52 protein-coding genes and 1 tRNA gene (2 of these 53 cut by a window edge) are annotated in these 57510 nt (G+C 62.6%); 27 read left to right on the top strand and 26 right to left on the bottom strand.

The window, feature by feature from the left end; translation table 11 throughout:
• The 3 genes from QD356_RS06430 to QD356_RS06420 all read left to right on the top strand — a co-directional run.
• Positions 1–564, top strand: partial view of a response regulator gene (locus QD356_RS06430; RefSeq protein ID WP_192838945.1) — the 3' portion only. 99 nt of this gene lie to the left of the window's left edge; 564 of the gene's 663 nt are visible here — the last part of the coding sequence; its start codon lies off the left edge, out of view; it ends in the stop codon at positions 562–564.
• Positions 561–1979 (top strand): ATP-binding protein, encoded by a 1419-nt coding sequence (locus QD356_RS06425; protein ID WP_192838944.1) that lies wholly within the window; start codon positions 561–563, stop codon positions 1977–1979. The genes QD356_RS06430 and QD356_RS06425 overlap by 4 nt, the downstream gene beginning before the upstream one ends.
• A 224-nt stretch (positions 1980–2203) precedes the next feature.
• Positions 2204–2977 carry a 3-hydroxybutyrate dehydrogenase gene (locus QD356_RS06420; protein ID WP_054557012.1) on the top strand — a complete coding sequence of 258 codons (774 nt, stop codon included), beginning with the start codon at positions 2204–2206 and terminating at the stop codon, positions 2975–2977.
• A gap of 120 nt (positions 2978–3097) precedes the next feature.
• Here the strand turns inward: QD356_RS06420 and QD356_RS06415 are convergent, their stop codons facing one another.
• The 5 genes from QD356_RS06415 to QD356_RS06395 all read right to left on the bottom strand — a co-directional run bounded on the left by QD356_RS06415 (position 3098) and on the right by QD356_RS06395 (position 7439).
• Positions 3098–3634 (bottom strand): response regulator transcription factor, encoded by a 537-nt coding sequence (locus tag QD356_RS06415; protein ID WP_043336058.1) that lies wholly within the window; start codon positions 3632–3634, stop codon positions 3098–3100.
• Between the two features lie 32 nt (positions 3635–3666).
• Positions 3667–4938 (bottom strand): ATP-binding protein, encoded by a 1272-nt coding sequence (locus QD356_RS06410; protein ID WP_192838943.1) that lies wholly within the window; start codon positions 4936–4938, stop codon positions 3667–3669.
• A 168-nt stretch (positions 4939–5106) separates the two neighbouring features.
• Positions 5107–6654 carry a DASH family cryptochrome gene (locus tag QD356_RS06405; protein ID WP_192838942.1) on the bottom strand — a complete coding sequence of 516 codons (1548 nt, stop codon included), beginning with the start codon at positions 6652–6654 and terminating at the stop codon, positions 5107–5109.
• Complete coding sequence (locus QD356_RS06400; protein ID WP_192838941.1) at positions 6651–6806, bottom strand: DUF2256 domain-containing protein; 156 nt, start codon at positions 6804–6806, stop codon at positions 6651–6653. Before QD356_RS06400 ends, QD356_RS06405 begins: the two co-directional genes overlap by 4 nt.
• A 114-nt stretch (positions 6807–6920) precedes the next feature.
• On the bottom strand, positions 6921–7439 hold the full coding sequence (locus QD356_RS06395; RefSeq protein ID WP_192838940.1) for a MarR family winged helix-turn-helix transcriptional regulator: 519 nt from the start codon (positions 7437–7439) through the stop codon (positions 6921–6923).
• A 248-nt stretch (positions 7440–7687) separates the two neighbouring features.
• Here QD356_RS06395 and hmgA point away from each other — a divergent pair, with 248 nt between their 5' ends.
• The 3 genes from hmgA (at position 7688) to maiA (ending at position 10941) form a co-directional block, all read left to right on the top strand.
• Positions 7688–9016: a homogentisate 1,2-dioxygenase gene (gene hmgA, locus QD356_RS06390; RefSeq protein ID WP_192838939.1), complete on the top strand. Its 1329-nt coding sequence runs from the start codon at positions 7688–7690 to the stop codon at positions 9014–9016.
• A 109-nt stretch (positions 9017–9125) separates the two neighbouring features.
• Positions 9126–10145, top strand: coding sequence for a fumarylacetoacetate hydrolase family protein (locus QD356_RS06385; RefSeq protein WP_192838938.1), 1020 nt, complete (start codon positions 9126–9128; stop codon positions 10143–10145).
• 145 nt (positions 10146–10290) lie between these two features.
• Positions 10291–10941 carry a maleylacetoacetate isomerase gene (gene maiA, locus QD356_RS06380; protein WP_192838976.1) on the top strand — a complete coding sequence of 217 codons (651 nt, stop codon included), beginning with the start codon at positions 10291–10293 and terminating at the stop codon, positions 10939–10941.
• Between the two features lie 73 nt (positions 10942–11014).
• On the opposite strand, the gene QD356_RS06375 is transcribed toward maiA, so the two are convergent.
• Positions 11015–11794 (bottom strand): cation diffusion facilitator family transporter, encoded by a 780-nt coding sequence (locus QD356_RS06375; RefSeq protein ID WP_192838937.1) that lies wholly within the window; start codon positions 11792–11794, stop codon positions 11015–11017.
• 68 nt (positions 11795–11862) lie between these two features.
• Here QD356_RS06375 and QD356_RS06370 point away from each other — a divergent pair, with 68 nt between their 5' ends.
• From QD356_RS06370 to QD356_RS06350, 5 genes are all read left to right on the top strand, one after another.
• A complete protein-coding gene (locus QD356_RS06370; RefSeq protein WP_225996578.1) occupies positions 11863–12333 on the top strand; it encodes a helix-turn-helix domain-containing protein in 471 nt (156 codons plus the stop codon).
• Positions 12334–12500: 167 nt separating this feature from the next.
• Positions 12501–14090, top strand: a complete 1590-nt coding sequence (locus QD356_RS06365; protein ID WP_192838936.1) for a peptide chain release factor 3 — start codon at positions 12501–12503, stop codon at positions 14088–14090.
• Between the two features lie 372 nt (positions 14091–14462).
• Positions 14463–14945: a large conductance mechanosensitive channel protein MscL gene (mscL, locus tag QD356_RS06360; RefSeq protein ID WP_192838935.1), complete on the top strand. Its 483-nt coding sequence runs from the start codon at positions 14463–14465 to the stop codon at positions 14943–14945.
• Between the two features lie 139 nt (positions 14946–15084).
• Complete coding sequence (locus tag QD356_RS06355) at positions 15085–15852, top strand: TatD family hydrolase (protein WP_192838934.1); 768 nt, start codon at positions 15085–15087, stop codon at positions 15850–15852.
• A gap of 74 nt (positions 15853–15926) precedes the next feature.
• Positions 15927–18770 (top strand): EAL domain-containing protein, encoded by a 2844-nt coding sequence (locus tag QD356_RS06350; protein WP_192838933.1) that lies wholly within the window; start codon positions 15927–15929, stop codon positions 18768–18770.
• A gap of 141 nt (positions 18771–18911) precedes the next feature.
• On the opposite strand, the gene QD356_RS06345 is transcribed toward QD356_RS06350, so the two are convergent.
• Positions 18912–20033: a folate-binding protein gene (locus tag QD356_RS06345; protein WP_225996577.1), complete on the bottom strand. Its 1122-nt coding sequence runs from the start codon at positions 20031–20033 to the stop codon at positions 18912–18914.
• Positions 20034–20315: 282 nt separating this feature from the next.
• Here QD356_RS06345 and QD356_RS06340 point away from each other — a divergent pair, with 282 nt between their 5' ends.
• The 8 genes from QD356_RS06340 (at position 20316) to QD356_RS06305 (ending at position 29032) form a co-directional block, all read left to right on the top strand.
• On the top strand, positions 20316–20507 hold the full coding sequence (locus QD356_RS06340) for a hypothetical protein (RefSeq protein ID WP_054557000.1): 192 nt from the start codon (positions 20316–20318) through the stop codon (positions 20505–20507).
• Positions 20508–20593: 86 nt separating this feature from the next.
• Complete coding sequence (locus tag QD356_RS06335; RefSeq protein ID WP_192838932.1) at positions 20594–21028, top strand: OsmC family protein; 435 nt, start codon at positions 20594–20596, stop codon at positions 21026–21028.
• Between the two features lie 64 nt (positions 21029–21092).
• The gene (uvrB, locus tag QD356_RS06330; protein ID WP_192838931.1) at positions 21093–23120 is read left to right on the top strand and encodes an excinuclease ABC subunit UvrB; all 2028 of its coding nucleotides are present in this window, start codon (positions 21093–21095) and stop codon (positions 23118–23120) included.
• Positions 23121–23769: 649 nt separating this feature from the next.
• Positions 23770–24873 (top strand): branched-chain amino acid ABC transporter substrate-binding protein, encoded by a 1104-nt coding sequence (locus tag QD356_RS06325; RefSeq protein WP_043336885.1) that lies wholly within the window; start codon positions 23770–23772, stop codon positions 24871–24873.
• A gap of 269 nt (positions 24874–25142) precedes the next feature.
• Complete coding sequence (livH, locus tag QD356_RS06320) at positions 25143–26063, top strand: high-affinity branched-chain amino acid ABC transporter permease LivH (RefSeq protein WP_192838930.1); 921 nt, start codon at positions 25143–25145, stop codon at positions 26061–26063.
• A complete protein-coding gene (livM, locus tag QD356_RS06315) occupies positions 26063–27388 on the top strand; it encodes a high-affinity branched-chain amino acid ABC transporter permease LivM (RefSeq protein ID WP_192838929.1) in 1326 nt (441 codons plus the stop codon). Before livH ends, livM begins: the two co-directional genes overlap by 1 nt.
• A gap of 112 nt (positions 27389–27500) precedes the next feature.
• Entirely contained in the window at positions 27501–28256 is a 756-nt protein-coding gene (gene livG, locus QD356_RS06310; RefSeq protein ID WP_082388869.1) for a high-affinity branched-chain amino acid ABC transporter ATP-binding protein LivG, read from the top strand.
• Between the two features lie 74 nt (positions 28257–28330).
• Positions 28331–29032 (top strand): ABC transporter ATP-binding protein, encoded by a 702-nt coding sequence (locus QD356_RS06305; RefSeq protein ID WP_192838973.1) that lies wholly within the window; start codon positions 28331–28333, stop codon positions 29030–29032.
• Positions 29033–29303: 271 nt separating this feature from the next.
• Here QD356_RS06305 and QD356_RS06300 read toward each other — a convergent pair whose 3' ends face one another.
• Positions 29304–29663 carry a hypothetical protein gene (locus QD356_RS06300; protein ID WP_192838928.1) on the bottom strand — a complete coding sequence of 120 codons (360 nt, stop codon included), beginning with the start codon at positions 29661–29663 and terminating at the stop codon, positions 29304–29306.
• A 219-nt stretch (positions 29664–29882) separates the two neighbouring features.
• The gene (locus tag QD356_RS06295) at positions 29883–30818 is read right to left on the bottom strand and encodes an N-acetylmuramoyl-L-alanine amidase (protein ID WP_225996576.1); all 936 of its coding nucleotides are present in this window, start codon (positions 30816–30818) and stop codon (positions 29883–29885) included.
• 396 nt (positions 30819–31214) lie between these two features.
• Between QD356_RS06295 and QD356_RS06290 the strand changes: the two genes are divergently transcribed.
• The 4 genes from QD356_RS06290 to QD356_RS06275 all read left to right on the top strand — a co-directional run bounded on the left by QD356_RS06290 (position 31215) and on the right by QD356_RS06275 (position 36571).
• On the top strand, positions 31215–32720 hold the full coding sequence (locus QD356_RS06290) for a fumarate hydratase (protein WP_054556993.1): 1506 nt from the start codon (positions 31215–31217) through the stop codon (positions 32718–32720).
• A gap of 233 nt (positions 32721–32953) precedes the next feature.
• On the top strand, positions 32954–34381 hold the full coding sequence (gene cls / locus QD356_RS06285; protein ID WP_192838926.1) for a cardiolipin synthase: 1428 nt from the start codon (positions 32954–32956) through the stop codon (positions 34379–34381).
• 215 nt (positions 34382–34596) lie between these two features.
• Positions 34597–35847 carry an S-methyl-5-thioribose kinase gene (gene mtnK / locus QD356_RS06280; protein ID WP_192838925.1) on the top strand — a complete coding sequence of 417 codons (1251 nt, stop codon included), beginning with the start codon at positions 34597–34599 and terminating at the stop codon, positions 35845–35847.
• Between the two features lie 184 nt (positions 35848–36031).
• Positions 36032–36571, top strand: a complete 540-nt coding sequence (locus tag QD356_RS06275; protein ID WP_192838924.1) for a YaeQ family protein — start codon at positions 36032–36034, stop codon at positions 36569–36571.
• A 129-nt stretch (positions 36572–36700) separates the two neighbouring features.
• Here the strand turns inward: QD356_RS06275 and QD356_RS06270 are convergent, their stop codons facing one another.
• Positions 36701–37792, bottom strand: a complete 1092-nt coding sequence (locus tag QD356_RS06270; protein ID WP_192838923.1) for a GGDEF domain-containing protein — start codon at positions 37790–37792, stop codon at positions 36701–36703.
• Positions 37793–38070: 278 nt separating this feature from the next.
• Positions 38071–38340, bottom strand: a complete 270-nt coding sequence (locus tag QD356_RS06265) for a hypothetical protein (protein WP_107334657.1) — start codon at positions 38338–38340, stop codon at positions 38071–38073.
• A gap of 244 nt (positions 38341–38584) precedes the next feature.
• Here QD356_RS06265 and QD356_RS06260 point away from each other — a divergent pair.
• Positions 38585–38661 (top strand) — tRNA-Pro (locus tag QD356_RS06260).
• Positions 38662–39144: 483 nt separating this feature from the next.
• Positions 39145–39426: a hypothetical protein gene (locus QD356_RS06255; protein ID WP_192838922.1), complete on the top strand. Its 282-nt coding sequence runs from the start codon at positions 39145–39147 to the stop codon at positions 39424–39426.
• A 339-nt stretch (positions 39427–39765) separates the two neighbouring features.
• On the opposite strand, the gene QD356_RS06250 is transcribed toward QD356_RS06255, so the two are convergent.
• From QD356_RS06250 to arfB, 4 genes are all read right to left on the bottom strand, one after another.
• Positions 39766–40068 (bottom strand): hypothetical protein, encoded by a 303-nt coding sequence (locus tag QD356_RS06250; RefSeq protein ID WP_192838921.1) that lies wholly within the window; start codon positions 40066–40068, stop codon positions 39766–39768.
• 91 nt (positions 40069–40159) lie between these two features.
• Entirely contained in the window at positions 40160–40462 is a 303-nt protein-coding gene (locus QD356_RS06245; protein ID WP_192838920.1) for a winged helix-turn-helix domain-containing protein, read from the bottom strand.
• A gap of 41 nt (positions 40463–40503) precedes the next feature.
• Positions 40504–41211, bottom strand: a complete 708-nt coding sequence (locus QD356_RS06240; protein ID WP_192838919.1) for an SIMPL domain-containing protein — start codon at positions 41209–41211, stop codon at positions 40504–40506.
• Between the two features lie 51 nt (positions 41212–41262).
• Entirely contained in the window at positions 41263–41676 is a 414-nt protein-coding gene (gene arfB / locus QD356_RS06235; protein WP_043334927.1) for an alternative ribosome rescue aminoacyl-tRNA hydrolase ArfB, read from the bottom strand.
• Positions 41677–42043: 367 nt separating this feature from the next.
• On the opposite strand from arfB, the gene QD356_RS06230 reads away from it, so the two are divergent.
• Positions 42044–42970, top strand: a complete 927-nt coding sequence (locus QD356_RS06230) for a LysR family transcriptional regulator (RefSeq protein WP_192838918.1) — start codon at positions 42044–42046, stop codon at positions 42968–42970.
• Here QD356_RS06230 and QD356_RS06225 read toward each other — a convergent pair.
• From QD356_RS06225 to QD356_RS06175, 11 genes are all read right to left on the bottom strand, one after another.
• Positions 42942–43865, bottom strand: coding sequence for an NAD-binding protein (locus tag QD356_RS06225; RefSeq protein WP_192838917.1), 924 nt, complete (start codon positions 43863–43865; stop codon positions 42942–42944). The two genes, QD356_RS06230 and QD356_RS06225, sit on opposite strands and share 29 nt — an antisense overlap.
• A 34-nt stretch (positions 43866–43899) precedes the next feature.
• A complete protein-coding gene (locus QD356_RS06220) occupies positions 43900–45060 on the bottom strand; it encodes a M20 aminoacylase family protein (protein WP_192838916.1) in 1161 nt (386 codons plus the stop codon).
• Positions 45061–45175: 115 nt separating this feature from the next.
• On the bottom strand, positions 45176–46471 hold the full coding sequence (locus QD356_RS06215; protein ID WP_131432168.1) for a DUF3100 domain-containing protein: 1296 nt from the start codon (positions 46469–46471) through the stop codon (positions 45176–45178).
• A gap of 338 nt (positions 46472–46809) precedes the next feature.
• Positions 46810–48000, bottom strand: coding sequence for an AGE family epimerase/isomerase (locus QD356_RS06210; protein ID WP_192838915.1), 1191 nt, complete (start codon positions 47998–48000; stop codon positions 46810–46812).
• A 119-nt stretch (positions 48001–48119) separates the two neighbouring features.
• Positions 48120–49463 (bottom strand): trehalase family glycosidase, encoded by a 1344-nt coding sequence (locus QD356_RS06205; protein WP_192838914.1) that lies wholly within the window; start codon positions 49461–49463, stop codon positions 48120–48122.
• A 67-nt stretch (positions 49464–49530) separates the two neighbouring features.
• Entirely contained in the window at positions 49531–50565 is a 1035-nt protein-coding gene (locus QD356_RS06200; RefSeq protein WP_107334666.1) for an ABC transporter ATP-binding protein, read from the bottom strand.
• Between the two features lie 101 nt (positions 50566–50666).
• Positions 50667–51584, bottom strand: coding sequence for a carbohydrate ABC transporter permease (locus QD356_RS06195; RefSeq protein WP_225996575.1), 918 nt, complete (start codon positions 51582–51584; stop codon positions 50667–50669).
• Positions 51584–52432: a sugar ABC transporter permease gene (locus tag QD356_RS06190; protein ID WP_192838913.1), complete on the bottom strand. Its 849-nt coding sequence runs from the start codon at positions 52430–52432 to the stop codon at positions 51584–51586. The genes QD356_RS06195 and QD356_RS06190 overlap by 1 nt, the downstream gene beginning before the upstream one ends.
• A 187-nt stretch (positions 52433–52619) precedes the next feature.
• Positions 52620–53888, bottom strand: a complete 1269-nt coding sequence (locus tag QD356_RS06185; protein ID WP_054556977.1) for an ABC transporter substrate-binding protein — start codon at positions 53886–53888, stop codon at positions 52620–52622.
• Between the two features lie 143 nt (positions 53889–54031).
• Positions 54032–55033 (bottom strand): substrate-binding domain-containing protein, encoded by a 1002-nt coding sequence (locus tag QD356_RS06180; RefSeq protein WP_192838912.1) that lies wholly within the window; start codon positions 55031–55033, stop codon positions 54032–54034.
• A gap of 413 nt (positions 55034–55446) precedes the next feature.
• Positions 55447–56838 (bottom strand): sugar porter family MFS transporter, encoded by a 1392-nt coding sequence (locus tag QD356_RS06175; RefSeq protein ID WP_054556975.1) that lies wholly within the window; start codon positions 56836–56838, stop codon positions 55447–55449.
• A 325-nt stretch (positions 56839–57163) separates the two neighbouring features.
• On the opposite strand from QD356_RS06175, the gene QD356_RS06170 reads away from it, so the two are divergent.
• Positions 57164–57510, top strand: partial view of an MBL fold metallo-hydrolase gene (locus QD356_RS06170; protein WP_192838911.1) — the start only. It continues 544 nt past the right edge of the window; only the first 347 of its 891 coding nucleotides appear in the window; its start codon is at positions 57164–57166; its stop codon lies off the right edge, out of view.

Below are 57510 nucleotides of genomic sequence, written 5' to 3'. Positions count from 1 at the left end.
GCCAACGTTGCCGCCACGCTCAAGCATTCGCCCTTTGATGTGCTGGTGCTGGACCTTGGCCTGCCGGATCTCGACGGTCTGCAGGTATTGAGTCACCTGCGCCGTCAGGGCCAGACGTTGCCGGTATTGATCCTGACGGCACGTGATGACATCAGCGACCGGGTACGTGGTCTGGACGGCGGCGCAGACGACTATCTGGTCAAGCCGTTCGACATTGCCGAGCTGGTGGCGCGTCTGCGTGCGTTGGTGAGGCGCCATGCCGGGCAGGCCAGCGGTTGCCTGCAGCTGGGGCCGTTGCGCATTGATCAGGCTGGCCGCACTGTCACGCTCTCCGGTAGTGAGGTCGGCCTGGGGCGGCGCGAGTTTGATCTGCTGGAGTTCCTGCTGCTGCACCCCAGTCGTGTCTTCAGTCGGGATCAGCTCGTCGAGCAGCTCTATGGCTGGGATGGCGATGTCGAGAGCAATGTCATCGAGGTACATGTGCACCATCTGCGCCGCAAGTTCGGCACCGGGGTGGTCAAGACCGTGCGCGGTGTGGGCTATCGGCTGGGTGAACTCACGTGAAATCCATCCGCAGTTTCCTGCGGCGCAACCTGATCGGTGGCGTCGTGATCGTGCTGGGGACGGCCGCTGCCTGGAGTTACTTCGATTCCCGCGAGCAGATTGATGAGCTGTTCGATGCTGAGCTGGCCCAGAATGCGCGCATGCTGGGGCGACTCTATCAGTCCCGACTCGCGTCGTTGACACCGGCCGCGCGTCAGGAAACGTTGCAGAAGATGACATCGGGCCAGTTCAGCCTGCGCCCGCCCTCCCTGAGCTTTGCCGATGGCCATGAGAAATCCCCGCTGGGACATGTCTATGAAGACAAGCTGATCTTCCAGATGTGGGATGCGCTGGGCCAGCCGTTGCTTGGCCTCTCGTCACGTTCCGTGGCGCTCGATTACCTGCCGGTGCCCGGCTATGGCAGGCAGCATGACAATCACCATGACTGGTTCACCTTCACGCTGTATTTCCCCGAGAGTGGCATCTGGGTCACGGCGGCCCAGCGTGAAGATGTGCGCGATGAACTGACTGGCCAGATTGCGTTGCACAACGTGCTGGCGCTGGTGGTCGGGCTGCTCGTGATCGCCTTGCTGATCGGTGTGGCGGTCTCGCGGGGGTTTCGCCCCGTCTTGCGCATCAGTCATCAGATCACGGCCCGTCAACCCGGGTATCTCGAGCCGCTGGATGCCAGCGAGGCGCCGGACGAGATACGCGGCATGGTGGATGCTCTCAATGGACTGCTGGCGCGTCTGGCGGACACCCTCGACAAGGAGCGGCGTTTCACGGCCAATGCCGCTCATGAATTGCGGACTCCCCTGGCGGGCATCAAGGTGCATGCCCAGAATCTGGAGGCCGATGCCAGGGATGAGGCCTCGCGGCGCTCGGCACGCATGATCGTGGATGGCGTCAATCGCATGACGCGGGTAGTGGAGCAGCTGTTGACCCTGTCACGACTGGAAAGCGGGGCAGAGGCACCGCGTCGTCCGGTCGATCTCGCCCAGCTGACCCATGAGCTGGCGCGGGACCTGGGTCCCATGGCACGCCAGCGAGGCATCAAGCTGCATATCGAGGTTGCACCCGGCGCGCAGCTGGTCAGTCACGAGAACGGCCTCTACGTGCTGCTGCGCAATCTGCTCGACAATGCGCTGCGCTATACGCCAGAAGGCGGAGAGGTGCGTCTGGATATCCGCCGCGACGACGCTGGATGGCGCATGGAAGTGGCCGATACGGGCCCCGGAATCCCGCTGCGTGAACGCGAGCGCGTCTTTGAACGCTTCGTGCGTCTGGCCGGCCAGAAGACTCAAGGTTCCGGGCTGGGCCTTTCCATCGTGCGCGAGCTCGCCGAACGACTAGGCGCAGCGCTGGCGCTGAAGGAGAGCCCCTTGGGAACGCCGCAGGCCCCGGGGCTGCTGGTGCAGGTTCGCTTCCCGTCGTAGCAGGTTCGCTTCTCGTCGTGAATAGCGCCTGTCGGCCGGGTTGCGTCAGCGGAGGCCAATGATTGCGTCGAATGCATCATGCGGCTGTGATGCTGGCTGGCGCTCGATAATGCCAGCGGGGAGTGCAACTCGGCGATGGTCGGGTGGCAAAGACGGCTAGATTAGCGCTATCTTCATTATATGTTGCAGAGCAGCATGACATTCCCCTCTGTCAGGAGATTCGCATGAGTGAACAACAGTCTTCCCCTGTCCGTGTTGCACTGGTGACCGGCACCGCCAGTGGTATCGGCGCCGCCATCATGCAGGCGATGTGCGATGCCGGGCATCAGGTGCTGGCGGTCGATTTCAGTGATGAGGGGGCAGAAGTCGCCGACAAGGCAGGGGCTGCCTTCTTCAAGGCCGACCTGACGGATGCCGAGCAGTGTCGCGCGGCGGTGGATGAAGCCGTGTCCCGTTTCGGGCGCCTCGATATTCTGGTCAACAATGCCGGCATTCAGCATGTCGAGCGCATCAAGGACTTCCCCGAAGCCAAGTGGAATCAGATCATCGCCTTGATGCTGAGTGCGCCATTCACGCTGATCCAGGCGGCCTGGCCGCACATGGAGAAGAATGGCTATGGGCGCATCGTCAACATGGCGTCCATTCACGCCCATGTCGCGTCACCGGGCAAGGCGGCCTACGTCAGCGCCAAGCACGGCTTGATGGGGCTGACCAGAACCGCTGCGCTGGAAGGGGGCGAAAGCGGCATCACCGCCAATGCTATCTGTCCGGCCTACGTGCGCACGCCGCTGGTCGACAAGCAGATCGCCGAGCAGGCCAAGCTCAATGACATGCCCGAGGATGAAGTGATCGAGAAGATCATGCTCAAGGGCGCGGCGATCAAGCACATGATCGATCCCTCCGAAGTGGCGGATATGGCGGTGTGGCTGGCCTCCGACAAGGCAGGCTCGGTGACCGGCTCCAGCTTCAACATGGACCTGGGGTGGACGGCGCAGTAACGGCGTACCCTTGAGCAACGGCTCATTCCAGACAGTGCAGAGACACGAAGCCCTCACCATCGATTCGCGCTTGCGAGCGAGGATGGTGAGGGCTTTTGCTTGGCTGGCAGTGCCGCTGTCTCAGCGCTTGACCGGACGCTTCTGCAGCTTGCGTTGCAGGGTGCGGCGGTGCATGCCCAGGGCGCGGGCGGTGGAGGAGATGTTGCCATCGTGCTCGTTGAGCACCTTCTGGATGTGCTCCCAGGTCAGGCGGTTGACCGACGGCGGATTGTCGGAGATCTCGGCGGCAGGGTCGCCGCCTTCGCGGTTGAAGGCGTTGAGAATCTCGTCGGCATCGGCGGGCTTGCACAGGTAGTTGACCGCGCCGAGCTTGATGGCTTCCACCGCGGTGGCGATGCTGGAATACCCGGTCAGCACCACGATACGCGTGTCAGGCAGCAGGGCGATCAGCTCCGGCAGCAGCTTGAGGCCGGAGCTCTGCTCCAGCTTCAGGTCCAACGTGATCAGCTCCGGGCGGTGGCTGCGTGCCACGCTGAGTGCCTGGGCTTCATCACGGGCCACTTCCACTTCATAGCCGCGGCGCGTCATGGCGCGCGCCGTGACCTGGCAGAAGAATTCATCATCGTCGATGATCAGCAGTCGGGTTGCATCGCTCATCAGGGTTCTCGCTTGGGCGGTCTTTGCCGCCATCATGTCAGATGAAGGGGGAGGCGCACTTCCGTCAAGGTGCCGCCATCTTCGTGGTTGTACAGACTGACGCCGCCACCGAACCGATTGATGGTGGCATGCGTGAGGAACAGGCCGATGCCCATGCCCTTGGATTTGGTGGAGATGAAGGTCTCACCAAGCTGATCCGCCACTGCCATGGGCACACCATCGCCATGATCGCGGATGTCGATCAGCACTTCCTGATCGCGTTGCTCCAGGGTGATCTCGATATCATCCGGGCAGGCGTCGGCGGCATTGTTGAGCAGGTTCATCAGCGCCTGCTCAAGCGTGGTATCCACCAGCATGGAGGCCTGTTCAGCGCCGGGCGTCACCTCGACGCTATGCTGCACATCCGGGCGAACCACCAGCCAGCGCTGCACGATTTCCTCCAGCCACTGGGCAGCATTGATGGGTTGGGGCTGTTCCATGCGGCGGCGGTCGGCTGCGGCCACCATCGCCTGCAGGCGTTGTTTGCAGGTGTCGACCTGACTGCGCAGCAGGGCAAGATCATCCTCCAGCTGAGGGTCATTCCTGTCCTTGGCATCCTCGCGCATCTCGCTCAGCAGCACCGCCATGGTGGAGAGCGGGGTGCCCAGCTCATGCGCGGTGCCGGCGGCCTGACTGGCCACCGCCAATACCTGCTCGCTGCGCAGGGCGGCCTCACGCGTGGTGGACAGCGCCTGATCCCGGGTGCGCAGGGCATGGGCCATCTTGTAGATGAAGTAGGTCACCAGCGACGCCGACAGGCCGAAGTTCAGCCACATGCCGATGACATGCAGGCTGATGCGTCCGCCCAGTTCATAGGTCGCCAGCTGCGGCACCGGCTCATAGAACACCATCAGGAAGCTGTAACAGCCCATGCCGACCGCGGCAATCACCCAGGCATAACGCCACGGGAGCGTTGCGGCCGCCATGGTCACCGGCACCAGATAATAGGGCACGAAGGGATTGGTGGAGCCACCGGTATGGAAGAACAGCATCGTCAGACCGGCGATATCCACCAGCAGGTGAATCAGGTTCTCGGTGTCGGTGACGGGATGCGACTGCCCGAGGCGCCACCAGGTCGCGACATTGACCATCCCCATCGCGATGATGATCGAGATGACGGGCAGCACGTTGAGCTGAAAGCCGATGATCTCGAGCCCGAAGATGATCAGGATGAGAAAGCCGGTCCAGGTGATGCCGCGCGCGATGGTCAGACGAATGAGATTGCGGTGCGGCGTGGACAGTGGTGGAGGTAGCGGCTGATTCATGACGACTCCTGCGAGGAATGCGGCCATGATAGTGAATAAGGCTCATAAAGTGCAGCCCTGACGGCCAGTTAGCGCCAAGGCGCCATGCAATCCCCTGCGTTGCTTTCTCTTCGTTGCACCATCTTCGTTGCACCCGCTTTGTGGCGCTCTCTTCGTGGTTTAAAGTTATCAGCCTCGCTCGAAGGAGCCACTCAGCCAGGGCGTCACGCGTGTCGGTGTGATGTCGGCCAAGTGGACCTCCCAGCCCTCGACATGCGTGAGAGGCTGGCGCGGGTAGCTTCCCGCTGATCCGTTGCGTCCAGCGCTGCTTGACCAGGCGAGCCAGGGCGCATGGCGCTGCATGCCGGCGGGCAGTGTCGCAAGCTCCGGTATCCAGCGGCTGACGTAATGACCGAGAGGGTCGTGCTGGCGTGCCTGCTTCATCATGTTGAAATGCCGATCTCCGCGCGGGTCACGTCCGATACCCGCCAGATAGCGCCAATTGCCCCAGTTGGAGGCGACGTCGTGATCCAGTAGCTGATGCTCGAACCAGGCCGCTCCCTGGCGCCAGTCCACGCCAAGGTCCTTGACCAGAAAGCTCGCCACGTTCTGGCGCATGCGGTTGCTCAGCCAGCCGGTAGCCGCCAGTTCGCGCATGCCGGCATCGACCCACGGTACCCCGGTCATTCCGGTCTGCCAGCGTTCAAGCGCTTCCGGCGTCTGCGCACGGCTGCGCGGCTGATCCGCGTCGTGGCCTGGGGACTCGCCCGTGAAGGTGTGTCCGCCCAGCCGCCGAGCATCCCAGTGGAAGTATTCGCGCCATAAAAGCTCGACGCGGATCCAGTCGCTGTCCTTGAAGGCAGCCTGCGGATGCGCGCAGTGCTCGGGCAGCGTGGCCTGGAAGTTGTGCAGCGCGTCCAGTATCCGCCGCGGTGACAGACAGCCCAGTGCCAGCCACACGGAGAAGCGGGTCGAGAAATCCGCGCCGTTGAGGCGATTGCGGGTGGTCTTGTACTGGCCGGCGAAGGCCGGGCTCAGGTAATCCTGCAGGCGCTGCAAGCCGGCGGGCTCACCGGGGGCGAAGGTATATTCGCCGCGGGTGTCGGCCTGCCAGTGGCGAGCCTTGAGCAGGTGCCTGGCCGTACCCTGAAAGCCACGAGGGGCAGCCTCTGGCCAACCTGGGAGCGTGGATGGCGCGTCCAGCGGGGCAGGCATGTCGGGGAGGCTCGGGCGGGCCTTCTCCAGCTTGCGCCGGAAGGCACTGAAGCTCACTGGGAGTGCGGCGAGCGGTTCCGGCAGCTCGTCTTCGTCCAGCAGCAAACCACTGTTCGATTGCCGCAGGCGACACTGGCTTGCCACCACGCGTTGCTGGCGTTGTTCCACCACGCCCGTGGCGCGGCGCGTGATGACGCCCCGGCAGCCATATTGCCTTGCCAGTTGCCCAATCAGCTGTGCCGCGTCGCCGTGGAGGATCAGCAGGTCACTGCCCAGTGCCTGAAGTCGTGTGCGCAGCGATTCCAGGCTCCCGAGCAGGGCATGTTGCCGTCCCGTGCTGAGCGGCTGCAGGCGTGGCTCCCCGGGGCTGACGCTGCCGAAGGGCTGAAAGGTCGTCTCCGCCACTACATGCACGACCAGCAGGTGCGAGGCTCGCTCCTCGAGCGCGGCTTGCCACAACGGGTTGTCATCCAGGCGCAGGTCCTCGTTCAACCATACCAGCCAAGGGTCAGTGGACGTCATCGCGCCTCCCGTGCCAGCTGGCGTGCGTTGCGACGACAGCGCTGACTGCAATGGCGTACGTCGTCCCAACAGTCCTGCCACTTCTTGCGCCACGTGAAGGGGCGCTGGCAGGTCTGACATGGCTTGCTGGGCAGGTGCGGTTTGCGATGCATGCTGGCAAGGCTCCTTAAAAGCAGTACATAACCTATACCATAATTGTACGTCACGCGAAATGGCGGCCAGGAAATCCCCTGTCATTCAGTTGATGAGCGCCTTGCATGCCTGCCTCAGTCGCTGCCCGGCAGTTGATCCAGTTGTCGCTCCAGAGTCTGCATGGTGAGCAGCAGATCACGGTATTGGCGTGCATTGACGGCGCCGAGCAGCTCATCCTCGAAACGCCGCGCTTCGGGAATCAGCTCGGCGAGCATGGCCTCGCCCTCGGTGGTCAGGACAAGCAGCTGCGCACGCTGGTCCTGCTCGCTCGGACGACGCAGGATCAGTTCACGGCTCTCCAGTGATTTGACGGCGCGCGAGACGCGTACCTTGTCCATGTGGGTGCGCAGGCTGATTTCCCGCGCGGTCATAGGCACGCCGCGGCTCAACCAGGCCAGCAGACGCCACTCGGCGACATTGATGGCAAAGCGCTCGCCATAGCGGGCGAACATCGCCTCACTGGTGCGCTCGGCCAGCCGGTTGAGGCGATAGGGCAGGAACTGGTCAAGATCCAGCTCGCAGCGGGGCGTGTCCTGTGAGGCATCCCCATCAAGGGCATCGCGCGCTTCGGGAGTGTCATCAGTGCGTTGCATCGAGAGTTACCTGTCTCGGTGAGAGGGCTGACTTGCATTGTTACGACAGTGCATGGCGGTCGGATCATGTTACCGATGTTACCACTTTCGACAGCGAGCAAGACAAAAGTCGAGCAATTGAGCGATTGCCAAGGTATGAGTCTGCCTATATGGTTTCATATGTAACTATTTGCGGGCGGTGGCGGCATGTCGTGCCGTGGATGCCCCAGGTCATCAGGAGCCGCGAGCCCACAAGGAGATGAATCGTCATGCGCGAGCGCAATGCTGAGTGTCATTATCACGCCGGTTTTCGAAATCATGTCTCCAGCGAGGCGTTGCCTGGCGCCTTGCCGCAGGGCCAGAACTCTCCCCAGCAATGCCCCTATGGCCTGTACGCGGAGCAGTTGAGCGGCTCGGCCTTCACCGCGCCGCGTAGCCACAATCTGCGCAGCTGGCTTTACCGCATTCGGCCTTCGGTGGTGCAGGGCGCCTATCAGCCCATGGAGATGCCGGAGGTCGCCACCGCACCGCTGGCCGAGAGAATGCCGGATCCCAACCCGATGCGCTGGGATCCCATCGCGTTCTGCGCTGGCGATTTTCTGGAAGGCCTGATCACGCTGGCGGTCAATGGGGATGCCCAGGCGCAGCAGGGCTGTGCCACGCATCTCTACGCCTTCTCTCGCGGCATGCAGCAGCGCTTTTTCTACAATGCCGACGGCGAATTGCTGATCGTGCCGCAGCAGGGTGCCATCGAGGTACGCAGCGAGGTGGGCCTGCTGGAAGTCGCCAGCGGCGAGATCGTCGTGATTCCGCGTGGTATCAAGTTCCAGCTCAATCCGCTGGCGGGGCACGCGGAGGGCTGTCGAGGCTATGTGGCCGAGAACTATGGCGCGCCTCTCGAGTTGCCCTCGCTGGGGCCCATCGGCAGCAATGGACTGGCCAATCCGCGCGACTTCCTCGCGCCATCGGCGCGTTTCGAGGACGAAGCCGGTGACTTCACGCTGGTGGCCAAGTTCGGCGGGCGTTTCTGGCGCGCGAGCCTGGATCATTCACCGCTGGATGTCGTGGCCTGGCACGGCAACTACGCGCCCTACAAATATGATCTGGCGACCTTCAATACGATCAATACGGTCAGCTTCGATCATCCTGATCCCTCTATCTTCACCGTGCTGACATCACCGTCGGACACCGCTGGGGTCGCCAATCTCGACTTCGTGATCTTCCCGCCACGCTGGATGGTCGCCGAGAACACCTTCCGGCCGCCGTATTTCCATCGCAACCTGATGAGCGAGTTGATGGGCCTTATCCATGGCGAATATGACGCCAAGCGCGAAGGTTTCCGTCCGGGCGGCGCGAGTCTGCACAACGCCATGACCCCGCATGGCCCCGACGCTGCCACCTTCGAGGCCGCCAGTCAGGCAGAGCTCGCCCCTCGCTATCAGGGCAATACGCTCGCCTTCATGTTCGAGAGTCGCTATCTGTTCCAGCCTACCCCGCAGGCACTGTCGTCGAGCGCTCGTCAGCGCGACTACGGCTCGGTCTGGCAGGGGCTCGCGTCGCACTTCACGCCTCACACCAGTCCCCAATTCACCCCTTGATTCACTCCTTAATTCACCCTGCATCAGCGATGACCTTTGACTGTTCATCGTCATCCGACCCCAGGCAATTCCTGCATTATTGCTCACGTTGCTCTTCAAGGAGGCACCCATGAAATTCGCTACCTACCAGGATGGTTCCCGCGATGGAACGCTGCTGCTGGTCTCCCGTGACCTGACCCGCGCCGTCAAGGTCGCGGATGTCGCCACGACCCTGCAGGCGCTGCTGGAAGACTGGACGTCGCTGGCGCCCAGGCTCGAGCAACGCTACGCGGCGCTCAATGATGGCACGCTGACGGACGCCTTTGCGCTGGAAAGTCAGGCGCTGCATTCCCCGCTGCCGCGCAGTTATCAGTGGGCAGACGGCTCGGCGTATCTGAACCATGTCCAGTTGGTGCGTCAGGCGCGTGGCGCCGAGATGCCCGAGACCTTCTGGCACGACCCGCTGATGTATCAGGGCGGCAGCGACAGCTTCCTGGCCCCCAGCGCCGATATCATATGTGTCAGTGAGGAGCATGGCATCGATTTCGAAGGCGAGATCGCCGTCGTCACCGATGATGTGCCGATGCATGTCAGTCCGGAACAGGCCGAGGACCACATTCGCCTGTTGATGCTGGTCAATGACGTCAGTCTGCGTGGGCTGATCCCCGGCGAGCTGGCCAAGGGCTTCGGCTTCTTCCAGGCCAAGCCGTCGTCAAGCTTCTCGCCCATCGCCGTGACGCCGGACGAGCTGGGGGATGCCTGGCAGCAGGGGCGCGTACATCTGCCGCTGAGCGTGCATCTCAATGGTGAGAAGTTCGGTGAGCCAGAGTCCGGGCCAGACATGATCTTCAGCTTCCCGCAGCTGGTGGCGCATGCCGCCAAGACTCGCCCCCTGGGCGCCGGTGCGATCATCGGCTCAGGTACCGTGTCCAATCCCGGCAAGGATGGCGGCCCCGGCAAGCCGATCAGCGAAGGGGGCGTGGGCTACAGCTGTCTGGCCGAAGTGCGCATGGTCGAGAAGATCCTGTTCGATGAGATTCGCACGCCCTTCATGCGTTTCGGTGATCGCATCCGCATCGAGATGTTCGATCGCGATGGCCAGAGCATCTTCGGCGCCATTGATCAGCAGGTGACGCAGTTGGACGCCTGAGGGCGTCGTCGTGAGGTAGAACTTCTCAGAGACCCGTCTCGGGAAGACGTCGTGTGCCGGTAAGCCTCAAGCCAACTGGGCGCGAGGTAGTGCGAAGGGGCGGCCGGCATCCAACCGCGTCACAGGGGAGTGCAGCATGAGTTCAATGAGCCTGTATGGCTATTACCGTTCATCTACCAGCTATCGGGTAAGAATCGCGCTGGCGCTCAAGGGGGTTGAGGTCGCTCAGGTGCCGGTCAATCTGCTCAAGGGCGAACAGCGCAGCGCGGACTATCTGGCCATCAATCCCCAGGGACTGGTGCCGACCCTGATGGTGGGAGATACCCCAACATCTGTGGCCCTGACTCAGTCACTCGCAATCATGGAATATCTGGAGGAGCGCTGGCCCACCCCGGCGCTGTTGCCCTCAGCGCCGGAAGCGCGTGCGAAGGTGCGCTCGCTGTGCCAGTTCATGGCCTGTGAGATGCATCCGCTCAACAATCCGCGCGTGCTCAATTATCTGACCGATCGGCTTGAGGTCACCCAGGGGCAGCGCCTTGAGTGGTACCGACACTGGGTCGCCGAGGGCTTCGCGCGTCTGGAAGTGATGCTGGCGGAAAGTGCAGGGCGGTTCTGCCATGGAGATAGCCCGGGCATGGCGGATGCCTGCCTGATGCCCCAGCTCTACAATGCGCGCCGCTTCGAGTGTGAACTCAAGGACTACCCGAGGATTCTGTCCATCGAGGCGGCCTGTCAGTCAATGGAAGCCTTCCAGCAGGCCCACCCCGAGCGTCAGCCAGATTGTCCGGCGGCATGATCATTGTCGGTATCCCGAGATGAAAGCGCCTCAGCGGTCTCGACGAGGCGCTTTCATATCTCAGGCCATCGTCTCAACGACAGCACTTGCTGGAGTCGCCGCTGGCGGGTGTCTGCTCGACCACCACGGCAGACGTGGGTGGGGCGCAACAACTGCGGGTGGCGCAGGATGATGGCGGAGCGTCAGGGGCTTGGGAGCTTGCGTCTTGCTCATGCGCAGCTTGCACGCTTTCGGCCTGCTTGGCCTCGCCAAGCTCAACTCGCGCGTCGCGAATCACCTGCCAGGCGGACTGCAGGAAGAGTGCGGCAATCGCCGCCCCCAGCAGCACATCCGGCCAGCGGGAACCTGTCCAGCCGACCAGTAGCGCGGCACCGAAGACCGAGGCATTGGCGATGATGTCATTGCGTGAACACAGCCAGGTGGAGCGCATGTTCAGATCATCCGACTTGAAGCGCCACAGCAGGCCGAAGCAGACCAGATTGACGGCCAGCGCCAGCAGGGCGAAGGCACCCATGCCGTGTGCGGCGGGGGCGACGCCATGGAGGGCCTGATAGCCCGCCTCGCCAAGGACGATCACGCCCAGCGCCAGCATCACGATACCTTTCACCAGCGCGCTCAACGCACGTTCACGCACGCTGCGGTGCAGGACGTAGAGGGTCAGGGCGTAGACGCTGGCATCGCCGAACATGTCGAGTGAATCCCCCAACAGTGCGGTGGAGCCCAGCCACCAGGCTGCGGTGAATTCGATGAAGAACATGCTGGCATTCAGAGCCAGCAATATCTTGAGCACCTTGCCCTGAGAGGCTCTGAGCTCTGCCAGCTCGCCGGACTTGCTTTCGCAACAGCTTTTCATAAGGGGTCTTGGCCTCCTGTCGTATTGCTGACAGCATGGAGGTTATAGTCACTATAAGGTCAAGCCTCATGACACAAGGATCCGAGCGCGAGCCGGGAACAGCAGCACAAGACCCGCAAAGCTCCGGGGCTGTCACAGGGGCGATGAGCATCGGTCAGCTGGCCAAGGCCTCAGACGTCCAGGCGGTGACGATCCGCTACTACGAGAAGCAGGGGCTGTTGGCCCCGCAGCGGCGTGTGGCCAACGGCTATCGTGAATATGGCAATGCACAACTGCGCCGGTTGACCTTCGTCCGCCGCTGTCGGCGTCTGGGTTTCTCGCTGGACGATATCCGCGCCTTGTTGGGACTGGCGGATCAGCAGGCGTTGCCGTGCGATCAGATAGACGCGCGCATCGAGGCGCAGCTGGCCGAGGTGCGCAAGCGTCAGCGCGATCTCGCCGTCATGGAGGAGGAGTTGCAGCGCCTGACGCACTGCTGCGCCGGCGGGGTGGTGGCGCAGTGCCGTATCGTCGAGTCACTGTCCGAGACCGAGGAGTAAGGCCCTGGCATTTTCGCGCGCGCAAGGATGACTGAAGGCCGCTGATCGCGCTCGCCTCTGTTGCCGCGCCGCGCCAGCCGCTACAATGCGCGCCATTCGTCTTGTTCTGCTATTCACCCAACAGTGCGCGCGGCGTGCCTCACGTCGGGCCGGATGCCTTTCAGCTCATGTCAGATTCCCAGATTGCCAAGGCGGCGGATGTGCGCCGTACATTCGCCATCATCTCTCACCCGGATGCCGGTAAGACCACCATTACCGAGAAGCTGCTGCTGTTCGGGAATGCCATCCAGATGGCCGGCTCGGTCAAGAGCAAGCGGGCCGATCGCCACGCGACCTCTGACTGGATGAAGATGGAGCAGGAGCGTGGCATCTCCGTGACCACCTCCGTGATGCAGTTCCCCTACAAGGACCGCATGGTCAACCTGCTGGATACCCCCGGGCACGAGGACTTCTCCGAAGATACCTACCGGACGCTGACGGCCGTCGACTCGGCGCTGATGGTCATCGATGGCGCCAAGGGTGTCGAGGACCGCACCATCAAGCTGATGGAAGTCTGCCGCCTGCGCACCACGCCGATCCTGACCTTCGTCAACAAGATGGACCGCGAGACGCGTGACCCCATCGAGGTGATGGACGAAGTCGAGACGGTGCTCAACATCCAGTGTGCGCCGATGACCTGGCCGATCGGTGTCGGCAAGGGCTTCAAGGGCGTCTATCACCTGCTCAATGACGAGATCCATCTCTACAAGCAGGGTCAGGGCAACCGCATCCCCGATGACGTGCGCATCAAGGGCCTCGATAGCCCTGAAGCCATCGAAGTGCTGGGCGAGGACCTGATCGAAGAGCTGAGCATGGAAGTCGAGCTGGTGCGCGGTGCCTCACACGAGTTCGATCTCGAGGCCTATCGTCGCGGTGATCTGACGCCAGTCTACTTCGGTACCGCCATGGGCAACTTCGGCGTGCGCGAGATGCTCGACGGCTTCGTCGAATATGCCCCGCCGCCCCAGCCGCGTGATACCGATACCCGCGAAGTCACGGCCCACGATGAGCGCTTCACCGGCTTCGTGTTCAAGATCCAGGCCAACATGGACCCGAAACACCGTGACCGTGTCGCCTTCCTGCGTGTCTGCTCCGGCAAGTACGAGAAGAACATGAAGATGCGTCATGTGCGCATCAACAAGGACGTCAAGATTCCTGACGCCCTGACCTTCATGGCGGCGGACCGCTCCCACGTGGAAGAGGCCTGGCCGGGCGATATCATCGGCCTGCACAACCACGGCACCATCCAGATCGGTGATACCTTCACCATCGGCGAGGACATGCGCTTCACCGGCATTCCGCACTTCGCGCCGGAACTGTTCAAGCGTGTGCGCCTGAAGGACCCGCTCAAGATGAAGGCGCTGCAGAAAGGTCTGCAGCAGCTCTCCGAAGAGGGCGCGACCCAGGTCTTCCAGCCCTTCGACAACAACGACCTGATCGTCGGTGCCGTCGGTACGCTGCAGTTTGACGTGGTCGCTCACCGCCTGAAGGAAGAGTACAAGGTCGAGTGCATCTATGAGGCGATCAACGTGCAGACCGCACGCTGGATCTACTGCGATGACACCAAGATGCTGGAAGACTTCAAGCGCAAGGCCAGTGCCAACCTGGCCTACGACGGCGGTGGCTGGCTGACCTACATCGCGCCGACCCGCGTCAACCTGCAGCTGACCCAGGAACGCTGGCCGGACATCACCTTCCGCGCGACCCGTGAGCACTGAGACAGGTACCGCAACGGCATTGCCCTAGCGGCGATGTTGTAATGGCGCTGCGATAGCGAGACTGTCGATCACGCCATGAAGAACGCCACCCCTCGGGGTGGCGTTTTTTATGCCCGGATAAAGGTGGCGTTTTTCGTGGCCAGACATGCGTGTAACCCTACGTTTACACAGCCAACCCATGGCGCGGCATCAGCACGGCATAATGTACGGGTCATGTTGTCTTGCTGGCATCCGTGTGATGAAGCTTGCTGGGGCGAAGGTCGGTAGGGCGTAGACAATGACAACAACAATGGCGTGGGATGTGTCTCAGTGCGGGCCATGCATGATGCGTGGCAATCCACCGGATGGTTAGCGAGTGACAGGAGATGACAGATGTCCGGATTCATGCAGGAATTTCGTGATTTTGCCGTCAAGGGAAGCGTCGTCGACATGGCGGTCGGCATCATCATCGGCGGGGCATTCACACTGATCGTCAAGAGTCTGGTCGGTGACATGCTCAACCCGCTGATCGGGCTACTGATCGGCGGAGTCGATTTCGCCAACTTCTTCGTCGTCCTCAAGGAAGGCGCTCAGGCCGCGCCCTATGCCAGTCTCGAGGCCGCCAAGGAAGCGGGAGCCGTCACGCTGAACTATGGCTTGTTCATCAATGCCATCATCAGCTTCGCCCTGGTGGCGCTGGCGGTATTCGTGTTGATCCGCCAGATCAACAAGCTCAAGAAGGAAGCCGAGGAAGCGCCGGAAGCGGTCACCGACAAGGATTGCCCGTATTGCCTTTCCAAGGTGCCGCTGGCGGCGACCCGTTGTGGTCATTGCACCTCCGAGCTGGCGCCGGCAGCGCCGGTGGAGGCGGCCTAGGCCATCTGCGCCAGTCACGACGACTGACAAGCAGTATCGACACTCGTCCTCAAGGGACCGGCCACCAGGCCGGTCCCTTCGTTTGTCTGATACACGCTGATATAGCACGATGGCTGTACGACCATCACCGGGAGATTCCATGCTGATCGACAGCCATTGCCATCTGGATTTCGCTGACTTCACGCCGGATCGTGAGGCGGTCATCGAGCGTGCCGAGCAGGAAGACGTCTCGGCCTTCGTGGTGCCCGCCACCACGGTGGCAAGCTTTTCGGCAGTGTTGGCGCTGGCGGAGTCATCGGCGCGTATCTTCGCTGCCCTGGGGCTACATCCCTATTTTCTTTCCGAGCATGGCGATGACGCGCTGGCGGCGCTTCATCAGGCCCTCGATCAGCATGTCGGCCAGATCGTCGCGTTGGGCGAATGTGGCTTCGATGCGCGACTGGCCGATCATGATGCCCAATGGCAGCTGTTCGAGGCCCAGCTGAGCATGGCACGCGAATTCTCTCTGCCTGTCATCGTGCACTGCGTGCGCGCCAATGACGAAGTCGCCAAGCGCCTCAAGCAGGCACGACTCACCCGTGGCGGCATCATCCATGCCTTCGCGGGCAGTCAGGTGCAGGCGGAGCGTTTTCTCGAGCTTGGCTTCGTGCTGGGGCTGGGCGGCAGCGTGACCTACCCGCGTGCCAACAAGCTGCGCGGAGTGGTGGCGTCACTGCCCGATGATGGCTTCGTGCTGGAAACCGATAGCCCCGACATGCCGCTGTGCGGGTTTCAAGGTCAGCGCAATGAGCCATCGCGTGTGGCCAAGGTCGCGGATGTGGTGGCGGAACTCCGTTCGAGCAGTCGCCACGATATCGCGTTATCCACCACGACGAATGTGCAGCGTATTCTTCAACTGAACGTCTGATCTAGACTGACCTCAAAGGCCAGGCGACAGCCTGCCGACCCGGTTCAGGAGGTCGCCTCATCATCGGTAAATCAATGTCAGATTCTTCAGCATCGCGTTCCTCCTCTCGTGTGCCGGCACACGAGTCTTCTGCTGTCTTCGCGCACGCTTCACTGCCTGCTGGCCCCCGCTATCGGATGTACCTGCTGCCGCTGCTGTTGCTGGCGGCATTGCTGGCCACCGCCTGGTTAACGGCCAGCCAGATCACGCAATCCCGCGAGGCGGATCGCGAATCCGACAGGCAGCGGCTGGCCTTGTGGGTCCAGAGTGAACAGCGCCTGCTCGCGGGACAGCTGCAGGAGAACGGCTACTGGGAAGAAGCCGTGACCAGGTTTCTGCGCGAGCCCGAGCTCGACACGACCTGGCTCGAGTACATGTATGGCCCCGAGTTCGCCATCAATACCGGCATACATCTGATCTCTGCCGTGCGTGGCGATGGGCAGGTGGCAGCCTGGGTGCAGCACAACGCCGGGTCGCCGGGGGCCGACTGGCTGGGCAAGCAGCCGGTGAGCTGGCGACGTGCGCTCGCCCCCATCATGCAGGCGGCCCGCCAGTCACCGACACAACCTCAGCTGGCCTGGTTGATCGTCGACAACCAGCCATGGCTGATCGGCATGCAGGGGCTCTACGAGGATGAGGAGGCCTTGCCACCGCGAGACGAGCAGGGGCTGTTGATTCTGGGCATGCCGCTCACGACAGACCTGCTGGATGAGCAGGCGGCCGTGCTGGGCTTGAAGGGGCTGCAGGTGGTCAGCAACGCCATGCCACAGCCCATCGCGACACAGCAGATCTGCGTGGCCTTGCCGGCGTCCGGCCGTGCCGATCGCTACAACCATGCCAAGGCCTGCTGGCAGGATGAAAATCGCGTCGCTCAGCTGGTGCAGGAGATGGGCACTCCGCTGGCGGTGCTGCTGTTGATCATTTTGCTGGCGGGCATGGGCACCATCGGCATGCTGGTGCGCGACAGTCGGCGCCGCAGGGCGAGTCGGGCCTATGGCGCCTACCTCGAGCATCAATACCAGCGCCACAGCATTCTCAACCAGCAATTCCTGAGCGTCCCCTATGAAACTCACACGCCGCAGAACGCGCGTGCCTCTCTCGCCCGGTACCTGCAGCGAGTGCGCGAGATGCTGGGGGCAGAGATCATCATCTATCGGCGTGAGGTGGGCAATCCCAACGCCGGCTACCTGATTCTGCAGAGTCATGATGAGCGTGAGTGGTTGAGTGAAGCATCGTTGCGGCGTGATCCTCTCTGGCGCCTGCCGGTGGGGCGCGTGTGCGTGTCAGCCGGTGATCGCTCGCGGCGCGATGGCGATGTGAGCGTCGACAGGAGTGACGATGAGCAGGAAGATCGCGCGCTGCTGCTGTGTCAGCGACTGGGCGCCAGCCAGCTGATGGGCTATTCGGTCTCGCCGCATCCCGGGCGCAGCGAATTGCTGCTGGTGGCCAGTCGCGGCCATCGACTCAACGCCACCGAGATGATGCCGTTGCTGGACATGACCCTCGATACGCTGGTGGTACGAGGACTGGAGCAGGAACGCGTGCTGCTCCAGCACCAGTTGCTCGAGGAGCGCGAGACGGATCTCGATACCGGTCTGCTCAGTCGTGAAGGCATGCTGCGCCTGATCAAGGTGCGGATTGACCAGCTGGGCGAGGTTGCGCCGATGGAGGGCTTCGTGCTGATGGCGCTGCGGATCGGCGGCTTGCAGGTGCTCTACGATCATGCCGGCGCCGAGCCGGGCAATCACCAGCTGGAGCAGGTCCAGAAGCGCATCGCTCCCTTGCTGGGCAATTCCGGCGATGTGGCGCGCCTCGAGACCGACAGGCTGCTGATCATGGTCCAGCGCCGGCTGCTGGAAGCGACGCGTGGCGGTATCAGTGGCTGGCTGGACAACCTGCTGAATGCCGTGCGCGACAAGGTCACGCTCAATGATGAGGTGATCTATCTGCAGCCGAGCCTGGGCATCACGCGCTATCCCGAGGATGGCCATCAGGTGGATGCGCTGGTCTATCGCGCCGAACGTGCCCTGCACGATACCCAGCAATGCCAACGCGAGTGGCATTTCTTCGATGAAGAGGCGGAGCGTGAGTTGCGTCGCCTCAAGCAATTGGAGGCCGAGTTCACCGTCGCGCTGCGCGAGAATCAGCTCAGGCTCTTCGTGCAGCCGATCGTCGACGGGCGTACCGGCCGCTTGCAGCTGTCGGAGGCGCTGATTCGCTGGCAGCACCCCGAACGTGGCTTGATGGGCTCGGCGGACTTCATGGCGATCGTCGAATCCGCCCGCCTGGATGTCGCGCTGGGGCGCTGGGTGCTCAAGGAAAGCATCGCGACCCTGATGCGCGTCCACGAAAGCGGTCATGAGCTGCATCTGAGCGTCAACGTGACCGTGCGCCACATGATGGACAAGCGCTTCCTATCGGACCTGGAAATGTTGTTCCGGCATCCGGAGCTGTGTGAGCGCCTGACGCTTGAACTGGTCGAGAGCCAGCTGCCGGATGACATCCAGGCCCTTGCTGTGCTGTTCCAGACCATCCGGGCTCACGGCGTGGCGTTGGCACTGGACGATTTCGGTACGGGCTACTCCTCGCTGTCGCAGCTGCAGCGGCTACCGTTCGACAAGCTCAAGATCGATCGGCAGTTCGTGACGGCGCTGGGCTCCAGCAAGGGGCAGGCCATGATCGAAGCGATGCTGGGGCTGGCGGAGGCCTTCCATCTTGCGGTGGTGGCCGAAGGCATCGAGACGCCAGAACAGCGAGCCGAATTGCTCGCGCATGGCTGCTCGCTGCATCAGGGCTATCTCTATGCACGACCGATGCCGGTGCAGGAGCTGATCGAGCACCTGATCGCAGGGGATGGTTGGCTGCCGGAAGGGCTGTAAGGGCTGGGAGCCCCGACAGGCGCCTGAAATCAGCAATCCGTGACAGACAAAAGCCCCGCACGTTGGCACGTGCGGGGCTTTCCTGTGGCGGCTTTCAAGCGATCAGTCCTTCAGGGCGATCAGCCTTTCGAGCCGTACCCTTCAGCCCTTGAGCTGCTCCGGGTCGCGACGCTCGACGGCATAGGGCAGCGCGCTGCGCTCAAGCTGGGTGCCATCTTCCAATGCCAATGCGATCTCTTCATCGCGCAGGCTGATCACGGCCAGCAGCTCCAGGCGGCCCTGCTCATCATGGGCTGCCTGCAGCACTTCGCCGAGGGACTTGCCGTCGGGGCTTGTGACCTTGCTGCCCACCGCCGGCAAATCGGCCGGCTGCGCCGTCGTCAGGCGTTGCAGGCGCTTCTTGACCTGGCCGCGGAAGTGGGCGCGTGCCACGACTTCCTGACCGGTGTAGCAGCCCTTCTTGAAGCTGATCGCGGCGAGGGCTTCCAGATTGAGCATCTGCGGCAGCCAGCTGTCAGTCTGCGCGGACGTGACCCACTGCAGACCGGCGCGGATATCTTCCAGGCCCCAGCGGGTGTCATCGCTGGCGACCACATCGCGTGCGAAAAGCGCCGTGGCGAGGTCTGCCAGGGCGGCATGCGGGCCGACCAGTATCGCGCGCGGGGCATTGCCTGACGGCTGGCGCGCCAGCGCGCAGGCCTGCGGTTCTTCGTCTTCGCTCGACTGCAGGGGCGACTGGAAGACCGAGCGCATGGCCAGGTCATGCTCGGCCAGCGCAGGTGCCGCGAGTGCGTCGGCACAGGCTGCCAGACTCTGCTCGCCGAGCAGGCCGAGCACGCTCAGCTCACTCGACACCTCCAGCGTCACCTTGTAGAAGGGCGCGAACTTGGCCAGATGGGCGCGCAGCGGTTCGGCGGTGCCAGCCGGCATCACCAGCCACAGGCGCTCTTCGCTGACGCGCAGCAGCTGGGCCATGGCCAGAATGCGTCCCTTCGGGGTGCAGAAGGTCGTCAGCGGCGCCAGCTCGCCATCGACCAGACTCAGCTGCTGTGAGGTCTGTCCCTGCAGAAAGCGTTCGCCATCCTTGCCGCAGACCTCGAGTACCTCGAAATTGTTCAGCGGGGCCAGCACATTTTCGGTCCGTACATTCTTGGTCATGTCAGCGAGTGGCATGGAGGCGTCGGCTGGCTCACCCAGCGTCAGGCGGCCGTCCTCGCCGAGCTGGTAGCCGTGGTCTTGCATCAGGGTCTTCAAGGGATTCATCTACCACCATCCTGTTGCGAAGGAGTGAACTGCCGGTGGCGCATTGGCAACCATGCGGCATGTCGGATGCCCGCATTGTCACGCGCCAGCTGGCGGCTGTCAGCCCCTTGTGCCTCAAGTGGCAGTAAAAGAACGGGCAAATCAGTGTTCCCGTCCTGCCAGCCTTTTATGCAGCCTGGTTCGCGACGGTCTGATGGGCGCTGACTGTCAGGCAACCGTGCTATTCTTGACGGCTGCAATGCGCCGCGGCGCCCCTTTTTACTGCATGACAGGAATGACACGATGGCCAGCTTTTCTCTTACTCTGATCGGCGTCGAGAGCGTCAAGGACGTCAACAAGGTCACCACGGCGCTGATGATGATGGATGGCGTCAAGGAAGCCGAGGTCGGGCGTGGCTTTGCCGAAGTCGACGGTCAGGTGCGTTATGACGCGCTGGTCAAGACGGTCGAGAAGGCCGGTTACAAGGTCAAGTGACCGCAGTGCGGTGACGCTGACAGGCGGCAAGCAGGCAACGTCTCACGAGCGGGATCACGGACAGATCAGCGACAGGGAGGTGACGAATGAGTATCGAGGTAATCAGCCGTCGGTCAGGCAGCTTCGTGCAACGGGTACAGGTCGCAAGCTTTGATGAGTTGCTGGTCGATGTGCCGGCGGTGGTCGGTGGCGACGAGAGCGCCCCGGATCCGCATGACTATTTCGATCTGTCGCTGGGGGCCTGCAAGTCGATCACCGTGCAGATGTACGCCCGGCGCAAGGGCTTGCCGCTGGCGGGGATCATCACCACGGTGGACCGGGACGACAGCGACGAGCGCCGTGGCAGCAACAGCGAATATCGTCTCACGGTCAGCATGCAGTTCCTGGCCGAGGAGGGTCATGAGCTGGACGCCGAGACCCGCGTGCGTCTGATCGAGATCTCCGAGCGTTGTCCCATCCATCGCCTGATGACCAGCACCCGGGTCTCGGTGACCAGTCGAGAAGCGCCCGCGAGCGCATGAGCGCCGGGCAATCATCTGCCTGTCGTCAGTTGAAGACCCGACTGACTGCCACCATTGAGAGCGCATGAGCAAACCATTTCGCATCGATTCCAAGTTTCAGCCGGCCGGTGACCAACCGGCGGCCATCGAGAAGCTGATCACCGGCCTGGACGCGGGCCTGGCGCATCAGACCCTTCTGGGCGTGACCGGCTCCGGCAAGACCTTCACGGTGGCCAACATCGTGGAGCGCCTGCAGCGTCCGGCCATCGTCATGGCCCCCAACAAGACGCTGGCGGCGCAGCTGTACGGCGAGTTCAAGTCGTTCTTCCCCGACAATGCCGTCGAATATTTCGTCTCCTATTACGATTACTACCAGCCCGAAGCCTACGTCGCCTCCTCGGACACCTTCATCGAGAAGGATGCCTCGATCAACGACCACATCGAGCAGATGCGTCTGTCGGCGACCAAGGCGCTGCTGGAACGCCGCGATGCGATCATCGTGGTCTCCGTCTCGGCCATCTACGGCCTGGGTGACCCGGACCAATACCTGAAGATGCGCCTGCACTTCAATCGTGGCGAGCAGATCGATCAGCGCGGCTTCCTCAGGCGTCTGGCGGAGCTGCAGTACACCCGCAACGACATGGATTTCCGGCGCGGTACCTATCGGGTGCGCGGCGACGTGATCGACATCTTCCCGGCCGACTCCGAAGAGCAGGCGGTGCGTGTCGAGCTGTTCGATGACGAGATCGATTCCATCCGGCTGTTCGATCCGCTGACCGGTGAAGTGGCCGAATCGGTGCCGCGCATGACCATCTATCCCAAGAGTCACTATGTGACACCGCGCGAGACCATCGTCGCTGCGGTCGATCACATCAAGGAAGAGCTGGTCGAGCGCCTCGATTACCTGCGCAAGCACGACAAGCTGGTCGAGGCCCAGCGCCTGGAGCAGCGCACCCTCTATGACATCGAGATGATGATGGAGCTGGGCTACTGCAACGGCATCGAGAACTACTCGCGCTATCTGTCGGGGCGTGATCCCGGCAATGCGCCGCCGACCTTCTTCGACTACCTGCCCAAGGACGCGTTGGTCTTCATCGATGAGTCCCACGTCAGCGTGCCGCAGGTCGGCGGCATGTATCGCGGTGACCGTTCGCGCAAGGAAACGCTGGTGGAGTACGGCTTCCGTCTGCCGTCGGCTCTCGACAACCGCCCGATGAAATTCGAGGAGTGGGAGAGCATCCTGCCGCAGACGGTATTCGTCTCGGCGACGCCTGGCCCCTACGAGGAAGAGCATGCCGGCCAGGTGGTGGAGCAGGTGGTACGTCCCACCGGGCTGCTCGATCCGGTCATCGAGGTGCGTTCTGCCTCGACTCAGGTGGATGACGTCCTCTCGGAGATTCGCGCGCGCACCAAGGTCGGCGAGCGCGTGCTGATCACCACGCTGACCAAGCGCATGTCGGAAGACCTGACCGAATATCTGGGCGAGCACGACGTGCGGGTGCGCTATCTGCACTCCGACATCGACACCGTCGAGCGCGTCGAGATCATTCGTGACCTGCGTCTGGGCAAGTTCGATGTGCTGGTCGGCATCAACCTGCTGCGTGAGGGCCTCGATATTCCGGAGGTCTCGCTGGTAGCGATTCTGGATGCCGACAAGGAGGGCTTCCTGCGCTCGGAGCGCTCCCTGATCCAGACCATCGGCCGTGCGGCGCGTAACGCCAACGGCAAGGCCATCCTGTACGGGGATCGCATCACCGATTCCATGCAGCGGGCTATTGCCGAGACCGAACGCCGTCGCGAAAAGCAGATGGCCTTCAATGACGAGCACGGCATCACGCCGCGCACCATCACTAAGTCGGTGGCGGATATCATGGAAGGTGCCCAGGCGCCGGGCCGCAAGAGCAGCCGTCGCAAGGGCAGCGAGCGTCAGGTGGCAGAAGAGACGCCGGACTACGCTGCGCTGGCGGCCGAAGGCCCTCAGGCGCTCGAGAAGGAAATCAGCCGTCTCGAAGATGCCATGTTTGCCGCGGCCAAGAACCTCGAGTTCGAGGAAGCCGGTCGACTGCGCGACCAGATCAACGATGTCCGCAATCGCCTGATCGCGCTGGGCTGACGCTATTCTCCATCCCCCAGCATTCGCGTTGCTAAAGGCATGACCCTGCGCGCCCGACGGTGTTACCCATCGTCGGGCGCGTGGCGTTCAGGGCTGGCGGGTATCTGACGGGGGAGTGCCACCAGCAAGTTATCCCGTTATCTTGCCTGTTGCCTCTCAGATCATCACATTGCAGCTCAGTGCATGGCTCAGGAGCAGGCGGTTGCTCGGGAAGGGCGGCAGCATTGCTTCTCTTACAACCTTGGGCGTAGCCGGGCAGGCGGCTGCGGTGCGTCCTGATGGTGCAAGTGGAGAGGGAAATCCTGTTAACCGCGTGTTGGCATGTGCCAATGACTGGCTTTGATCGTGATTTCCGAGGATTGTCTGGCCACATTGGAAAGCATGGTGCTTTTCGCTATTGGCAGGCTGCTGAGCCGCATTCATGAGCGCTCAAACGGTCACTTTACATGCGTATTCGCTGCTGCCAATAATGCTTTCAAGGCATTCCTGACGTGTCGACCCCCTGCCGGCAGGCTGGCAGCGGCGCACAAGGTCAGCGGATGACAGACACTGTCGCCAGCCTTTTGCGGTCAGCCCAGCGCTGCCACCAGGCGTCAGTCAGGTCTGCCCGGCCGTAGTACAACAATAATCGGGAACAGGAATTCTCATCATGATGCGCAGGTCTCTTCTCGCTCTCGGTATCGCCGCGGCGATGTCCACCCAGGCTCAGGCCGATATCACCATCGCCATGGCAGGCCCGGTCACGGGGCCGGTCGCCCAGTACGGTGACATGCAGTTCATCGGTGCCGAGATGGCCATCGAGCGGATCAATGCCGCCGGTGGCGTCGATGGCGAGATGCTCAAGGGCGTCAAATACGACGACGCCTGTGATCCCAAGCAGGCGGTGGCGGTGGCCAACCAGATCGTCAATGACGGTGTCCAGTACGTGATCGGCCACCTGTGCTCCAGCGCGACCCAGCCGGCCTCGGACATCTACGCCGAGGAAGGTGTGATGATGATCACGGCGGCGTCCACCAGCCCGACCATCACCGAGCAGGGCTATGAGCTAGTCTTCCGCACCATCGGCCTGGATTCCCTTCAGGGGCCGGTCGCCGGGCGCTATATCGCCGAGACGATCAAGCCCACGCACATGGCCGTGATCCACGACAAGCAGCAGTACGGGGAAGGCATCGCCACCGGCGTGCGCGACACCGTCGAGGAAGCAGGCATCGATGTGGTGCTGTTCGAGGGCATCACGGCGGGCGACAAGGATTTCTCGGCGCTGATCTCCAAGCTCAAGAAGGAGAACGTCGACTTCGTCTACTACGGTGGCTATCACCCGGAGCTGGGTCTCTTGCTGCGTCAGTCGCGTGAGCTGGGCTTCGATGCCCCCTTCATGGGCCCGGAAGGGGTCGGCAACCCGGACATTTCCAAGATCGCCGGTCAGGCCTCCGAAGGCCTTTACGTGACGCTGCCGCCGGCCTTCGAGACAGACCCGAAGAACGCCGATCTGGTCGCGGCCTTCAAGGACAAGGATCAGGACCCCTCCGGCCCGTTCGTCATGCCGGCCTACACCGCGGTGGAACTGATCGCCGATGGCATCAAGGGCGCCGATTCCACCGACCCGTATGATGTTGCCGAATACCTGCGCGCCAACAGTTTCGACACGCCCATTGGCAAGGTCGAATACGACGAGAAGGGCGATCTGAAGGACTTCAACTTCGTCGTCTACAACTGGCACGCCGACGGAACCAAGAGCGAAGCGGCACATTGATCATCGGCTGCCCTCTGCTCGTCTGAGCCCAGCCTTCGCCACGGCCATGTGACATCTCATCTGGCACCTCATTTGAGACCTCATGTGGCCGTGGTGGATCAACCCCGAGACGCTTCCCGTCATGCCACCTGGCATGGCGGGCTTCTCCGTTCGGTCGAGTCCACGGTGATGCAATATCGCCGTGCCTGCCCGTTGTCGCCGCGCATGCGGCATTTCCCTGACGGTCACCGGCCACAAGCCGAAGACAGTCGCGGCCAAGGGTCGTTTCAATGGAAGACATCCTCTACTTCCTGCAACAGGTCATCAATGGCCTGACCATCGGCAGTACCTATGCCTTGATCGCCATCGGCTACACGATGGTCTACGGCATCATCGGCATGATCAATTTCGCCCACGGCGAGATCTACATGATCGGCACCTACGTGACCTTCATCGTCATCGCGGCGCTGGGCATGCTGGGCATCGCCAACCCCTTCTTTCTGATGGCGGCCGCCTTGCTGGTGGCGGTGCTGGTGTCCTGCGCCTACGGCTTTGCCGTGGAGCGGGTGGCCTATCGCCCGGTACGTGGCTCCAAGCGTCTGATTGCGCTGATCTCGGCGATCGGCATGTCGATCTTCCTGCAGAACTACATGCGTCTGGCCCAGGGCTCGCGTGACATGGCGATCTCCAGCCTGATCCCGGGCGGTTGGGAGTTCGGGCTGGAAAGCTTTGCGGTCAATCTCTCCTACATGCAGGTGATCATCTTCAGCGTCACCCTGGTGTGCATGCTGCTGCTGTCGTCCTTCATCACGCGCTCCCGCCTGGGGCGTGCCTGCCGTGCCTGCTCGCAGGATGCCGGCATGGCGCGTCTGCTGGGCATCAATACCGACATGATCATCTCGATGACCTTCGTGATCGGGGCGGCGCTTGCCGCCGTGGCGGGCCTGCTGCTCGGCATGTACTACGGCGTGGTCAATCCCTACATCGGCTTCCTGGCCGGCCTCAAGGCGTTCACGGCGGCGGTGCTGGGCGGTATCGGCAGCATCCCCGGCGCGATGCTGGGCGGACTGCTGCTGGGGGTCGCGGAGGCGCTGACCGGCGGTTACCTGTCCACGGAATACAAGGACGTGGTGGCCTTCGGACTGCTGATCCTGATTCTGCTGTTCCGTCCCTCCGGGATTCTCGGCAAGCCCGAAGTGGAGAAGATCTGATGCCCAAGCTTGCGAATCAGACTCTGAAGAAGGCGGGCACCTCGCCTGCCGAGACGTTGCCGACCCAGCCTGCCTATCGGCGTCCCTGGTGGTCGGCGCTCGCGGCCGCCGTGCTGACCCTCGTGCTGGGCGGCTCGGTGCTGGGGGTGCAGCTCGAATCCACCGGCATCACCACCACGGTGCGCTTGATGGGCATGGACACCTGGGGGTGGTTGCTGGCCGCGGCGCTGGCCGTCTTCCTGCATCAGCTGGTACGCCCGCAGATCGAGGAGTGGCGGGCGCGTACCCGCAAACCCTCACGTTTCAGCGTCCCCGATGTGATGAGCGGCCAGAAGCGTCAGCTGTGGATCATGCTGGCCATCGGCGCGCTGCTGATCTTCCCGTTCCTCTCCAACCGCTCGGCGGTGGATCTCGCCACCCTGACGCTGATCTACATCATGCTGGGCCTGGGGCTCAACGTGGTGGTGGGGCTCGCCGGGCTGCTGGATCTCGGCTACGTGGGCTTCTACGCCGTCGGGGCCTATACCTATGCGCTGCTCAACAGCTATCTGGGTTTCAGCTTCTGGGAGGCATTGCCCATCGCCGGGTTGATGACGGCGTTGTTCGGCTATCTGCTCGGCTTCCCGGTACTGCGATTGCGCGGGGATTACCTGGCCATCGTGACGCTGGGCTTCGGCGAGATCATCCGCATCCTGCTCAACAACTGGACCGAGCTGACCGGCGGCCCGAATGGCATCGCGCGCATTCCCAAGCCGACCTTGTTCAACCTCGAGTTCTCGCGGCGGGCCGACGAGGGCAACATCGCTTTCCATGAGTACTTCGGCATCGACTACGACCCGGCCCTCAAGGTGATCTACCTGTATCTGCTGGCCTTGATCCTGGTGCTGATCACGCTGTTCGTGATCTACCGCTTGTTGCGCATGCCCATCGGGCGCGCGTGGGAGGCACTGCGCGAGGATGATATCGCCTGTCGCTCGCTGGGCATGAATCCCACCGGCATCAAGCTCTCGGCCTTCACGATCGGCGCGAGCTTCGCGGGCTTCGCCGGCGCCTTCTTCGCCGCGCGTCAGGGCTTCATCAGCCCCGAATCCTTCACCTTCATCGAGTCGGCGATCATTCTGGCCATCGTGGTGCTGGGCGGGATGGGCTCGCAGCTGGGCGTGATTCTGGCCGCGATCGCCATGACCTTGCTGCCGGAGCTGGCACGCGAATTCAATGAATATCGCATGCTGCTGTTCGGGCTGATGATGGTGTTGATGATGGTCTGGCGTCCTCAGGGCCTGGTGCCGCTCAAACGACCGCAGATGGAGCTCGACCGTGGCTGACACACATGACAAGCAGGTCCGTGACAAACAGGTCCGCGACAGGCAAGACCACGACAATCCGATACCGGTTGCCTCCTCGCGTCGTCAGGCGCGCGCCGAGGGCGGAGCGCCATTGCTGGATGTGCGCGATCTCACCATGCAGTTCGGTGGCCTCAAGGCCGTGGACGGCGTGACGTTGCAGGTGCATCCGGGCGAGGTGGTGTCGGTCATCGGGCCGAATGGTGCGGGCAAGACCACCGTCTTCAACTGCATCTCCGGCTTCTATCAGCCCACCGGTGGCGAGGTGTATTTCCAGAATCGCGCCATGCATCGTCTGCCGGGCTATCGCATCGCCCAGGCCGGCATGGTGCGCACCTTCCAGAACGTGCGGCTGTTCAAGGAGATGACCGTCATCGAGAACCTGCTGGTGGCGCAGCACATGCACGCCGAACGCAATCTTCTCAAGGGGCTGTTCAAGACGCCGGGCTATCGACGCAGTGAAAAGGCGCTGATGCAGCACGCCGGCGACTGGCTGGAGCGAGTCGGTCTGCTCGAATTCGCCAACCGCGAGGCCGGCAATCTGGCATATGGCCAGCAGCGCCGACTCGAGATCGCGCGTTGCATGGTCGCCAGGCCCCGGCTGCTGATGCTGGATGAGCCGGCGGCAGGCCTCAATCCCAACGAGACACGTGATCTGGATGACCTGATCGTCAGCCTGACCCGCGATGAGGGCATTTCGGTGCTGTTGATCGAGCATGACATGAGCCTGGTGATGGGCATCTCGGACCACATCTACGTGGTCAATCAGGGCCAGCCGCTGGCGGATGGCAGTCCGGAGGACATACGGCGCAACGATGCCGTGATCAAGGCCTATCTGGGGGAAGAGTGATCATGAGTGAGCATGTCGAAGACGTGACGCCCGAGGCCACGCTTGCCGGTGAGGAGCTCGCGCCCCGCGAGGCCATGCTGGCCCTCGAGCATCTGACTGCCCACTACGGGCCGGTGCAGGCGCTCAATGATGTCTCGCTGGCCGTCGGCCAGGGCGAGATCGTGACGCTGATCGGTGCCAACGGCGCCGGCAAGACGACGCTTCTGATGTCGATCTGTGGCGATCCGCGTCCGACCAGCGGGCGGGTATGGTTCGCGGGCGAGGAGATCACCGGCACCCCCACGGCACGCGTGATGCGCGGTGGGCTGTCGGTGGTGCCGGAAGGTCGCCGCATCTTCACCGGCATGACGGTGGAGGAAAACCTGGCCATGGGCGGCTATTACCAGAGCAAGGAGGAGAACGAGCGCAGCATCGAGCACGTGCTGGGGCTCTTCCCGCGTCTCAAGGAGCGCTTCCAGCAGCGCGGCGGCACCATGTCCGGCGGAGAGCAGCAGATGCTGGCCATCGGACGCGCCCTGATGAGTCGGCCGCGGCTGCTGTTGCTCGATGAGCCATCGCTGGGGCTGGCGCCCATCGTGATCGGGCAGATCTTCGAGATCGTCGAGCAGCTGCGGGAGCAGGGCACTACCATCTTCCTGGTGGAACAGAATGCCCATCGTGCACTGTCGATCGCCGATCGCGGTTACGTGCTGGAGCATGGTCGAGTGGTGTTGGCGGACAGCGGCAAGGCGCTGCTGGCCAATGACGATGTACGCCGCGCTTATCTCGGAGGCTGATCGCCCGCAGGTCGATCGACTGCCAGTTCTCGCCAGGACTTTTCGAGGGCTGCAAGTCGATCGGGTTTACCAAACCAGGACGCCGCCCCCGGCACTGAATCGTCAGTGTCCGGGGCGGCGTCCTTTTTTGCTCTCGAGATGTGGATGAGGTGGAAGTGTGGGAAGGAGAGGGTAGAGGCTGGCTCGGTCAGTGATGTGCTGCTCGTGCCAGCCTCTGTATCAGATCCTGCGCCGGTTCCTTATCAGTACCAGTGACCTGCGTGAACAGAGGTCAGGCAGAGAGCGATTCGGGAAACTCTTCGGGCATGTAGGCGACGCCGTCATGAATGCGGTAATGATTGGTGGGGCCTGAAGCCTGGCAGCTCTTGACGCATGCCTGGCTGGCGGGGAGCTGGCGCAGGGGGTAGCGCACGCCGGCTTGGCACAGTTCCAGCATCTTCTTGAGTGCGCTTCGCTCACAGTAACCACACAGGCACTCGAGGGCGTTGTCGAGGCAGTCTTCTTCGCTCATGCCCGCACCGTAGATGCGGTTGTCATCACAGACGACGAATCCGAGAGCGCCGGGGGATGTGGCGGGTGTTGTCATGTCTGCTGCCGTATCAGGTACTGCACTGAGAATGTTGTCAGCCATGATGAACCTCATTGTGATGGGGTATTCCGGCTTCTCCGAGCCAGTCGCTAGCTTGTCTGTCCATGATCCTCTCTGGTCTTGCCTCACCCCAGAGTAGACGGCGGTCGTCAAACTGCCATGCAAATCTGTTTAACGCGTCAAGGACGAACCGATGCTGCGTCAGAAATGTGACAGAGAAGTGTCGTTCAGATGACTGCGAAGATCTCGCGACTGGCGGTTTCAGGACGGCTGGCATCCCAGTGGCTGACGGTAACGTGAATTGAGCGCCAGCAATATCGCGGCACTCTCGGCATCGAAGGCTCCGCTGATCGCCCCGGGACGAAAATGTGCCTGGAATGCGGCAATCGCCAATTCGGGACGTGCGGCGTCCACCGGATAACCGTAATGCGTGAGCGCCGTGAGCAGAACCTCTTGTGATGGCAGGCCCTCGCTTGCCAGCTGGCGCTGGAAGCACAGCACGTCTGAGGTGCGTGGCCAGGCACCGATGCCGGCGTCATGCAGGCGTTGCCAGGGGAAGCGCGGGCCGGGGTCGGTCTTGCGCTCAGGGGCGATGTCCGAGTGCCCGACGACATCCACCGCCTTGATGCCATGGCGCGCGATGATGGGTTTGATCAGCGTGATAAGTGCGCTGATCTGCGCCTCGCTCCACGGCGCGAAGTCACGCGAGGGGGACCAGCGTCTGGCGACCGCCGCCGTGGCATCTTCCTGCTCGCCTGCCGGCAGTGGCACCAGTGCCTGCGGCCCGGCATTGACGATCTCGATGCCGATGGAGGTGTCATTGAGGTTGCTGCGTTCACCCCACTGGCTGACGCCGGCATGCCAGGCACGGCGCGCTTCCGGCACCAGCGGATAGACGCGCGGCAGGCCAGTCGCGGGCATCGGCGCCGACAGCAGATAATGCGCGCTGACCTGAGAGCCGGTCAGGCTGATCAGGGAGCCGCGCAGATCATCATCGGTGTAGTGCAACACCAGATGGCGAACCCGCGAATTGCTCTTGCCGTGGGGGGAGGACGTCACCCAGTCGAAGGTATCGCTCCCGTCACCGGCGTCAGAACCCGGCTGGGTGCCACACCCTGCCAGCAACACAGTGAGCGTGGCAGCGGCCAGCGACAGCAGACGTCGCGAAAAGGAGCGTGACGAGAAGGAGGGTGGCAAGAACAAAGGTGGCGAGCAGGGACGTGGTGAACAGTAGCGTGGCGTCATTGAGCGGTCATCGTGGTTAAAAAAGGAGAGGCTGCATGACAAGACGGTACCGCAACGGGACGGCGTCAGTCGCCTCGCGATGCAGGCGACTGCCGGCAGCGAAGCAGGCGGCTCCGGGCGGGAGAGCCTCACGCAGACTGGGCCATAACCTGCTGAATTCTCATGACTTGCGGGTTGCAGGATTCGCTCTGCCGCCTCGTGCTCGCATGAGGTATAATCCTGCGCACCTGACCTGACGCTCGCCCCGTGGCGGCGCGATTGCCGTGCCTGACAACAGTAATCGCCCCGGTGCCCTGCGCGCCAGTGTGTCTGTCTTTCCCATCGCTTGCCCTTGAGGAGCCGATCCTGATGACCGTGATCCGCCAGGATGACCTGATCCAGAGCGTCGCCGACGCGCTGCAGTACATCTCCTACTACCATCCGAAGGATTTCATCGACGCCATGAACGCGGCGTACGAGCGTGAAGAGAATCCTGCCGCCAAGGATGCCATCGCGCAGATCCTGATCAACTCCCGGATGTGTGCCCTGGGTCATCGTCCCATCTGTCAGGACACCGGTATCGTCACCGTCTTCGTTCACGTCGGCATGAACGTGCGCTTCGAGGCCGACATGAGCCTGGATGATATGGTCAACGAAGGCGTGCGTCGCGCCTATCTACTGCCGGACAACGTGCTGCGTGCCTCCGTGCTGGCAGACCCGGACGGCAAGCGTGCCAACACCAAGGACAACACCCCGGCCATCATCCACCACAAGCTGGTGCCGGGTGACAGCGTCGAGATCCACGTCGCGGCCAAGGGCGGCGGCAGCGAGGCCAAGTCCAAGTTCGCGATGCTCAACCCGTCCGATTCCGTGGTCGACTGGGTGCTGGAGCAGATTCCGAAGATGGGTGCTGGCTGGTGTCCGCCCGGCATGCTGGGCATCGGCATCGGCGGTACCGCCGAGAAGGCGATGCAGTTGGCCAAGGAGTCCCTGCTCGAGCCGATCGATATCCAGGAGCTGCAGGCGCGTGGTGCCTCCAACCGCGCCGAAGAGATCCGTCTCGAGCTGTTCGAGAAGGTCAATGCGACTGGCGTCGGCGCCCAGGGCCTCGGCGGTCTGACCACCGTGCTCGACATCAAGGTCATGGATTACCCGACCCACGCGGCCAACAAGCCGGTGGCGATCATCCCGAACTGCGCGGCGACCCGTCACGTGCACTTCACCCTGGATGGCAGCGGTGTGGCAGAACTGCCGGCACCCAAGCTCGAGGACTGGCCGGAAATCACCCGTGAAGCGGGCGACAGCGTCAAGCGTGTCAACCTCGACACCGTGACGCCCGAGGAAGTGCAGAGCTGGCAGCCGGGCGACACCCTGCTGCTCAATGGCAAGCTGCTGACCGGCCGTGATGCCGCTCACAAGCGCATGACCGAGATGCTGGCGCGCGGCGAGCAGCTGCCGGTCGACCTCAAGGGTCGCTTCATCTACTACGTCGGCCCGGTCGACCCGATCCGTGACGAAGTCGTCGGTCCGGCTGGCCCGACCACCGCGACCCGCATGGACAAGTTCACGCGCACCCTGCTGGAAGAGACCGGCCTCCTGGGCATGGTCGGCAAGGCAGAGCGTGGCCCGACCGCGATTGACGCCATCCGCGACAACAAGTCCAGCTACCTGATGGCCGTCGGTGGCGCTGCTTACCTGGTCGCCCAGGCGATCAAGAAGTCACGTGTGCTGGCGTTTGAAGACCTGGGCATGGAAGCGATCTACGAATTCGAGGTCGAAGACATGCCGGTGACCGTGGCCGTCGACAGCGCGGGCGTCTCCGTGCACCAGACGGGCCCGGCCAAGTGGAAGGAAATCATCGCCAGCCGCGCCTGATGACGGCCGAGTGATGAATCGTCACGTCCCTGCGACATGCGTCCTTGTGACATACGTCCTTGTGACATGCGTCCTTGTGAGATGACATGAAGAACCCCGCCCGTGATCATTCATCGGCGGGGTTCTTGGCTTTGCGGCGCTCAAGACATCTTCCTGAGCGCCAATGCAACGGCATCGTCGCGCGCGCTGCTGTGGCATACTCTGGCAACCCTGACGCCTGCAATGGAGTTGCAATGACCGCCTGGCTACTCGGCTTTCTACTGCTGACCAGTCATATCCTCGGTGCCATGTCCGCCGTCATGGCCCTGATGTCGAGCCGCACTTCACAAGGGGCGATCGCCTGGATTCTGTGTCTGCTGACATTCCCCTACGTGGCGCTGCCACTGTACTGGGTATTCGGACGTCCACGCTTCTATGGTTACGTCAGCGCTCGTGAGGAGCGCGATTCGACCATGCGCCGCGTGCTGATGCGCTTTCGGCCCAAGCTGTCGCCGTGGCTGTCACGCCCGCTGGGAGGCAATCCCACCCATCTGGATGCCATCGAGCGACTGGCGATGATGCCGGTCACTACCGGCAACCGCGCCAAGTTGCTGATCAATGGCGAGCACACCTTCGATGCACTGTTTCATGCTATCGACGCCGCCGAGGATTACATCCTGATCCAGTTCTTCATCGTACGTAACGATGAGCTGGGGGTGCGTCTCAAGCAGAAGTTGATGCGCCGCGCCGAACGCGGCGTGCGAGTCTGTTTCCTGTATGACGAGATCGGCTCGCGCAAGCTGCCCGATGGCTATCTGAATGATCTGATGGAGTCGGGGTGTGAGGTCAGTGCCTTCAATTCTTCGCGCGGTTGGCGCCATCGCTTCCAGATCAACTTCCGCAATCACCGCAAGGTCACCGTCATCGACGGCCGCGTCGGCTTCGTCGGCGGGCTGAATGTCGGCAATGAGTATCTGGGGCATTCCGAGCGCTATGGCGCTTGGCGCGATACCCACCTCAAGCTTGAGGGGCCCAGCGTGATGGGCCTGCAGGAAGCCTTCTGGGAAGACTGGCACTGGGCGACCGGTGAGGTGCTGTCACTCGAATGGCAGCCGCAGATCAGCTGTGACGAATGTCAGCATGTGGTGATCGTGCCCTCCGGCCCGGCGGACCGCCGAGAGACGGCCAGTCTGCTGGTGCAGCAGGCGATTCACTCCTCGGTCAGTCGTATCTGGATTACCAGTCCCTATTTCGTGCCGGACCAGGGCGTGCAGGATGCGCTCAAGATCGCTGCGCTGCGCGGGGTGGATGTGCGGGTGATGATTCCTGAGCGTCCCGATCACCTGCTGGTGTTCCTGTCGGCGTTCTCGTTCCTGTCCGAAATGATTCGCTCCGGCGTGCGTGTCTTCCGCTATCAGCCAGGCTTTTTGCATCAGAAGGTGATGTTGATGGATAGCCATACGGCGACCATCGGCACCGTCAATCTCGACAATCGCTCCTTCCGCCTCAACTTCGAGATCACGGCGTTCGTGCCCGATCACCAGTTCGCCTCGGAAGTGGAGGCGATGCTCGAGGAAGACTTCCGCCACTGTCGTGAAATCAGCTGCGAAGAGCTGGATGCGCGGCCGATGTGGCGTAAGCTGGTCTCGCGCGCGGCCTATCTGCTGGCACCCATCCAGTAATGCAGCACCCTGCATGCGACAAGCGCCTGCCGAGCTGAGTAAAACTCACTCGGCAGGTCTTGCCAATCGCCGCGCCAGCAGGCATCTTCTCGCTATAACTGATCGCCTTCTTATTTCTGTAAGAAATAAGGTGAGAGCCTTGAAGTGCTTCACGTGCCACGCACGCCAAGCGCCATCGAGGCCGGCGACTTCATGATTCAGCGCTGAGACCTGCCATGACTGCTCAAGACTCCACCGCTAGCACTTCACCCTCCATCGACTATCAGTTTCGCGATGATGCGGATGTGATCGCCTTCGCGCGCCAGCACGTCGGCGCGCGCTATCCGGCCTTCGCGACCGCTGAAGCACTTCAGGTCGAAGAGATCGGCGATGGCAACATCAACTATGTCTATCGCGTCTGCACGCCGAACCGCTCCGCCTCGGTGATCGTCAAGCAGGGCCTGCCCTGGGTGCGCATCATCGGCGAAAGCTGGCCGCTGTCGCTGGTGCGTGTGCGCATCGAGGCGGAAACCCTGCAGTTCGAGGCCGCCTGCGCGCCGGACCTGGTGCCGGCGCTTCATCATTTCGATGAAGCTCGCTCGGCGATCGTGATGGAAGATATCGGTGATCACCGCAATCTGCGCCATGCCTTCCTGGAGCGCGCCTCACTGCCGCAGCTGGGCGAGCAGATGGGGCGTTTTCTGGCCACCACGCTGTATCGCAGCAGCGATCTGGCACTTGATGCCCACGACAAGAAGGCGCGCGTCGCACGCTTCATCAATCCCGATCAGTGCAAGATCACCGAAGACCTGTTCTTCATCGATCCGTTCTGTGATCACGAGCGCAACAGCATCAATCCGGCGCTGCGCGTGGATGCCGAAGCCCTGTGGCAGGACGCCGCCCTGAAGGTCGAAGTGGCCGAGCTCAAGCAGCGTTTCCTGTCCGCGCCCGAGGCGCTGCTGCATGGCGATCTGCATGCGGGCTCGATCTTCGTGCGGGAAGACAGCACCAAGGTCATCGATCCGGAATTCGGCTTCTTCGGTCCGGCGGGCTTCGATATCGGCAGCTGGTTGGCAGCACTGTGGCTGGCGGCCTGCGCGCATACCGAGCTTGAGGGAGAGCAGGGCGACAAGCGTGACTACGTGGCACAGCTGCGTGCCCAGGCGGTCGCCAGCTGGGAAAGCTTCACTCGGGAGTATCGTGAGCAGGCCGCCCACACGCCGGATGCCAGCTTCGCTGCGCCGGGCGTGGCAGATCGTCTGTTGGCTCGCATGTTGCGTGACGCACTCGGCTACGCCGGCTGTGAGCTGATCCGCCGCACCGTGGGGCTTGCGCATATTCTGGAACTCGAATCCATCAGCGATGAGACCACCCGCGCGCGTGCCGAGCGGCGGGCGCTGGCACTCGGGCGCGAGTTGATCATGGCGCGCGAAAGCCTGGGCGATATCGATGCCATCGATGCCCTGGTGGCGCGTCACCTCGTCTGAGGTGATTGGCGCGCCAGGCAGGAGTCGGGCGTTCAGGGCCCGGCTAGGGTAGACTCTGCGCTCCGCACCCACGCGCTTGCACTGTCACGCGCGTGGTTCAGTCGAGGAGCATGGTGCTTTATCGGCAGAGTGACTGCCTGCCATCGCCTTTCCAAGACGTCTGCCTTTTCAAGAAGAGATTTTCATGGCCCTGTCTTCCACGCCTTACAAGGTGGATCTGTCGCTGACCGACCTGGATCGCGGCGTCTACGAGACCCTGCGCTTCACTGTGGCTCGTCATCCCTCCGAAACCGAACTGCGTCTCTGCGTGCGTCTGCTGGGCCACGCCCTGTGGTACAACGAGAACATCGCGTTCGGTCGCGGCCTGTCCGATGTCGATGAGCCGGCGCTGTGGGAAAAGAGCCTCGATGGCCGTGTCCTGCACTGGATCGAAGTCGGTCAGCCGGATGCCGAACGCCTGACCTGGTGCTCGCGACGCACCGAGCGTACCTCGCTGCTGGCCTATGGCAGCCTGCGTGTGTGGGAAACCAAGGTCGTGCCGGCGGTGGCGGGGCTTTCCAACCTCAGCATCGCGGCCGTGCCGGAAGGTTCGCTGGACGCCATCACCGAGTCGCTGCCACGCAACATCAAGTGGACCGTGATGATCTCCGAAGGCACCATCTTCATCACCGATGACAACGGCCAGCACGAGATCAATCTCGAGTGGCTGAAGGGCGAGCGCTGAGCGACATCAGCCTCGCACCCGGCCCCAACGACAACGCCCCCGCAAGCCATGCTTGCGGGGGCGTTGTCGTTGGGGATGGCTCAGCCGGAGCGACTGCCGTGAGCGAGGCTGATTCGGTCCGGCCGCGGCTCAGATGACGCTCAGGTCCTTGTCGACCATCAGGCGGCCTCGGCCATTTTCCTTGGCGTGGTAGAGGGCGTCATCGCTGCGCTTGACCCAGCTCGACAAGGTGTCGTCGGGGTGCAATTCGCTGGCGCCGGTGCTGAAGAGGATCACGCCGTGCAGCAGGGGCGAGGTTTCGCAGCGCTCCCGCAGGCATCTGTCGAACTGGCGAGCCGTCGCCAGGGTGCCGGGGATCAGGATCATGAACTCCTCGCCGCCATAGCGTCCCGCTTCCCCCGAGAACTCCTGCGTCAGCTGGCTGACATGGCGTGAGAACTCTTCCAGTACCGTGTCGCCATACGGATGCCCGTGGTTGTCATTGATCATCTTGAAGTGATCCAGATCGCAGATCAGCAGGCAGGCACTCTGCGAACGCCTGATCCAGGCTTCGGCCTGTTCATGGATGGCGCGGTGATTGTAGAGGCCGGTCAGGCTGTCCAGCAGACTGAGGCGCTCGAGCCGTGCCGCATAGGCATTGGCGATATCGCGCTCTTCATGGATGCGTCGGGCATAGCCTGCGATCACCACGCTGAGCAGCCCGAAGGCCAGCGTGTAGCTGAAGCCCATATCGAGAAAACGCATGCCTTCGGAGGCATAGCGGCTGACCAGGCCCGGCCTTGCATGCTCAAAGGCCAGCAGTGCCCACGGCATGAACATTAGGCCGATGATGATGATGCCTCGGCGTCTGGGATTGGCGGGCAGTACCGCCAGCACATAGGCCGATGCCATCAGGTAGAACAGCAGGGTCGGGCCGGTCGCGCCATGATTGAACAGCCAGTTGCCCGGCAGCATCACGAAGGTGACCAGCGCACAGAACAGCCAGGCCATGCGCTGGAACTCACCATGAAAGCGTGAGCGATACCACATCAGGGCGATGAACGCGCTGATAATGACCAGCACGATGTTGTACGCCGGCAGGGTGAGGTCAAACAGGGAGTTGAAGAGGGCCGAAATCAACCCGATGAAGACAGCGGAAACGAGAAAGCCATGATGGAGTATCTCGCGGGCGGAGCCGGTCTTGCCGACCAGCCAACGCCAGGAGGTAACTATCAATTTCAATGGGCTGACCATGTGACCTCGGGCATCGAGATGTCAGTGCACGCCAGGCACCAACCGGGAAAGGCGGATGATACACCACCTCATCATCAGCCACAGCTCGCCAGAGCCAACGAAAGGCGCGCAAACCCTATGCTAACGCATGGCGGGTCAAAAAAAATCCTCATTCACCACTGTGCGCAATGGCGTGGGTCGATTTGCGCATAATGCGCAATATATTGCCTTTTCGGCCTGACGCGATCACTCCTGAACCCTTCCCAATGATTTGCGTCGCCGCTCCGTTACTTCCAGGGCGTGTAGCGGTAGCTGTCGGGATCGTTGGCATCCGGGCTGTCGGCTTCCTTGAGGCGCACGAGGGTATTGCCATCGTCATCCTCTTCGACTCCCGTCACTGTCACCGGAAAGTTGGGTGACAGGGCATCGAGTGCCGGCCATTGCCCCTTGGTGATCTGGCTGCCGGCGGCAGGGGCGCTGTCGGCGCTGACCTTGATTGGGTCTCCGCTGACGCTGGTGCCGCCCTTGAGCGTGGTGGTAAGCGTGAATTGGATCATCAGTCGCGAACTCCTCTGGACGATTGTCGTTCATGGGGCGTTGCATTCGAAGGTGCGCAATGAATGCCTGCTTCATGAACATGCGTCGCACCCGGGCATTTTGCAATGCCGATAGCGGATTCAGGCGTCACTGCGACACCAGATCACGACGCAGGTAAAGAAATGTGAGATTCCTGCTTTTCTTTTTGAGATCAATGCGGTACATTACGTCTCGTCTTGAGGGGGAAGCTCTTCCGGACACTGTCGGGACGTGGCGCAGCTTGGTAGCGCGCTGCAATGGGGTTGCAGAGGTCGCAGGTTCGAATCCTGTCGTCCCGACCAGATTCAAGTGAAAAGGCCATCCGGAAACGGATGGCCTTTTTGCGTTTTTGCATGTCCGAAAGATACTTGCCTCTTTACTGTTCGCTCTCTGCTCTTCATTTCCCTTGTCCGCCTCTCATTTCCCTTCTTGCGACAACCAGCCTGCCTCCCGCATCGCGCCTTCGTCCATATCGCTCACTTTCCTGGCGCCTCAGCTCAATCAGCGCTGTGCTCGCGAAAGTTCTTGTCTGTTGATCCAAGCAGAAGCCACTGACATATGGCCCTGAAAACGCTGCCGATTGAGTTGATGTGGATCAATTTTCTGTCGGTTCGAAGGGCGGGGCAGGCAGGATGAGTTCTCTAAGCATGTAAGCATTAGAGTTTTCGTATATACTGCGCCAGTCGATATTGGGGGTGATAATGAAAATCATAGACATTTACACGGCATCTCGATTCAATCCCGAACGATCCATCCTCAGAGAACAGCTGGGCGGAGGCTATGTGGTGCAGACCTGCGCCGTGGCCGCCGAGAACTACTGCTTCGAGGTCTCTCAGTCGCGCCATTTCATCCTGGGGTTTGAGGTCGCGGGTGCACGCAGTGCTGAATTTCTGTCGATCATCACCGAGGATTACGTCTTCCAGCATCCCGGCATTCGCCCGGAAACGCTCTCGGCCTACCTGCAGGATCGCGCCCGACATCCACTGCGTCGTCGCGCTGCCTCTGCGCCTTCCGCCACTGCGTCGGGCGCCGTACGGCGCAGCGTCACCAGCATTGCCGTTGGCTGATGCTGCTTGAGGCGACGCTTTTCAGCGAATGTCGTTGCGCCGTGCTGAGGGGAAAAGCAGGCCAGATGTAGGCAAGAGACAGGCGAGCGCAGGGCAAGCGAGACTGCCAGAAAGACTACAAAGACAAGAAAAACCAGCAGGACAAGGAAGGGTAGAACGCAGCGCTGGGGAAGGGGAGCCGTTCAGAGAAGACTGCGCAGGTTTTTCACTTTTTACTGCGCACACTGTTGCGACACGGGCTTTTGCGGCACACGCTTTTTACGACGTTCACTCTTCGCCGTGCATCTGCTCTTCGCCGTGCATGTGCACGACTCATTTATTCGCAAGGCGCGTGCAGGGTCATGTCCGGGCCCGATAGCGCCTGAGCGCCCAGACCGTGCTGGCCAGGCTCAGACAGCAGAGCAGCGGCAGGGCGACATCGAGACAGGAATCCAGGTTCCAGTGTTGCAGCAGGCCGTAGTCCCAGCGCTCCACCTTGGGGCCGTCGCCCTTGTATTCGTGTTGAGCGATCTCGCGGCCCACAAACAGGGCGACGGCGATGGCGCCTGCCGACCACACGCCAAACAGCGGCCATAGCGCCAGCTGGATCAGCATGGCGATCACGCCGTGCTGAACGGCACTATTCAGAATCTCGGCGGTCATCTCTCGACCTTCACTTCTCGATCCTCATCCCGCGACCCTCATTTTTCGACCGTCATTTCTCGGCCCTCGTTTTCGATCAAGCTCACGCCTCTCACGCATAGCCCAGTGTCTTTTGCAGGCGCTCGGCGTTGTCGGCGACCCACTGGGCATTGATCGGCCCCCAGTCACGAATCACGTAGTGGCCGATATTGTTGCGCTGGCCTTCCTCACGCTGGAATTCACAGACGATCTCGAGCTCACCCAGGGCGGTGATGGTGTCCTGGGCGGTGCGCCGCGGCATGCCGGTGGCAGCGATGATGGCCGGTACGCTGGCGATGTCATGCGCGATAAGGTGGGCCACGAACAGGCGTCGATAGAAGCTCGTCTGGGTCTTGCTCAGCGGGGTGTCGGACATGGAGGCTCCATACGGCGAAGAAGGGGACTGTCGAGAGGTGATCAGTGGCTCAGGGTATAGTCGATGGTGGTCACGACTCTGACTTTCTTGATGTCAGGGGTATAGCTGTCGAGGTCCGAGATCGAGAAATAGCCCTGGCTGGCATGCTTGATGTGACCGACCGTGCTGCCGGAATCCTCTGCGAACTGCTGGGCGGCGCGCCGGGCATCCGCGGTCGCGGCCGCGATCATGTCGGGCTTGATGGCTTCAAGCCCCGTGAACAGGAATTCGGTGCGATAGGCATAGTCAGCCGAGAGCAGGATACCCTCGCGCACCAGCTCGCCAGTCAGCGAGGTACTCTGCTTGACGAGGTCAACCTTGGGCGAGCGCACCAGCACCGTGGCTTCGGCGCGATAGCGCTCATCCGGGCGCTGAGCGTTGTAGCTGTTGGCGTAGAGGTCAGTCACCTGGGGAGAGGTCACGCTGACCTGGTCGGCGGGGAAGCCTCGGGCGGTGAGAAAGGCGCGAATCTTGCGCTCATCATTGGCCAGCGCCTCATGAAGCCCGGTCAGCTGATTGGCATTGACGCTGAAGTGCAGCGGCCAGAGGGCCAGGTCGGCCTTGACCTCACGCTCCGCGAGCCCCTTGACGGCGACCACGCGGCTGGAAGATTCCCACACCTGCGCGGCCTGCTTGAGATAGCTGCCACTCCAGACCATCCCCACGGCCAGCAGGCCGCCCAGCACGGCCGAGCTGATGATGTTGCGCATGAATTGTCGTCCCTGACGTGAGCTGTGAGCTGGCCGCCGCCTGTGGTGGGGTCAGTCCTGTACCTTGCCGCGCATGGCCTTGATCTTGCCCTTGCGCGTCTTGCTGTCGACCCGGCGACGCTTGGCGCCCTTGCTGGGCGCTGTCGCACGGCGCGCCTTCTGTACCTTGACGGCTTCCAGAATCATCGCCTTGAGGCGCGCCAGCGCATCTTCCTTGTTCAGCTCGAGGGTGCGATGGCTCTGCGCCTTGATGATGATGACGCCTTCCTTGCTGATGCGCTGATCCGACAGCTGCATCAGGCGCTCCTTGTAGAAGCCGGGCAGCGTCGAGCGCTGCACATCGAAGCGCAGGTGAACGGCGGAGGCGACCTTGTTGACGTTCTGGCCGCCATTGCCCTGGGCGCGAATCTGGGTGAGGTCGATTTCCCAGTCGGCCAGCGCTACCGAATTGGAGATGGTCAGCATATTGAATCTCCTTGTTTTTGGGACTGTGTGGTTTGTCACGCAGGCACAGTCAGTGAGGCGATGGTCCATCTTAGCCTATTCGCGCACTGGCTTCAGAATGGCGGGTGCGTCTGCCCCTCCATTGGGGCAGCTCGCGACGCTGATCGCTTGCCCTCGTGTCACAGCGCAGAGAGCGGAGAGAACTGTCATGAATAGGAGGAGAGGCGAGGAGGCGAGGCGACGGTTCGTTCTGATATGGCGTTGAGGGAGGGTGAGTTCAACCGCGCGCTGCCCGAGATGCTCGAATATCGGGTACTCTGCTGGCTGCGTCTTGTGTGAAGACTCTCCGCTTTTCTTAGCCACTCTCCCATCCTTTGCAGAGCGCCTCATGGATATCCCGCATCAGCGTCTCGTCTATTTTCAGGTCACCGTCGAAGCCGGCTCCATCCGGCGTGCCGCCGCGCGTCTGAACATCGCCCCCTCGGCTGTCAGTCGTCAGATAGGTCTGCTCGAAGAGGCCATGGCCGCCTCGCTCATCGAGCGCACCCGTGACGGCGTGCAGCCGACGCGGGTCGGCGAGATGCTGCTGGATTACATTCTGCAGCGAGAGAAGCTCGACCAGCACCTCGGCGAGCGCCTCGATGCCTATCAACGTCTGGAAACCGGGGAAATCCGCCTGATCATCGGCGAAGGCTTCGTCGGCGATATCATCAACAGCCCGCTGCGCGCCTTTCGCAAGCAGTACCCCGGCATCACGCTCAAGGTCGATACCGGCAGCATGCAGAGCATCATCGACAGCGTGATCGAGGATGAGGCGGATATCGGCCTGATGTATCACGAGCGGATCCATCCCCAGTTGCGCTTCTGGCATTCGAGCCCGCAGCCGCTGGTGGCCATCATGTCACCGGAGCATCCGCTGGCGAGCGAGTCCCATGCGCTGACGCTCGAGGAAGTGGCACAGCATCCCATGGCGCTGTGGGGGCCGAACCACGGCGTGCGTCAGCTGATGGACGATGGTTTTCGTGAGGCAGGGGTGCGCCCGCATATGGTGGTGCAGACCAATTCCATGGAAGTGCTCAAGCAGGCGGCGCGCTCCGAGCTGTGCATCACGCTGTTGCCGGCCTTCGCCGCGGCGCGTGAGCTTCAGGAGGGCGTGTTGATCGCGCGGGATGTGGAGTGCGCCAGCTTCCGCCAGGCCCGCGCGCATATCATCACGCGGGTCGGGCGGCGCATGCCGCGTGCCAGCCTGCAGCTACTGCGCCATCTCGAACGCTGGATCACGGCTTTCAGTGGTCCGCGTCAGGAAGCGCGCTGATAGCAAGGGCTTGTGTTTTAGGGGCTCTGGTTTCGGTCAGTCGAGGCGGGGGCAGCTGGGCAGGCACCTTGCTCAGCCAGCGATCGCACAGATGATGGAGATCATCCTCGTCCGCCGGACACAGCTCCGGCGGCTGACAGCGCTCGAAGACTGCCTTCATCAAGCCTTCCGGCAGGTTGAGCGTGGTGACGAAACTGCGCGCCAGCCTCAGGTCGCGGCGCAGCTGACCGGTGGAGATCCCCGAGTCATAGCGGCCCGGCAGCACCCAGCGCGGAAAATTCACCTCGCTTACGGCACTGCGCCCGGCGCCCAGATTGATGGCATCGATGCACGCCTGGGGTGTCACGCCCGCGCGATAGGCCATGGCGACCGCCTCGGCAGTGGTGATCAGGTGCGCGGCATGCAGATAGTCGCTGGCCAGGGCGGCGGCATGGCCACAGCCGGCGTCCCCGACGTGAAGATGCTGCGTGCAGACGGCGTCGAGCAGCGCTGACATGCGCGTCACTGTCGCCTCATCACTGCCGATCAACAGCGTCAGGCTGTCATTCGCCTCATCAGCCGGATTGCGACTGGTGGCCGCTTCCAGCCAGTGATGGCCGGCGAGGCGTGTCTGCACGGCCAGTTCGCGGCTGAGCGTGACGTCACCACTGCATAGATCGATCACGGTACTGCCTGGCGGCGCCCTGCGCAGCAGGCCTTGCTTGCCCGTCAGTACCTTCTGCACCTGTTGCGATGTGGCCAGCGCCATCAGGTAGACCTCGGCGCTGAAGGACGAATGACTCGCGACTTGCCCCTCGGGCGCTGCCACTGCCATGACGCCCTCGACTCCGGCATGCGCAAGCGCCTGTATGGCCCGAGTGCCAATGGGCGCATCGCCAATCACGCAGATCTTCATGCTGAGCATCCTTCGAGGGTTTGTTCACCTGGCCTCAGGCGGCGGCCAGCAGCTGACGCACCAGCGACGTCCAGTAGCTGACGCCGATGGGCGTGGCAGCATCATTGAAGTCGTAGTGCGGGTTGTGCAGCGAGGCGCTGTCTTCGCCATTGCCCAGCCAGATATAGGCGCCCGGGCATTCCTGCAGCAGATAGGCGAAGTCTTCCGAGGCCATCGAGGGCGGCAGATCACGATGGACCCGCTGGATGCTCGGCAGCTGCTCGAGAACGCTGGCGCAGCGTTCGGCATGGCCGGGCGCATTGAGCGTCGCGGGATAGCGCGGCTGATAGTCGAAGTTGACCTTGAGACCGTGGAAGGTCGCCATGGCATCGACGGCGTCATGGAAGCGCTGCTGCAGATGCGCGCGCAGTGTCGGGTCGAAGCAGCGCAGGGTGCCGCGCAGTTCGACCTCTTCCGGCATCACGTTGAAGGCATCACCGGCATGGAACTGGGTGATGCTGAGAATCGCGGTCTGGTGCGCCGGCGTCTCGCGGCTGATCAGCCCCTGCAGCTGGGTCACCAGCTGACAGGCCGCCAGGATGGTGTCCTTGCCCAGATGCGGCATGGCGGCGTGGCAGCCGTGGCCGCTCAGGGTCAGGGTGAAGACATCGAAGGCCGCCATCACCGCCTCTTCATGCACCGCCGCCTCGCCGAGTGCCAGCCCTGGCCAGTTGTGCAGGCCATAGATGGCATCCATCGGGAACTGCTCGAACAGGCCGTCCTCGACCATGCGGCGGCCGCCGCCTTCGTTCTCCTCGGCCGGCTGGAACACGAACACCACGCGGCCGGCAAAGTCAGGGTCGCGTGCCAGTTCACAGGCCGCGCCCAGCAACATGGTGGTGTGGCCATCATGGCCACAGGCATGCATCTTGCCCGGTGTGTGCGAGCAATGTGAGACGGCGTTGGCCTCGGTGACATCCAGCGCATCCATGTCGGCGCGCAGGCCGATGGTCTGGCCCGTGCCCAGCTTGCCGTCGAGCACCGCGATCACGCCGGTCTCGGCGAGTCCCGTGGTGACTTCCAGGCCTGCCGCACGCAGGATCTCGGCGACGCGCGCCGAGGTGCGGTGCTCTTCGAAGGCCGTCTCGGGATGCTGATGAAACTCATGACGCCAGCTGCGCAGCAGTGCCTCGTCGATCTTGTCGGGTAGTTGCATGCTGAATTCCTGTGGAAACCGGCACCCTGGAGTGCCGGCGTGAAAGTGATGAGAAGGAGGTAGCAAAGAGAGAAGCGAAAGGTAATGCAAAAGGTACAGCCCGAAGCTCGTGTGATCAGAGCAGTGCCTGCGCCACGACCGCCGAGCCGATATAGGTGCCAGTGAAGACCAGCAGCGAGATGATCACCAGCTTCCAGCCCGCCTGGCGGAACATGCTGAACTCGCGCTTGCTCAGCGCCAGACCCGCATAGCCGAGCACTGGCGTGACGATGGCGAGGAAGTTGACGAAGCCCAGCTGCTCGGTGATCCAGCCGCTGCCCGGGAACCACGGCAGCGTCATCAGGATGCTGACCAGCGACACCCAGGCGATGGCCGGCAGATAGAAGGGCATGACGCGGGCAACCAGCAGGCCGAGCATGGTCATCACGTACAGGATCAGCATGCCGGGGGCGGCGTCGATCAGGCTGGCACCATTGATGGTATTGACCACCCAGCCGACCACGCAGACGGCCGCGACGACCATGGCCGTCTTGCCCAGCTGGTTCTCCGGGCGGTCTTCAACCAGCGCGTCTGAGGCGAGCTTGGCTTCCTCGTCATTCATGGCGTCATCGCTGCCGGCCCGCTTGCGGCTGAAGAAGCGGAACAGGCGCTCGGCGACCGGCAGGGCGATGAACAGCGAGACGTAGAGGCCGGTGGCATAGGTCAGCAGGTTGCTGGCGCCGGCGAAGGCCAGCAGCTCTTCGCCCATCTCCGGCAGGGCACCGGCGATGGCGCCGGAACACGCCGCCACCATGCTGCCGCTGCCGACACCGCAGGCCATGGCCAGTGCACGCGGGTCGAAGATGTCCAGTGAGGTCAGGTAGCCCGCCATCAGCGCGAACCACAGGGTGCCGAACATGGTGCCCACGACATAGACGCCCATCACGCCGACGCCTTCCGGGCCCTTGAGGCCGTATTTGTCGGAGATGATCGCGATATTGGGTTCACGCGCGATGGAGTAGGTCGCACCGATCGCCTCGCGGCCCATCTTGAGCACCACCACCGCGATCGGCATCGCGATCAGCATGGTGCCCAGATTGCCCAGTTCCTGCAGGATCAGTGCCGGACCCGCCGAGATCAGCTGCTCGATGGCCGGACCGATGGTGGAACCGAAGCGGGCAATGAACGGCATGATCGACAGCAGGATGACCGGCCCTGCCGCCGCGCTGACCACCGGCGGGATGAAGCGCCTGGTACCACTGAACAGGTGCGGATTGCAAAGTACGGCGGCAATGAAGGCATAGAACAGCGGCAACAGCAGCAAGGTGCCGGGGCCGAGCGGGAACTTGAGAATACCGATCAGTTCGGCGCCGAGAGACAGCACCACGACCAGCAGGTGCAACCGCCAGTCCAGGAGTTGAGAAAGGGGCATGTGGGACTCCGCTTGTTATTGTAGTTTCTCTAGCTGATGAAACGTCTGGAATGCAGCGCCTCGGGGCATGCCCGCGGCTGTCGGCTGCCACCCTCTGTCGGGGCGGTCAGCGCAATCCAGTATTGTCAGGAGCGGTGCTCTAAAGAAACACGGAGGGTGTGCGAAATAATAGCGCGGGTCGTCATTGCCACTGAACCAGGCGCCCACAACGCAGCGACCCGACACGCCGCGGGAGGCGGCGTGCCGGGTCGTCGGGTGTATCGAATGTGTCGGGTGTATTGAGAGTGACGAGTGTGTCGCGACTGGCCGCAGGCCGCCATTCACGGCCCGGCGTGCAGTCAGTCGCGGGGGATCACGCGCAACAGCTCATGGCAGGCGCCGAGACTGTGATAGTCACACTTGGCACCCGGCGAGCTCTTCAGGTCATCGAAGCGCTGGTTGTCGGCATTCAAAAGGCGATACCAGGCACCGTGCTGGTGGTCGATGAAGTGCTGCCAGGCGTAGCCCCACAGGCGCTCGTACCACTCGGCGTAGTGCGAATCGCCGGTGGCCTCGTGCAGCAGCGCCGCGGCCACCAGGCTCTCGGCCTGCACCCAGAAGTACTTGTCGTCGTCGCAGATGGTGCCATCCGGCGCGAAGCCGTAGTAGATGCCGCCACGCTCGCTGTCCCAGGCCAGATCCACGGCGGTATCGAACAGACGCTGCGCGGTTGGCAGCAGCCAGTCGTCATCGCGATGACGCTTGAGCATCAGCAGCAGCTTGGCCCATTCCGTCAGGTGACCCGGCTGGAATCCCCACGGACGATAGAGGTTCTTGGGGTCGTCGCGGTTGTAGTCCCAGTCGACGTTCCAGTCGCGATCGTAATGCTCCCAGATCAGGCCATCGGCCTTGGCGGCCTGACGCTGGCAGATGTTGCTGGCCAGGGTCATGGCCCGCTCAAGATAGTGCGCCTCGTCGGTGGCTTCGAAGGCGGCCAGCATGGCTTCACAGGCATGCATGTTGGCGTTCTGGCCCCGGTAGTCGGACAGCGTCTGCCAATCGGCGCTGGCCTCGTCGGCATAGAGCCCCGCCTCAGGCGACCAGAACTTTTCTTCCATCAGCGCGCGGGTCTCCTCGAGCCAGCCGCGGGCCTCCTCGATACCGGCGCGCCAGGCCGTCGCATAGGCCAGCATCACGAACGCCAGGCCGTAGCACTGGTTGGTGTGGTCTGCCTCGCCTTGCTCGCTCAGCGACCACAGATAGCCACCGGTCTGCGGATCGAGATGGACATCGCGCAGGTAGTCGATGCCGTGACGGGTCGCGGCCAGACACTGCTCATCACCGCTGCGCAGATATTCCATCGCGAAGTTGAAGACCATCCGCGTGCTGCTGACCAGATGACGCGCCGCGGGCGCATACACCGTGCCGTCGTCGCGCCAGGCCTGGAAGTAGCCACCGCGCTCATGGTCTATCGCCTTGGGCAGATAGAAGTCCATGATCGAGCGGATATGCTCGCCCAGAAAGCCGCGGCTGGCGAACGTTGCCGGCATGGGCGGTACCGCCTGGCGTGACAGCGGTGCCTTTTGCGGTGCCTGCATCAGTGGAGAGGCTTGTTGAGGCTGTTGCTGAGACCGTTGTTGAGACTGTTGCTGAGAGGCGTGCTGAGTCATCAGGAAGCCTCCACGACGCCGGCTGCCGCCTTGCTGGCAGTGAAGCTCTCCAGCGGGTTGAGCCAGTAGAGGTCCATCGCCGCGGTCCAGGAGAAGTCGCGGCCGCCACAGCCTTCGCCGGTCACCGAGTTGAAGTACTCGTAGTAGCCGGCGGCCTCGATGCACTTCTGGCTGGCCTGCTTGATCTGGTCCGCCTCGCGGGACATGCCATATTCCTCGCAGCCGATGGCCAGCATCCAGTTGATGTGCAGCCAGCTCGGTCCGCGCCAGTAACGCTTCGGCTCGAAGCGGGTGCTGGCCGGATGGGTAGAGGCGACACCGAAGGGCGCCTGTTCCAGCCATTCCTCGAGCAGACCGCCCATGCGCTGCGCCTGGGCGCCGCTGGCGACCCCGGCGAACAGCGGCAGAATGCCGGCGGTGGTGACGTGCTCCAGCAGCACGTTGGCACGCGCATCGCGGCTCAGGAAGCAGCCCAGCTCATCGCTCCACAGCGCCTGCACGCCTTCCTCGGTGCGCGCCAGCGACTGCTTGAGGCTGAAGAGCGCCTCGCCGTGGGTGTTGACCAGGCCCAGACCGGCGGCATCCTCTTCGCACAGCGCAATCAGGTCGCGCGTGCCACGGTGCAGGATGGAGATCAGGCTGATGTCCTCGACGCGGTACGGGCAGTCGCGATACAGCACCTCAGCGTCGTGCTCGTTCTGCTGGAAGAACTTCACCAGATAGATGTAGCGATCGTATTCGTACTTGTGCGGGCGCTCGGAGGGATCGACCAGCCCGGTATCGCGACGCACGTATTCGGCATCGACCGGCGGCACGCCAGCCAGCGGGCCATCCCACTGGGGGCTATTGTCCATGCCCGATTCCCACGGGTGATAGCTGCACACGCGGCCGGTGTGTTCCGGATCACGGTCGCGATAGAACCACAGGTGGTAGCGGATGACGCCGGGCAGGGTGGAGGCCAGTTTTTCCTCGGCAAGCTGGCGATCACGGCCTTCCTCGAACAGCAGCTTCATGACGCTGGCCAGCACCGGCGGCTGGGAGATGGCGCTGGTCGAAGGGCTGTGATTGACGCCCCAGACTTCCGGCCCCGGGAAGTAGGTTTCCGCATCACCGTGGAAGACGATGTGCGGCACCATGCCGTTGTCCCACTGGCCTTCCAGCAGGCGCTCGACTTCACGCCAGGCACGCGCTTCGTCACCGGCGGCCAGCCAGCCCAGCGCGGTGATGGCGGCGTCCCAGTTCCACTGGAAGGGGTAGAGGCCACGCGTGGGCACGGTGTAGCCGCCCAGGTCGTTGAGCTTGAGAACGTCGTGAGCGCTGAGCGCGTCGAGCTTGGCATTCATGTAAGTCGGCTCCGTTCGGGATGAAAGGTTTGGGCTGAAAGGTTGGCTAGAGAGGGGGCGGGGTGCCTTACGCTGACATCAGGTGGCCGCTGTGGTCGTAGAAGCGCACCTTCTCGGCCAGCGGGCGGATGTGGATGTCGCTGCCATTGCCGACATCGAGATCGCTCGGCACGTTGACGCGAATCATCTCGTCGCCGAAACGCGCGGTCAGCTGCTTGTGCGATCCCAGCAATTCCGAGACCAGTACGCGCACCGGGGCGAAGTTCTCGGTGGGCTCGAAGCGCACCTCGAAGTCCTCGGGGCGGATACCGCATTTGTGCACCTGCTGGCTCGATTGCTCGGGGCGGGTCGGGTGATTCCAGCGCGCATCCGGCGGGATGAAGTTCATCGGCGGGTTACCGATGAAGCTGCCGACGAATTCGGTCGCCGGGTAGTGGTAGATCTCGGAGGGCGGCGCGTACTGCTCGATCTGGCCACCCTTCATGACCGCGATGCGGTCCGCCAGGCTCATGGCTTCGACCTGGTCGTGGGTCACGTAGATGGTAGTGGTGTCGGAGGCGGCGAGGATGGTCTTGAGCTCGGCGCGCATCTCCAGACGCAGCAGGGCATCCAGATTCGACAGCGGCTCATCCATCAGCAGCACTTCCGGCTCCATCGCCAGGGCGCGCGCGACCGCGACACGCTGACGTTGACCGCCGGAGAGCTGACCGGAGTAATGATCGAGGCGGTCCTCGATATGCATCAGTGCGGCGGTTTCCTTCACCTTGCGCTGGATATGCGCCTCGCTGTCCTTGCGCACGCGCAGGCCGAAGGCGATGTTCTCCGCCACGGTCATGTGCGGGAAGACGGCGTAGTTCTGGAACACCATCGCGATGCGACGATCGCGCGGTGCCAGCGAGGTGATCTCACGCTCGCCGATGCGGATCGAGCCGCTGCTCTCGTATTCCAGTCCCGCGATGATGCGCAGCAGGGTGGACTTGCCGCAGCCGGACGGGCCGAGCAGCACGGTGAACTCCTTGTCGCGGATCTCGAGATCGATGGACTTGAGGATTTCCTGCTTGCCGAACTGCTTGCGTACGGCGCTGATTTGGATGGCTGACATGGTCTGACTCCTTTGATCGAGAGCGGCGGCGAGGAAGTGAACTCGCTTGCGAGAGACGATGATGATCGCCGCCGGTCATTGGCCTGATGAGCGGGCGTACGTTAGCGGTTGGAAATGCCCCACATGCTGAACAGGTACTTCCTGATCGCGAACAGGAACAGCAGCGCCGGGACGACCAGAATCAGACCACCGGCATACTTGATCTCGGCAGGTGACTCGGAAAGGCTCTGCACCAGGAAGGCGGTCAGGGTGCGGTTCTCGACGGTGAGGATTGCCGAGGCGAACACCTCGTTCCACGAGATCACGAAGGCGAACACGGCCGAGGCGGTGATGCCCGGCGCGGCCAGCGGCAGCACCACGCGGCGGAAGGCCTGCCAGCGGTTGCAGCCCATCAGCCAGGCGGCTTCCTCGAGTTCCACCGGAATACCCATGAACAGGCTGGAGGTGATCAGCACCGCAAACGGCAGTGCCAGGGTGGCGTGCACCATCGCCAGACCCAGGATGGAGTCATCGATGCCGACCTGGATGAAGATGACGGCCAGCGGCAGCGCCAGCAGCGGCATCGGGAAGGCCCGCGACAGGATGATGATCATGCGGTAGGCATTCATGCCCGGGAACACGAAGCGGGCCAGTGCATAGCCTGCCGGTGCGCCGAGCACGATGGCGATCACCATGGTGAAGACGGCGGCCAGCAGTGAGTTGCCCAGCGCACTGATCACGCCCTGGTAGTGCCAGAAGAAGTCGAGGGTCTCGAAGCTCAGCGCCGGGGTCAGGGTCTTGGGCCAGCCGGTGATCTGCTCCGGCGTGCTGACGCTGTTGAGCATCAGCAGGGCGATGGGCACCAGTACCCACAGCACCAGGATCGAGACGCCAGCCCGGAACAGCCATTTCCAGGCCATGTCATTGCGCCGTGGCTTGTGGGCGGTCTGCGCCACCTGGCGTGAGGAGTCGGCTGAGGAGTCGCTTGCGCGTGACGAAAGCGATGACGGCATGACGGCCTCGGAAGAAGAGGATTTCATCAGCGGGCCTCCTTCGGCACATTGAGGAACTTGATGTAGAAGCCGGTGATGACCACCGAGATCAGCATGATCAACACCGCGTAGGCCGCAGCGGCACCTGTCTGCTGGTAGAGGAACTGCCAGTCGAAGGTCTCGCTCATCAGTACCGGCATGTCACTGCCGCCCAGCATCATCACTACCGCGAAGACCTCGAGTGCCAGCAGGGTGCGCAGAATCAGCGCCGACTGGATGCTGGGGCGCAGCATCGGCAGGGTGATCTTCCACAGGCGCTGCCAGTAGCTGGCGCCGAACACCTGACCGGCCTCGTCATATTCCTTGGGGATCAGCCCCATGCCCGATACCAGGATCACCAGCACGATGGCGGTACCGCGCCAGATCTCGGCGACCACCACGGCGAGGAACAGCGCGAAGGCATTCTGATAGTTGAGCCAGGACGCCGGCGCATCGATCACGCTGACCGCGCTCAGGAAGCTGTTGAGGAAGCCGAACTGCTCGAGGATCGCCAGCCAGATGATGCCGGCGGCCAGATCGGAGATGCCCAGCGGGATGGTCCAGATGTAGAGGATGCTGTCGCGTCCCTTGTTCATCCTGGTGACCATCAGCGCCATGCCGATGGCCAGCACCAGCTGCAGCGGTACCACGACCCCGGTCAGCAGCAGGGTGTTCTTGAGTGACGGCCAGAAGTTGAAGTCCTGATAGATGCGCGTGAAGTTGGCCAGGCCCACGTTGCCGTCACTGCTGGTGAAGGCCTCGGCGAAGATCTGGATGAACGGATAGAGAAAGAAGGCACCCATGAACAGCAGGCTGGGGGCGATCAGGTAATAAGGTAGCCAGCGATCGTGCTTCATCTTTGCTCACCTTTGGCGTTGTTGTGATGGCTTGTCGGAATGGTTTGGTGGCACCGGGTCGGCATGACAGGGGTTGGCGTACCGTCATGGCGACCCGTCGGGGGGTGCCGTTGCTGCTGCTGTGTTGCGAGTGCTGCGTGTGTGGCGAGTGTTGCGTTCCTGAGTGTTGCGTTCTGGCGCCAGCGGCTTACTTGACCGGGCAGGGGCCGTCGCTGGGCGTATCCGGGAGCCAGCAGCCTGCACCTGATGTGTTGATCAGCGTCTGCAGGCGCGGGGCGAGGATATCCAGCGTCTCCTCGATGTCGGCGTCGCGCAGTACGATCTGCACGAAGGCATCGCGGTAGATCTTGTTGAACAGGCCCGACTGCTGGCCCAGGCCGCTGGGCAGCAGCGAGAGCACGGCGTCATCGGCGGAGGACTGGGCCGCGACCGCCTTGCCGGACATGCGAATGCTGGCGGGCAGGTCATCGGGCAGTTCAGCCTCCACCACCGGGAAGAAGTTGGTGGCCCGCAGGGTGCGAATCTGGGCTTCCGGCGTCATCAGATAGCGGATCAGCTTGCGCGAGGCATCGGGATTCGTGGCATTGGCGGGCACTGCCAGACCGGCGACCACCGGCATGTAGCCGCGTCCGCTGGGGCCGGCGGGGGCCGGGAAGGCCACGTACTGATCCGGCTGCTTGTTGAAGGCATCCTTCAAGCGCGCGGTGTGATCGAAGGCGACCCACACCTCGCCATTGAGCAGCGGTTCCTGCATGAAGCCGTAGGCGGTGGAGCGCGGATTGGTCACCGCCCAGATCTCGCGGAACTTCTGCCACATGGCCACGGCATCATCGCTGCGGAACTCACGCACCACCGAGTGGGTGAAGGACGGGTAGAGATAGCCTTCCAGGAAGCGGTGGATCAGCCCCTTGCGACCGGCCGGGAAGCCCAGCTTGGGGCTGCCGGTGGCCTCCTGCATGTTGCGGCCCCAGGCCAGTAGCTCGTCATAGCTCAGCGCATTCAGGTCGGCGCCTTCGGGCAGGTAGGGCAGCGCCTTGCGATTGGCGGCCATGATGTAGGTCGCCTGCATCCACGGAATGTAGCGCTGCTGGTCGCCGCCCAGCTTGCCCAGCGTCATGTACTGCTGGCTGATGCCCGCGTCCGCAAGCGAGCCTTGCAGGTCATCCAGCGGCGCCAGAATGCTGGGCGTCAGCGACCCCAGTTCGCCGTGCAGCCCGCCGAGCAGATCCAGCGCGCCATCGGGGCTGGTCTTCTCCGCCTCGAGACGCGACAGGAAGGTGCCCGTCTCCTGCGGCATGTAATTGATGGCCTCGGCGTAGGGTGCCAGCGCGATCTCGCGCATCTGCTGGGCCTCTTCCAGCGGTCTGGCCTGGGTGCTGAAGAAGGTGATGTCAGCGAGGGCGGACGTACTGCCCAGCAGCGCCAGCAAAGCGAGGGCGGTTGGCATCTTGCGCATGGAGGTCTCCCCGGTCGGGTGTTGTTTTTCTGGCGTCACGCTGACCACGTTCTGGCGATGGCATTTTCAGATCAGGCGTTTTGCGGTCAGGCGTCTGGCGTCGTGAAATCAGTCGATGATCCTGTGTGCTCAGGCATGTGTGCTCAGGCAGTGGTATCGCGCAGCAGCAGGTCGTAATCGAAGCAGCGATGGCGTGGCGCGCCCTCCTGCGGCGCCAGCACCAGTTCGATCAGCGCCTGACTGACGGTCTCGAACGAGATGTCCAGGGTGCTGAGGCTGGGCTGGCGGTACATCTGCGGCGGCAGGTTATCGGCGCCGATGATGGCGATGTCCTCGCCGGGTGTATGGCCGCAGGCGCTGACCGCTTCCATCACGCCGTAGGCGAAGATGTCGCTGGCACACACGAAGGCGGTGGGGGCGTTGGCCCCGGACAGCGCTTCCTGGGCGACCTGATAGGCGCTGGCATAGCCGTGCGGGCAATGGCGCGAGCTGGGCGCGAGGCCGGCGTCGTGCATGGCCTGCAGATAGCCGGTCTCACGTTCGACGGCGGTGTAGAGGTCGCTGAAGAAATTGAGGAACAGGATATTGCGATGGCCCAGGCCAATCAGATGGCGGGTGGCGCGCATGAAGCCGTCGGCGGCATTGATGTCGACCCAGTCGTGCTGGCTGGCGCGGCCGGTACGACCGTGAGTGACGAAGGGGATGCCGCTGTCGAGCAGGAAGTCGACGCGCGGGTCCTGAATGCGGGTACGGGCCACCACGAAGGAATCGACCTTGCCGCCATCGATGAAGCGCTTGTAGGTGTCCAGCTCGTCGCGGTCCTCGGGCACCGTGGTGACGATGAGGTCATGTTCCGGTGCGGCGTCGTGCAGCGCCTGGCCCAATGCGACCAGCAGGCGGGTGTTGAACTGATCACGAAAGTCGCCCTGAGCGCCGTTCATGATGTAGCCCACCGAGGAGGTGCGGCCTGTCTTCAGGCGGCGTGCACTCTGATTGGGCTTGTAGCCCACTTCACTGGCGTAGGCCTGCACCCGCTCACGGGTCGTGGCGCTGACATCCTCGAATCCGCCCAATGCCCGCGAGACCGTCGTGACTGACAGGCCCAGCTGGCTGGCGAGGTGCTTGAGTGTGATGTTCGGCGGCATGGCACTTTTCCTTTGCGGTAACTATGAGCAGAAACCGTTACCCGAAACGTTTCGGAAGCGATCTTTTCACTGTTTTGATTAGCTTGGCAAGAATGACGAGACCAAAGAATATATCCGTAATAATCCCGACATATGGCGCTGAAAATCGCCGCTCTGGCTGGCGATTGAGCCGGCGACGATACCACGCTATTTGCACGTAGCGATCTGGCGCGCGTCAGCGCAGGAGGAGGGCAGCAAGCCATGTGCGTTGTGGGTAGCGGAGCCGCTCTTATATCGTGAGGCGACGCTCGGCGGGGGGGGCTGACGGGCATGGCTGCCAGAGCCATAAACGCCGACACCCCGCACAGGGCGGGGTGTCGGCGTCTGTAGAGCGTTATTCGAGTCCAGGCTTCAAAGCCCGATCGTCAAGAGCCTCAGTTGCCCTGTGGCGCGAGTGCCGCGGCCTGTTCCTGCTCCTTCTCCTTGCGCGAAGGGCGGATCAGACGGCCCTGCAGGTCCTCAAGCGAGACACCCTTGGTCTCGGGCATGAAGAACAGCACGAACACCAGTTGCAGCAGCATCATGACGGCGAAGAAGGCAAACACCGGCCCGCCGCTGAAGTGGCTGAGGATGGTCGGCATCAGCAGCGCGATCAGCGCCGCGAAGATCCAGTGCACGGAGCTGCCGAAGGACTGGCCCATGGCACGTACCTTGTTGGGGAATATCTCGGAGATGAACACCCAGATCACCGTGCCCTGGCTCATGGCATGCGCCGCGATGAACACGCCCAACAGCACCGGCACACCGTAGCCGCCCATGGCGGAGAAGTCCTCGAGATGGAAGGCCCAGGCGATCAGGCACAGCGACACCAGATAGCCGGCAGAGCCGATCTTGATCAGGGTGCGGCGCCCCAGCTTGTCGATCAGCGACATGCCCAGCAGGGTGAAGACGAGGTTGATCACCCCGATGCCCGCCGTCGAGAGCAGGGCAGCACTCGCTTCCAACTGCGCCTCGGCCAGAATGCGCGGCGCGTAATAGATGATGAAGTTGATGCCGGAGAGCTGATTGAAGGCCGCGATCAGGAAGGCGAACAGCACCGGCAGACGATAGCGCCAGGCGAACAGACGGGTATGCTGCTTGGCACTTGCCTCGCTTTCGGTGCCGCGGATGATGGCGATTTCCTCGGCGATATCGGCCTTGGGGTTGATCAGCGCGATGATCTCGGCGGCGGCCGCCTCATCGTTGCGCTTGAGGATCAACCAGCGCGGGCTGCGCGGCACCTTGCAGATCATCAACAGATAGAGCGCGGCCGGCACGGCTTCCACGCCCAGCATCCAGCGCCAGTTCTCACCATCGATGAAGCCGATGAAGTAGTTGGAGACGAAGGCGATCAGGATCCCGAAGACGATATTGAACTGATAGAGCCCGACCAGCGCACCACGCCGCTTGCGCGGAGCGATTTCCGAGATGTAGATAGGCGCCGCGACGGATGAGGCCCCCACGCCCAGCCCGCCCAGCAGACGGAAGAACGAGAACACATAAGGGTCAGTGGCCAGCGCCGACCCCAGCGCCGAGACCAGATAGAGGATACCGATGCCGATCAGCGTGGCGCGGCGCCCGAAGCGATCGGTCGGCCAGTTGCCGAAGATGGCGCCGATCACCGTGCCCCACAGGGCCATCGACATGATGATGAGGCCGTGGTTGAGATCGCTCAGACCCCACTGGCTCTGCAGTGAGGTATCCGCCCCCGAGATGACGGCGGTATCGAAACCGAACAGGAAGCCGGCGAGGGCAACCGTGATCGACCATTGAAGTATTCGTGACATGGCGTAGCTCGTCCAATGAGGGCTAGGGTAAGTGACAGCAACTTGTGAAGCTTAATCGTTCAAGATTGTATGGCTGAATCGTGTCACCGCGCAATGTCAGCATAGCGTGTGCGATTCTTTCTATCAGCTATACCTTATGGTGAAAGGCATTTCGTTGAGGGATGTCGCTAATTGCCTATTCGGAAATTCAATAGCTAGAACAATAGGTTATTGAAAACGCCTTATTGTTATTCTTTATGGTTTTAACGTTATTCTATTTTGCGTTATTGCAGCTGCAAGCGTAGGCTTGAGACATCAATCCTTGAGCGAAGCAGGAGGTCGGAAGATGGCAACCTCAACACAGCGCCCCCAGGTCGAGAGCTTCTTCGACGAAGACAGCAACACCTTCACGCACCTGGTGCGCGACCCGCAGTCCCGCCAGTGCGCGATCATCGATCCCGTGCTCGACTTCGATTATCCCGCAGGCCACACCAGTACCCGCTCAGCGGATGCCTTGCTTGCGCATATCGAAGCTGAGTCCCTCGAGGTGACGTGGATTCTCGAGACCCACGTCCACGCCGACCATCTGTCAGCGGCCGCCTATCTGAAAGGCAAGCTGGATTGCCAGCTGGCGATCGGGGCGCGCATACGCGAAGTGCAGGACATCTTTGCCGATATCTTCGCCGCCGAGGC

Source organism: Cobetia sp. 2AS (assembly GCF_029846355.1).
Classification (GTDB): Bacteria; Pseudomonadota; Gammaproteobacteria; order Pseudomonadales; family Halomonadaceae; genus Cobetia; species Cobetia amphilecti.
This window is presented reverse-complemented; position numbering and strand designations above follow the sequence as displayed.

Excerpts from the sequence above, each read along its gene's own strand:
- QD356_RS06420 (WP_054557012.1), top strand. The coding sequence starts at position 2,204 with ATGAGTGAACAACAGTCTTCCCCTGTCCGTGTTGCACTGGTGACCGGC.
- QD356_RS06415 (WP_043336058.1), bottom strand. The coding sequence starts at position 3,634 with ATGAGCGATGCAACCCGACTGCTGATCATCGACGATGATGAATTCTTC.
- QD356_RS06410 (WP_192838943.1), bottom strand. The coding sequence starts at position 4,938 with ATGAATCAGCCGCTACCTCCACCACTGTCCACGCCGCACCGCAATCTC.
- QD356_RS06405 (WP_192838942.1), bottom strand. The coding sequence starts at position 6,654 with ATGACGTCCACTGACCCTTGGCTGGTATGGTTGAACGAGGACCTGCGC.
- QD356_RS06400 (WP_192838941.1), bottom strand. The coding sequence starts at position 6,806 with ATGCATCGCAAACCGCACCTGCCCAGCAAGCCATGTCAGACCTGCCAG.
- QD356_RS06395 (WP_192838940.1), bottom strand. The coding sequence starts at position 7,439 with ATGCAACGCACTGATGACACTCCCGAAGCGCGCGATGCCCTTGATGGG.
- hmgA (WP_192838939.1), top strand. The coding sequence starts at position 7,688 with ATGCGCGAGCGCAATGCTGAGTGTCATTATCACGCCGGTTTTCGAAAT.
- QD356_RS06385 (WP_192838938.1), top strand. The coding sequence starts at position 9,126 with ATGAAATTCGCTACCTACCAGGATGGTTCCCGCGATGGAACGCTGCTG.
- maiA (WP_192838976.1), top strand. The coding sequence starts at position 10,291 with ATGAGCCTGTATGGCTATTACCGTTCATCTACCAGCTATCGGGTAAGA.
- QD356_RS06375 (WP_192838937.1), bottom strand. The coding sequence starts at position 11,794 with ATGAAAAGCTGTTGCGAAAGCAAGTCCGGCGAGCTGGCAGAGCTCAGA.
- QD356_RS06370 (WP_225996578.1), top strand. The coding sequence starts at position 11,863 with ATGACACAAGGATCCGAGCGCGAGCCGGGAACAGCAGCACAAGACCCG.
- QD356_RS06365 (WP_192838936.1), top strand. The coding sequence starts at position 12,501 with ATGTCAGATTCCCAGATTGCCAAGGCGGCGGATGTGCGCCGTACATTC.
- mscL (WP_192838935.1), top strand. The coding sequence starts at position 14,463 with ATGTCCGGATTCATGCAGGAATTTCGTGATTTTGCCGTCAAGGGAAGC.
- QD356_RS06355 (WP_192838934.1), top strand. The coding sequence starts at position 15,085 with ATGCTGATCGACAGCCATTGCCATCTGGATTTCGCTGACTTCACGCCG.
- QD356_RS06350 (WP_192838933.1), top strand. The coding sequence starts at position 15,927 with ATGTCAGATTCTTCAGCATCGCGTTCCTCCTCTCGTGTGCCGGCACAC.
- QD356_RS06345 (WP_225996577.1), bottom strand. The coding sequence starts at position 20,033 with ATGAATCCCTTGAAGACCCTGATGCAAGACCACGGCTACCAGCTCGGC.
- QD356_RS06340 (WP_054557000.1), top strand. The coding sequence starts at position 20,316 with ATGGCCAGCTTTTCTCTTACTCTGATCGGCGTCGAGAGCGTCAAGGAC.
- QD356_RS06335 (WP_192838932.1), top strand. The coding sequence starts at position 20,594 with ATGAGTATCGAGGTAATCAGCCGTCGGTCAGGCAGCTTCGTGCAACGG.
- uvrB (WP_192838931.1), top strand. The coding sequence starts at position 21,093 with ATGAGCAAACCATTTCGCATCGATTCCAAGTTTCAGCCGGCCGGTGAC.
- QD356_RS06325 (WP_043336885.1), top strand. The coding sequence starts at position 23,770 with ATGATGCGCAGGTCTCTTCTCGCTCTCGGTATCGCCGCGGCGATGTCC.
- livH (WP_192838930.1), top strand. The coding sequence starts at position 25,143 with ATGGAAGACATCCTCTACTTCCTGCAACAGGTCATCAATGGCCTGACC.
- livM (WP_192838929.1), top strand. The coding sequence starts at position 26,063 with ATGCCCAAGCTTGCGAATCAGACTCTGAAGAAGGCGGGCACCTCGCCT.
- QD356_RS06305 (WP_192838973.1), top strand. The coding sequence starts at position 28,331 with ATGCTGGCCCTCGAGCATCTGACTGCCCACTACGGGCCGGTGCAGGCG.
- QD356_RS06300 (WP_192838928.1), bottom strand. The coding sequence starts at position 29,663 with ATGGCTGACAACATTCTCAGTGCAGTACCTGATACGGCAGCAGACATG.
- QD356_RS06290 (WP_054556993.1), top strand. The coding sequence starts at position 31,215 with ATGACCGTGATCCGCCAGGATGACCTGATCCAGAGCGTCGCCGACGCG.
- cls (WP_192838926.1), top strand. The coding sequence starts at position 32,954 with ATGACCGCCTGGCTACTCGGCTTTCTACTGCTGACCAGTCATATCCTC.
- mtnK (WP_192838925.1), top strand. The coding sequence starts at position 34,597 with ATGACTGCTCAAGACTCCACCGCTAGCACTTCACCCTCCATCGACTAT.
- QD356_RS06275 (WP_192838924.1), top strand. The coding sequence starts at position 36,032 with ATGGCCCTGTCTTCCACGCCTTACAAGGTGGATCTGTCGCTGACCGAC.
- QD356_RS06265 (WP_107334657.1), bottom strand. The coding sequence starts at position 38,340 with ATGATCCAATTCACGCTTACCACCACGCTCAAGGGCGGCACCAGCGTC.
- QD356_RS06250 (WP_192838921.1), bottom strand. The coding sequence starts at position 40,068 with ATGACCGCCGAGATTCTGAATAGTGCCGTTCAGCACGGCGTGATCGCC.
- QD356_RS06245 (WP_192838920.1), bottom strand. The coding sequence starts at position 40,462 with ATGTCCGACACCCCGCTGAGCAAGACCCAGACGAGCTTCTATCGACGC.
- QD356_RS06240 (WP_192838919.1), bottom strand. The coding sequence starts at position 41,211 with ATGCGCAACATCATCAGCTCGGCCGTGCTGGGCGGCCTGCTGGCCGTG.
- arfB (WP_043334927.1), bottom strand. The coding sequence starts at position 41,676 with ATGCTGACCATCTCCAATTCGGTAGCGCTGGCCGACTGGGAAATCGAC.
- QD356_RS06230 (WP_192838918.1), top strand. The coding sequence starts at position 42,044 with ATGGATATCCCGCATCAGCGTCTCGTCTATTTTCAGGTCACCGTCGAA.
- QD356_RS06225 (WP_192838917.1), bottom strand. The coding sequence starts at position 43,865 with ATGAAGATCTGCGTGATTGGCGATGCGCCCATTGGCACTCGGGCCATA.
- QD356_RS06220 (WP_192838916.1), bottom strand. The coding sequence starts at position 45,060 with ATGCAACTACCCGACAAGATCGACGAGGCACTGCTGCGCAGCTGGCGT.
- QD356_RS06215 (WP_131432168.1), bottom strand. The coding sequence starts at position 46,471 with ATGCCCCTTTCTCAACTCCTGGACTGGCGGTTGCACCTGCTGGTCGTG.
- QD356_RS06210 (WP_192838915.1), bottom strand. The coding sequence starts at position 48,000 with ATGCCGGCAACGTTCGCCAGCCGCGGCTTTCTGGGCGAGCATATCCGC.
- QD356_RS06205 (WP_192838914.1), bottom strand. The coding sequence starts at position 49,463 with ATGAATGCCAAGCTCGACGCGCTCAGCGCTCACGACGTTCTCAAGCTC.
- QD356_RS06200 (WP_107334666.1), bottom strand. The coding sequence starts at position 50,565 with ATGTCAGCCATCCAAATCAGCGCCGTACGCAAGCAGTTCGGCAAGCAG.
- QD356_RS06195 (WP_225996575.1), bottom strand. The coding sequence starts at position 51,584 with ATGAAATCCTCTTCTTCCGAGGCCGTCATGCCGTCATCGCTTTCGTCA.
- QD356_RS06190 (WP_192838913.1), bottom strand. The coding sequence starts at position 52,432 with ATGAAGCACGATCGCTGGCTACCTTATTACCTGATCGCCCCCAGCCTG.
- QD356_RS06185 (WP_054556977.1), bottom strand. The coding sequence starts at position 53,888 with ATGCGCAAGATGCCAACCGCCCTCGCTTTGCTGGCGCTGCTGGGCAGT.
- QD356_RS06180 (WP_192838912.1), bottom strand. The coding sequence starts at position 55,033 with ATGCCGCCGAACATCACACTCAAGCACCTCGCCAGCCAGCTGGGCCTG.
- QD356_RS06175 (WP_054556975.1), bottom strand. The coding sequence starts at position 56,838 with ATGTCACGAATACTTCAATGGTCGATCACGGTTGCCCTCGCCGGCTTC.